This is a genomic window from Fenollaria sp. C0166D3, assembly GCF_056590255.1.
The window spans coordinates 115344-173014 of sequence record NZ_JBWPVU010000002.1; the positions used below are offsets into that span (position 1 = coordinate 115344).

Here is a 57671-nt window from a genome sequence, read left to right on the forward strand (position 1 = left end):
TATTTTTGACAGTCTTTGGTCTTATAGGCAAAGAGCAAGGCTTAGGTGGAGTTCTTGAGCTTGGATCATATGGTTTTACCAAAGCGATGCTTGGAGCATTGTTAATAGGCCTTGGATATGGACTTCCTTCGTTTATATTTAGCATTGATTCAATTAGTTTTCCACTTAGATCAATTATTTATTTGACTACAGGTATTGGGATTATGATACTAGTTTTTTTAAAGTTTGGTTATATACCAGATGGCTACGGAATAGTTGATATACTTCAAATGCTTATAGTGCCAGTTGCAATTGCGCTTATATTATGGTATTTAAGCTATTTGCATTACAAAAAAGTTGCAAAGATAATGAATGAAAAATTAAAAGAGAAAAAATAGTTTTGCACGAAAAAGGTAGCTGGCAATTTGCTAGCTACCCTAATTTTATCTTTCATTACATATATATTTTTGGTTACAAATATATTTTTATCTTAATTTCACTTTTTACTTATATTATTCAGCTGTACTTAGTTTTTCAAAGCTCCATACATTCATAAAGAACTCATATATTCTATCGAAGATGGTCTTCTTTGTTAAGCTATTCATGGCGATGGCATCTGTCTTAAAAACTTCTTCACCATCGATGTAGACTTTATATTCGCCAATCACGTCGCCTTCTTTAACGTGGCTATAGTCAAGGTCTGCGTCCATAATAAATTTTGTTTCTGTGTTGATACCATTGTTAAGTGAGCGAACGAAGTCCTCTTTTGGTTCTATCTCAAGCATTTCTTCCTTGTAATCATCAAGGCCATACTTAGCGACTTTACTAGACTTTTTCGAAAGAAGTATCTTTTTCGAATAATTATCTAAGGCATATTCATATACATAAGCAGAATTTTCTACGCGGAGCTCTTTAGTTTTGGCTCCAAGCATTACAAAGATAAATTCGTTGTCTTCAGTTTTAACGCCGTCACCTATACTATGGAAAGTCGCTACAAAGCAGTTGCCTGCGGCTCTTGTTGTTCCTGTCTTAAGTCCGGTAACACCATCGCGACCAAAAATCGGATTAGTGTTTTCTTCGTGATAATTCTTCTCAGGGTAATCAATCGCTACTGTTATCGTGTAGTCAATATAGTTTGGATGTTCTTTGATTATCCTCTTCGATAAATCTAAAACGTCCTTTGCACACATCGAGTTTTGTTTAAGGTCAGGCAGGCGAGGTAGACCATGGGCATTATAAAATACTGCGCCGTTGTAGCCAAGTTCCTTTGCCTTTTCATTCATCTTTGTCACAAAAGCGGCTTCGCTACCAGCTATGTGCCTTGCGATGGCTGCAGTAACGTCATTACACGAGTTTGTCATCATTATTTCAAGCATTCTCTTAAGTGTATATCTTTCACCAGGCTTGATACCCAATCTGTTTCCAGTAGGGTAGCAGTCTTCGCTTTTTATCTCAATTTCGTCACTCTCATGAATTTCGCCGCTCTTTAGTTTATTTAAAGCTATGTAAAAAGTCATTAGCTTTGATACAGAGGCTATGGGTACGCTTTCATTAATATTCGCAGAGCTCGCTATGATGGAGTCAGTTTCAACGTTGTAGAGTATATATGCTCTCGTATCTTTTACTTCTAAATCCTTTGCAAAGCTCAGATTTGTGCATAGCATCAGCGCTATAAGTATGGTGATTATGCTTCGTTTAAACTTATGCATCAAGCGCCTCCTTTACTTTCAAAATGCACTCTTTGTCAGAGTAGTGGACCTTTTCGCCCTTAATTAGCTGATAAGTTTCATGACCCTTGCCAGCAACGACAATGATGTCGCCTATCTCAGAGATTTCGTAGCTTAGATCAATCGCCTTAGCTCTATCAGGCTCAGTATAATGAGGTCCTTTGATAAAGGAAGCGATTTCATTACAGATTTTCATCGGTTCTTCAAAGTTTGGATTATCAGAAGTAACTATGCTAATATCTGCGAGCGCGTCACTTACTTGAGCAAGCTCCTCACGCCTTTTTTCGCTCCTTCCGCCGACAGAGCCAAACACAGTTATGACTCTATTCTTCTTAAATTTATTCACAGTCTCAAGTATTGACTTTAAAGAGATGTAATTGTGAGCGTAGTCAATGATGTAGAGCCTATCATGGACATTGATCTCTTCAAAGCGGCCGCGTATAGATATATTTTTAACCGCGCTAATGATTTCGTCCCACGCGTATCCAAGCTCCTTCATCACGCTGATGGCGGCGAGATAATTATAAATATCATAGTAAGAAATGCTCTTTACCTCAAATCTTTTGCCATTTACATCAAAATCACTTTGTATTTTAAATATATCATCAGAAATGATTATATTTTCAGCTTTATAATCACTTGCTTCGTCAATAGAGAAGCTAATAGCGTTTTGAATGACATTTTTAAGCTTTTCATCGTCTTTATTATATATAAACTTTTTCGAAACGTCCTTTAGTAGCATCTTGCTCTTAAAATAATCATCAAAGTCTGGATGCTCGATGCCGCCTATGTGGTCGTGCGAAATATTTGTAAAGACGCCGATGTCAAAACGAATGCCATAGAGCCTCTTCATCTTAAGGCCGATGGACGAAGCTTCCAAAACGCAGTGAGTGATCTTAGCTTCACGCATATTGTTCAGTATTCTGTATACTTCGTAGCTCTCAGGCGTAGTATTATCAACAGCTTCTTCTTTGTCTGCATAAAAAACACCATTGGTTCCGATTATGCCAGGCTTTGCGCCCATCTTTTTAAGCGCTTCGTATATGATGTTTGCTGTAGTAGTTTTGCCCTTAGTTCCAGTGATTGCAATCATCTTTATATCTTCATCTGGTTTGTTAAAAAAGTTTTTTGATATGATGGCAAGTGCCTTTCTTGTGTCAGCTACTTTTATAAAAGCGGCATCACCATAAGCGTGGGCCATGCTATCGTCCTCTACGATAAAAACGCGAACGCCTTTATCATATGCGTCCCTAATGTATTTGTGGCCATCACTAAGAGCGCCTCTAAGCGCAACGAAGAGAGTGCCTTTGCGCGCATACTTACTATTGTAGACGATGTCATCAATCTCTACGCCCTCTATATCATGACTTTCATTAATAATTTCAAGTCCATTTATAATATCTTTTACTAACATATTAGTATCCTTCTTTTATTTCTTTTCCGCATAGTTCAAGGCATTTTTTTGCAAGAGCAGTCGATGAGTCTATGAAGAAGTCTTTGTCGAAGCCCTTGTCTATATATATGGTTGAAAGCTCTGTGCAGCCAAGCAGAACGCAGTCACAGCCGCGTCTTTTGTATTCATCGATGATTGAGTGGAAGAGATCCATGTTACATTCTTTGCCCGCTTTTATCTCGCCATATATGATCTCCATAATCTTTTCTTGCCAAGCATCGTCTAAGACAACATAGTCTATGCCATGCTTTTCACAAGTTTTGGGATAGAGCTCGGTCTTCATAGTGCCGGTTGTAGTCATAAGGCCAATGCACTTTTTGCCTTTACTTAAGGCAAGCTTCACTGACTCTTCAAGCATATTAACAAAGTGCGCATCAACAGATGAAGCGACTTCATCGAAGAAGTAGTGACTTGTGTTGCACACCATGCAAATGACATTTGCGCCGGCATCTTGAAGCTTTTTTGCGTCCTCAATTAAGTAAGGCAGAGGAGACTCATCGCTCTTGCCTGTTAGGAAAAGCGTTCTATCTGGAGTTGATGCTCTGCTCGTTACGATGTAGTCTAAGTGATCTTGATCTAAATCGGCTTTAGTCATATTGACAAGTAAATTTTGAAAGTAAACCGAAGCAGCTGGACCAAGCCCACCTATGATACCTAATACTTTATTCATTTAATCACAACATTTCTTTTAAAATTCATATCAATATTATATAACGAAGCCATAGTTTTTTCAAGTATATTGACTATAAAGTGCTTGAAATATTCTTTCCTTTATTATATAATGAATTGGGGTGATATTAATGAACACGTTATCAGTAAAGATAAATGATTTTTTGTATTACATCGGAGTTAATGATAGACAAACTCAACTATTTGAGAATCAATGGCCACTTGAAAGAGGCGTTTCATACAACTCATATGTAATCAAGTCAACAAAGACTGCCTTACTTGACACAGTAAAGATAACAAAGGTGGATGACTTTGTGACTAAGTTAAAAGAAGTACTTGAAGGAAGAGATCTTGACTACTTAGTTATACATCACATGGAGCCAGACCACTCTGGTGCGATTGAAACGATTATCGATCTATATCCAAATGTTAAACTAGTAGGTAACAAGAAAACATTTGAGCTTCTTGAAAACTTCTACGATGTTAAGGACAATCTAGTCCTTGTTGATGACTTCGATACTCTTGACTTGGGCGAAGTATCACTTAAATTTGTCAAGACACCTATGGTGCATTGGCCAGAATCAATGGTTAGCTACGAAGAAAAGTCCGGCATACTATTCTCACAAGACGCATTCGGCGGCTTTGGCGCACTTGACGGAACTATCTTTGACGACGAAATAAACTGGGATCTATACAAGTCTGAGACAAGACGTTACTATTCGAACATAGTAGGAAAGTTCTCAAAACAAGTTCAAGCTGCACTTAAGAAGCTTGAAGGCTTTAAGATAAACATGGTTTGCCCTGTTCATGGACCAGTTTGGAAAGAAAATCCAGAAAAGATTATTGAGTGCTACGACAAGTGGTCTAAGCAAGAGACACAGGACGGTGCAGTTATTGTTTATGGAACAATGTATGGCAACACTGAGATGATGGCTGAGGCTATAGCAAGAAGACTTGCTGAAAGAGGCGTTAAAAACATAAAGATGTTTGACGTATCAAAGACTCACAAATCCTACATCCTAAATGAAATTTGGGAGTACAAAGCTCTTATACTTGGCTCATGCACATACAATAACGACTTATTCCCACTTATGAGTGACCTTGTCAATGTTCTTAAGATGAACAAATTACAAAACAGAGTAGTGGCTGTCTTTGGCTCATACAGCTGGTCAGGCGGCGCACTTAAGGCACTTAAGGAGTTTAGAGACGCATCAGCTATGGATATAGTTGAGACTACAGTTGAAACAAAGAGTGCTCCAAGCAAAGATGATTACATGATGCTTCGTCAAATAGCAGATGAAGTTGCTGATAAATTAGAAAATAAATAACAAATAATTTAAACCGATTTGGGTATATAAAAAGAGAGGTGATATTATGGAAATAACAAAAGATATGTTAATAGGTGAACTATTAAGAGAAAAGCCAGAAGCAGCATATATCCTTATGGAACACGGTATGGGATGCGTTGGTTGCCCTTCTAGCCAAATGGAATCAATTGAAGAAGCATGCCAAGTACACGGCCTAGACCTAGAACACTTAATGGCAGCTTTAAATGCGTAATTAAGAGCCCTTTTTTAAGGGCTTTACATAAGGAGATAATATGGAAATATATAGAAAAGATGCTTCCTTCAAAGAAAAAGATATAAGAAAACTATTTCTCTTGATGGGGGACTCATGTTTTGAGCAGCTATATAAACATGGCTACAGCGATGATAAAGTCGCTTGGATGATATATAGGTGGAACATGCATTTTACAGATGCTTTCTATGATGCCGATTATGAAAATATTTCTATATATACAACGCCTACAAAGGTGGATAGATTTTTTTCTTATAGACAATTCATTGTTAAAGCAAATGATTTGATGCTATTCAAGGGGACTGTTGAGGTCATCTACGTTGACAAAAAGACCTTAAGACCTGTTAGGGCAGACGATTTCGGAGAGGATTTAATTAAGATCTTTGATGAAGAAGATATTGGAGACGCTTATTACGACGGCAGTGACAATATAACTGACTTTGTGATTAAAGAGGTTTACATTGACGGCTACAAGCATGTCAACAACGGGGCCTATGTTGAAGAAGTATCAAAACTATGTGATAAGAGAATTAAGGATTTAAAGATAAAGTATCAAAAGCAGTGCTTGCTAGGTGAAGACGTTAAGATTGCATACAGACTACATGAAGATGGTGCAGACTTTAGGTTTTTCACTGATAGCGAGATAAAAGTATACGCAAATGTTTTGTATTAGGAGGTAAATATGAAGACTATTATGGCAGAAATCAATGTTTCTGAAGGTAGAAATATTGATACAATTGAAGAAATTAAGGCGGCAGTTCTTAAGGACAACAAGGTTACTATGGTTGACCTTAACTATGACGGTGACCACAACAGAAGTGTATTCACATTCAAAGGTAGTGTTGAAGATACTTTAGAAGCAGCTAAGAGACTTGTTGACGTTGCATTTGAAAGAATCGACATGACTACTCAACACGGCTCACACCCTAGACAAGGTGCTGTTGACGTTGCAGCTTGGGTACCTGTTAAGGACATGAGTACTGATGAAATGAACGAAGTAGTTCATGAATTTGGTAAATATGTTGGCTCAAAGGGCGTTCCAGTATTTTACTATGAAGACTCAGCTACTAGAGAAGACAGAAAATCACTAGTTAAGCTAAGAAAAGGCGAATACGAAAGCCTTGAAGAAAGACTTAAAGACGCTGAAAACTGGACTCCAGACGAAGGCGAAAGAAAATTCAATGCAAAGCTTGGAGCAACTGTTACAGGAACAAGATTCCCGCTAATCGCGTTTAACGTTTATCTAAATACTGAAGATATGGATATCGCTAAAGCTGTTATGAGATCAGTTAGAGCAAAGACTGGTGGATACACAGCTGTAAGAGCAATCGCTCTACCTATCGAAGATCAAAAATGCACTCAAGTATCTATGAACTTAGTTAATTATGAATTGACACCTATTCATAGAGTTTTTGAAACTATCAAGAGCGAAGCAGAAAGCTATGGCGTTACAGTTAAGTCATCAGAACTAGTTGGACCAGTTCCAGCATATGCACTAGAAGAATTATTAAGATTCTACATTAGATTAGGAAACGGCTTTACAGCTGATCAAATCTATAACTAATATTTATAAAATACTATAAAAGGAGGTATTCATCATGGACAACGACAGAAGAGAAGCAGAGCTCGAACAAGACAAAATTGAAATATTAGACTTATACAAAGGAAAGAAGCCGAAAGCCCTGATTCAAAAGCTTTCGAATATGAATGCCGCCGATGTAGCAGAAATTTTGGACGAGTTGGAGGTAACTGATGCGACAGTTATCTTCAGACTCCTTCCTAAAGATAAAGCAGTAGATGTATTTACATACTTCGATAGCGAGCAGCAACAAGACATCATATCGACAAGTACTGACGCGGACGTAGAGTACATCCTTAAAGAGATCTTCTTCGATGATAAGATTGACATGCTTGAAGAGATGCCAGCTAACATCGTTGACAAGATACTTGAAAAGTCCAGTCCGAGTGAAAGAAAATTAATAAATCAGTTCTTAAACTATCCAGAGGAATCAGCTGGAAGCATAATGACCATCGAGTACTGCTCGGTTAAGAAGACATTAACAGTTAAAGAGGCCATGGCAAGACTTAAAAAAGTTGGCCTACAAAGAGAGACAATCTATACTATATATGTAGTAGATGACAATAGAAAGCTAGAAGGAATTGTATCACTAAGAGAGTTAGTAATTGCAGATGACAATACAGTAATCGGAGATATAATGAACAAAGATGTTGTTTATGTCAATGTTTACGAAGACCAAGAAGTAGTCGCAGGCGTAATACAAAAGTATGACTTTGTTGCCGTACCCGTTGTTGATAACGAAGAAAGAATCGTCGGCATCATCACAGTTGACGACGTTATCGACATCATTGAACAAGAAGCAACAGAAGACTTCCAAAAGATGGCTGCCTTAAGTCCATCCGAAGAAGAGTACTTAGATACACCAGCCATTACACTAGCAAAACACAGGATAGCGTGGCTACTGTTCTTAATGGTGTCAGCGACACTTACAGGCTCGATTTTACAACGCTTCGAAGACTATATAGCGGCGATACCAGCCTTACTAATCTTTATTCCGATGCTTATGGACACAGGCGGTAACGCTGGTAGCCAAAGTGCTACACTAGTAATTCGTGGACTTGCAGTTGGCGAGATAGAGCCAAAAGACGCATTTAAAGTTTTATGGAAAGAGCTTCAAGTATCAATACTTGTAGGCTTAGCCTTATCACTAGTAAACTTTGGACGCATAAGACTACTTCATCCAGACCAAGATCCAAAGATAGCCTTAACTGTATCCATCTCAGTTATGTTTACAGTTATGCTAGCTAAATTAGTCGGCGGACTTCTTCCTATTGGTGCGAAGAAAGTTAAACTTGACCCAGCCATCATGGCGTCGCCACTAATCACGACTATAGTAGACGCAACATCACTTCTTGTTTACTTTGCTGTAGCAAGATTGATGTTAGGTATATAGATTAAGGAGAATGATTTGAAAACTATTATATTGACAGCTACTGCAGGTGAAGGACACAATTCAGTAGCAAGAAGTTTAGATAATGAACTTAAAAGCCGCGGCATAGAAAGCCACGTCGTAGACATTTGCCAGATCAATGGTGATTGGCTTAAAGACTTTGCCAATGGTTTTTACAATATGAGCATAAACTATTTCCCAAGTCTTTATGGAGCAAGCTATGATTCAGCAGATAAAAAGATACAGGACTCAAGCGGTGCTCAGCCGCGTAAGATAGCACAAAAGATGCTTGCTGTAGAGATAAAGAAGTTCATAGATGAGTTTCAGCCTGATGCCATCATAGCTACACATGTTTTTGCGGGCAACCTTCTTAGCGATATGGTTGAGGATGGTTTTTACAATGGATTGACAGTAGGCATCATAACTGACTTTACTGTACATCCATTCTGGGAGGACAGTACCGGACTTGATTACTTAGTTACGCCTCATGAAGACCTTGAGATACAAATGCAAAGAAAAGAGATACCACTAGAGAAGGCTCTTCACTTTGGCATACCTATTCACAAGAAATTTTTCGAGCATCTTGACAAAAAAGAGATGAGAAGGAAACTTGGTCTTGATGAGAACAAAGAAACAGTTTTACTAATGAGCGGCTCGATGAGTCACGTAAGAGTTGACAAGGCGCTTAAGAGGATAGACATGCTGCCAAACGATTTTCAAGTGGTAGTCTTTTTAGGAAAGAGAAAGACGCTTCTAAAGAAAATTGAGAAGATGTCTTTAAAGCATCCTATAAAGATAGTGGGCTTCGTATCAAATATCGAAGAATACTATAGTGCAGCAGATATCATAGTTACAAAGCCAGGTGGACTTACTACAAGTGAGTGCATCGCAAAAGGCTTACCGATGATAGTTGTCGATCCGATTCAAGGACAAGAGGCAAGAAATGTTGAATTTTTAACAAATCATCAGCTTATACTTGCTTCATCAAAGACTTATCGCGAGGTCGAAGCGCTTAACACTTTTATGAACAACGAAGCTGTTAGGGGCAATATCCTTAGAAGCTTGGAGCAAAATTATAAGGACGACCCAGCAAAGAAACTTATAGATTTTATGGTGAAAGAACTTGAGAAATAAAAGAGAAGAATTAGAATTAATTATGCAAGAGCAAGAGTATCCAAACCTTGCTTTTGCTTTTTATGAAGATAAAAAATATGTAGTGAAGAACGAGATAAAGGGACGCAAGCTTCGTATAAGAACGAAGAGAAAGAAAAATGGCGTTTATTATTGTGACGTTATAGAAAGGCTTGAAGATAGTCCACTTGAGAACGGCTCCCCATGCGCTCATTATAAGGACTGTGGCGGCTGCCTTTATCAAACACTTCATTATGAGGATGAGACTAAGATAAAAAAGGATATGCTCGCAAAATTATATAGTGAAGTATTTGATGGGGAAATGATTTTTCATCCATCACTAGAAATATCAGGCTATAGAAATAAGATGGAGTATACTTTTTCCGATAGAGGCGACGAGGCGAGAACCTTAAGCCTAGGTCTACACAAGAAGAAACGCTTCTACGAAGTAGTCGAGACAGACGATTGCAATATAGTCGATGACGATTTTACAAAAATTAGAGTAGCGGTACTTGAGTACTTCAAGGCAAAGGGCATCACTTATTATCATAAGAAGCTACACGAGGGCACTCTAAGGCACCTAGTAATTAGAAAAGCCTACTTCACTAATGAGATTCTTATCAACTTAGTAACGACATCAGACTATGTAGTGCAAGATGACTTTGTAAATATGCTTCTTGAGCTAAATTTGGATGGTGAAGTAAAATCCATTTACCATACAAAAAATGACGGCGTATCAGACGTAGTTCAAGCAGATGAATTAATTCTTGTTTATGGCAAAGAAGATATAGACGAAGAGCTTCTTGGACTAAAGTTCAAGATAGGACCATTTTCCTTCTTCCAAACTAATTCAAGAGCAGCTGAGAGAATGTATGGACGTATACAAGAACTTTTAGGCGAAGAAAATCTTGATGTGCTATTTGACTTATACTCAGGCACAGGGACCATAGCTCAGATACTTGCGAAGAAGGCAAAAAAAGTTTATTCTATAGAAATAGTCGAAGAAGCATCGAGAAAGGCGCGCCAAACATGCGAGTTAAATGGCATAGCTAACGTAGAAGTAATTAATGGAGACGTTTTAAAAGTTATAGACGAGGTAGAAGAAAGACCAGACGCCATCGTCATAGACCCACCGCGCGAAGGAGTTCATCCAAAAGCCTTAAAGAAGCTAATCGATTATAAGGCAGAAAAGATAATTTACGTCTCATGTAACCCAAAAACGCATGTAAACGACTTGAAAGAATTTATAGAGGCAGGCTACAAGATAAAGCTAGTGGAAGTATTTGATAACTTCCCTAAGACAAGCCATGCCGAAGCCCTAGCCTTATTAGTAAGAGAGTAAAGGAGCAGATATGATACTATATTTTTCAGGAACGGGTAATAGTGAATACATAGCGAAAAAATTGTCAGAAGCATTGGACGATGAAGCGCTAAATCTATTCACATATATAAAGAATGGCAAGGCTGAGACTTTTCATTCAGAAAAGCCTTTCGTCTTAGTCGCACCTACATATAGCTGGCGCGTGCCAAGATTTTTGTCGGAGTATTTATTGGGCTGCACCTTTACTGAATCGAAAGAGATCTACGTAATTTTAAACTATGGCGACTCATGTGGAAACGCAGAGAAATACATTAGAGAAAATACTAAAAAGCTTGGACTAAATTTTAAAGGCCTTTATGGCATAAAGATGCCAGAAAATTATTTGATGCTATTCAATCTTGACTCCGACGAGCACAATAGAAAGTTAATTGATGAAGCAAAGGCAAAGATTGATGAGGCAGCAGCCATTATCAAAGAGGGCAAAAATTTTCCTGAAGTGAAGAGCGACTTTGCTGGCAAAATTGAGTCAAGCCTTGTTAATAAGTTTTTCTTCAAGTTCATAGTGAGTGACAAAAAATTTTATTACACAGACAAGTGCATCAAGTGCGGCCTTTGTGCTAAGAATTGCGTTTTAAATAACATTACTTACAAGGACGGCTACCCAGTTTGGAACGGCAAGTGCACTCACTGCGCATCATGCATCGCGAAGTGCCCGACAGGCGCGATTGAGTATGGCAAGAAGACCATTGGCAAGGAGAGATACCTTTTAACTAAGGTAGTTAATGAGAAAAAATAAAATAGCAATGCATAAAAAGAAGAGCTGCGAAATATTTCGCAGCTCTTCTTATGAGCGCAGTCTATATAAGATTGTATTCTTTAAGCATTTCTTCTACTTCGGTGCCATTGATAAGTTTCTTAGCTAGCATTTTCTTAGTAAATGGCACATCAATATCTGGTTTTTCTCCATCGTTTAGTGCGCTTACAGCGGCAAGCATATATCTTACGTCATATCTTGAAGCGAACACTTCGGGAACTTTCTTTTCAACGCCTGTTAGTACATAAACAGCTTCCATAGCGCATCTACCTGAGTATTCAGTAGTAAATACTGTGTCACGACCAGGATTGTCAAGTGTTTCCACGAATTGACCAAGGAAGGCAAAGTTAACTGCGTTCTTTGGAACTACATAAGGTCTGTCACCAAAGCTTCTTGGCATGAATTGTGCCGTGATATATGGCATAAATACTGGGATAGTTTTTGTTTCTTTAGCAAGTCTATCAATATCACTAACAGGAACACCTATGTGGTATAACCATTCTTTAGCTATTTCTTCACCAGTGCATTCGTGCATAGTCTTTTTGATGTAGTCGCCTTCTTTGTCAGTAAATAACGAGTAAACCCAAACTGCAATTTCATCTTCAGGTTGACCGATGTATTGGCCTTGTCTGTTGATAGTCCAGCTCATTAGCCAGCTTGAGTCAAGACAAGTAACGATACCGCCAGTAACAACTTTACCTGTATATGGGCTTCTCTTAGTTATATTTTCAATGTATTTTGCTATCTCTTTACTCTTAACAGTTACAGTTGCTGATTCCCAGTTAGTTTTGTCAACATCTGAAGCAAATACTTCTGGCTTACCAAAGTCATCTGACTTCTTAGCAATATTTTTCCATAGTCTAAAGCTTTCTTCTGTATTTTCTTCTTTTATAGCAGGTGTATCGTTGCTACCATAAACAGATGCTTCAACTATAGATCCAGTTGTGATGAATAGTAAATCGTCTTCATTAAGGTTTATAGATTTGTCTTCGCCAGTTTTAGTGTCAACTGCAACTATCTTCTTAGCAACTTTCTTTGTATCACTAATTTCAAAGTCTACATCGATAACGTTATAGTTGTATTCTGTTTTAACTCCTTTATCTTTAAGCCACTTCATTAGAGGGACAACTAGCGATTCATATTGGTCGTATCTTGTGAATTGTAGTGCAGATAAATCAGGAAGTCCTCCTACGTGATGTATAAATCTGTTCACATATAATTTTAATTCTAGTGCTGAATGCCAATTTTCGAAAGCAAACATTGTTCTATAGTAAGTCCAGAAATCGCTTTCTAAAAATTCTTCGGAGAAAACATCTTCAACAGAAACTCCTTCTAGCTCCTTATCTGGTGTTGCAACTAAATGTAGTATCTCTTTTATAACGTCTTTTGATAAATTAAATTTAGCGTTATCATATCTTTCACCTTGATTTTTTGTAATTCTGCAGTTACTGTAGTTAGGGTCATCAAGGTTTGTGTAGTATAAGTCGTCAAGTACGGACATATTTGGATCTTCTCTTGAAGGAACTACACTAAATAAGTCCCACAAGCACTCGAAGTGATGACCAGTTTCACGTCCGCCTCTTGCTACATAACCAAGCTCATTAATTACTTTACCATCAAGAGCACCGCCTGCGATGTCATCTTTTTCTAAGAAAGTAATCTTAGATGGATCCATCTTAGCATCTTTAATTAAAAATCCAGCAGCACTTAGTCCTGCAATTCCTGTGCCTACAATATAAGCCTTCTTGTTTTCAATTCCCTTTGGTTTTCTTGAGTTGACTAGTCTGTCGTAGTCACCGTTACCAAGTTTAAGTCTTTCGTCAAAAGTTTTAATTTCCATAATTTTACCTCCATTTAATACTTTTATTTTTCTTGTATTAATATCATACCCTGTATAAATGTGTAAATCACTGGTTAAACGGCATTTGCTGACTAAGCTTTGACCTATTGATTACTTTTGACTAAGGTTTATATAAAATAAAAAAATGTGTAAATTTTGTATTTTAATATATCTTTACACATTTTTTAAACAATTTATTTTATTTGTCTAATTTTTCACTTATTCTTAAAGACCTTTCTATGTTGCCATCAAAAAGAGAACCTATCCTAGTGATAATGTATTCAGGTGACTCTTTCATCCCGTCTTGTATCCACTTATCGAGTAGACCAACTAGAGCTGCTCTATAAAAGTCTATTATGAGCTCTTTATCTGCACCCTTAGCATTAATGTTTTTAGTCTTTACTTCATTCTCCACATATTTACTCATTACCGATTCACAAACTTTGAATAGGTAATTATCAAGCTCAGCTTTGTCAATGGACTTAAATATACTTAGCGTTGCCTTTTTATTATTTAATATAAAGCTAACTGCTTGTAAAAGGCTATTCTCCCACGAGTTCGTGTAGTTGAACTCTTCATCAACCTTAGCGAGTTCATCGTTAAGTATCTCTTTTATGAGCATGTATATGTCTTCATAATGGTAGTAGAAAGTGTTTCTGTTGATTTCACATCTATCAGCGAGTTCAGCTATAGTTATATTTTTTAAGCTTTTCTCTTCTGCTAATAGTAAAAACTCTCTTTTAATTAAATTTTTTGTATATTGCTTAGCCAAGTATAACACCCCCTTATATATCTATAATAATTTTACCCAAAGTATATTATTTTATATCGCAAAGACCATAAACATCGTGTAAGCCACTCACTCTTAATGCTACCGAAGTCATTGACTAAAAACCGTATTTATGATAAAATATCTATATTATTATATAAGGAGGCAATTATGATTAAATTACACAACACATTATCAGGATTAGTAGAAGAGTTTAAACCTATAAATGATACTAAGGTGAACTTTTATTGTTGTGGTCCTACTGTTTATAACGACATACATGTAGGCAATGCCAGACCTTTAGTTGTATTTGATACAGTTAGAAGATTTTTGATATTCATGGGCTACGACGTAAAGTATGTTTTTAACTTCACTGACGTAGACGATAAGATAATTAATAAAGCGAACGAAAGCGGTATCACTTCGAACGAAGTGGCTGAAAAGTACATCGAGCGCTTCAAAGATGTTGCGGGTAGGCTTGGTATTTATGACTATGACAATATAAATCCAAGAGCAACTGAACATATGGATGAGATCATAGACTTTGTCAAGGCGCTTGTTGATAAGGGCGCTGCATACGAGTCAGATGGCGATGTTTACTTCGACACTACTAAGGCGAAGGACTACGGAAAACTTTCTAAGAAGAACATCGATGACCTTATCTCGGGCATGAGAGTCGATATAAATGAAAAGAAGAAAAATCCATTAGACTTCGCTCTTTGGAAGAAGGCTAAACCAAATGAACCGCACTGGGCATCACCATGGTCCGAAGGTAGACCTGGCTGGCACATTGAGTGCTCGGCTATGAGTAGGGCAATCTTAGGTGATACGCTTGATATACACGCTGGCGGCAGCGATTTAGAGTTTCCTCACCATGAGAATGAAATTCAACAAAGTGAGGCTCTAACAGGAAAGCCATTCGCAAAGTATTGGCTACACAATGGCATGGTCAATGTTGATGGCAAAAAGATGAGTAAATCACTAGGCAATTTCATTTTGCTTAAGGATTTGCTTGACGATTATGACAAGGATACGGTAAGATTTTTTATCTTGTCAACTCATTATAGAAAGCCTATGAACTTCACTAAAGAAGGCATGGACGGAGCGAAAAACTCTGTTAAGAGGATACACAACGCTCTTAAGAGACTTGAAGCGATTAAAGATACAGGCAAAAAAGCTTCAGATGAGATCATCAAAGACATTGACAATGAAGTAGCTGCTTTTATAGCCGCTATGAGCGACGATTTTAATACAGCTGACGCACTTACATGCATTTTCAATATTGTTAAGATAATTAATAAGCTTGAAGACGATGATTATGAAAGCGCAAAATATATAGAAGATAAATTAAATGATTTACTAAAAGTTCTTGGCCTTGACGATAGTGAAGCGGTGATGAAAGCTGGCGATGAAGAAGAATCACTTGGCGAAGATGAAGAAAAGATTAAAAAGATGATAGACGAGAGAAATGAAGCAAGAGCAAATAAAGATTATGCCAAGGCTGACAAGATTAGGGACGATTTACTAGCCATGGGCATAAAGATTATAGATAGCAAAGACGGACAAAGATGGGAAAGGATCTAGATATAACCGAGCTTTTCGGTATTGACTACAGTGATGCTGAGATTAATGAGATGAGCCCAATAAGGCTTGCCTACATTGGCGACGCTGTCTACGAGCTCTTTGTGCGCTACTACATCGCGAAAGAGCCGCTAAAGGCGCACGAGCTGCAAAAGCTATCGACAAAGTATGTAAGTGCTTATGCGCAAAGAGATGCCTTTGAGAAGATCAAAGACGAGCTAACAGAGGACGAACTTTATGTATTTAAAAGAGCCAGAAACCATAAGTCACATAAGGCACCAAAGAATACAGACAACAGTGCATACAAGGTGTCAACAGGCTTTGAAGCTCTCATTGCATATCTATTTTTGAAGAAAGAATACACTAGACTACTGGATCTAGTTAAATTATGTTTGGAGGATTAAATTGGAAGAACAATATATATACGGAAGAAATCCCGTTATGGAACTTTTGAAGAATGGCAGGGCCATCGACAAATTATATGTGCAAAAAGGAGAACTAAAGGGTTCAATCGGCAGAATCTTAAGCCTTGCAAATGAACATGGCGTCATAGTACAAAGAGTTGAGAGAGAAAAGCTTGACTCGTTAGCAAAGGGTGAAGTGCATCAAGGTGTTGTCGCATTCACAGCAGGTTTTGAATATAAAACGCTTGAAGATGGATTTAAGCTTGCAGAGGAAAAAAGCGAGGACCCTTTCTTTGTAATTTTAGATGGTATTGAAGATACTCATAACCTAGGCGCAATCATTAGAACAGCTGAGTGCGCTGGCGTTCACGCGGTTATCATCCCAAAGAGAAGATCCGCTATGGTTAACGAAACAGTTTACAAGGCTTCAGCAGGAGCAGTTGATAACATGATAGTTGTTAACGTAACTAACCTTAATCAAACGATTAAAGAGCTTAAAGAAAGAAATGTATGGATATACGGACTTGATATGGATGGCCAAAAATACACAAAAGCAAATCTATTAGGCCCGGTTGCGCTTGTAGTTGGATCAGAAGGCAAAGGACTATCAGATCTTGTTAAAAAGAACTGCGATGCTATAATTAGCCTACCTATGTTTGGCAAGACAAACTCATTAAACGCGTCAAATGCGGCAGCCATTGCCATGTATGAAATTTTAAGACAGAAGGATGAAAAAGAAAAAGCTTAGGCAAATACTCTACGTTGACGGCTACAACGTCATCAACTCATGGGAGCATTTGAGAGATAGGAAGGAAGAGTCGCTAGAGGCCGCTCGTGATGAGCTGGAGAATATCTTAGAAGAGTACATGCGCTACAATAAAGAGCGTATCATACTTGTCTACGATGGTCACCTGATTAAAGGTAATCAAGGCGAAAAGAAAATAGTAAAGGGCCTTGAGATAGTTTTTACTAAGGAGAATATCACGGCAGACTCATATATTGAGAGGGAAGTAGCTAATATGCCTTATGGCTATAGAATAAGAGTCGCGACAAGTGACCTTGCCGAGCAAAGCCTTATCTTTCAAAGAGGCGCCTCAAGACTTAGCTCAAGGGAGCTCGCTATAGAGATAGAAAATTCTAAGCGTACACAAAAAAGAATTTCTAAGAAAATCAATATGATTAACAATATGAAAATATCCGGCATCGATGAAGCAGAACTAGAAAAATTGAAGGATTTAGATTTATAAAATAAATTTGCGGAGGAGACTTATGAAGAAAAAAATTACAATCGCAATACTAGCTCTTGTGCTTGTATTTACACTTACTAATAAAGCTGATGCACAGACATTTAAAGATATTAACGGTCATTGGGCTAAGGAATATATCGAGTGGGCCGCAGATAATGATATAATCAATGGATATAAGGACGGATACTTCAAACCAGATAAAAAATTAACTAGAGCAGAGTTTATACAAATAATAACAAGTATGAAAGGAATGGATTTGATAGAAGTTCCAGAAATTGACACAAAAGACGTTCCCACAAGTGCTTGGTATAGAAAAGCCTTTGAAGATCTTATAGGTATGAGGATCTTAGGCAATATTGAAACTTTTAAGCCAGAAGAAGCTATTACAAGAGATGAAGCCTTTGGACTTTTAGCACAATTATTCCCATATAAAGAACAGCAATATCAATTAAGCTTTGCTGATAATGCAGAGATAAGAAGATATAGAGACATAGCCGTACTTAAAGAGATGGGCTTGATTAATGGTGATACAAGAAACAGAATGAATCCAAATAAGGGCCTTAGCAGAGCAGAATTTACTTCTATATTATATAATATAGAAAATAAATCTATAAAACTAAATATTGACGATCTTTATAAGGCGATGGCGGATTATGATTTTTACTTTGACTTTAATGAAAATTTTGATTTAGAAGGCTATATGCTTAGGTATAGACCACTTGGCGAAGTAGCATATAAGGGCGATCCACAATTATGGGGCTTACTTAAGGCTATAGAAAATCAAAAGCCTACATTTACTTATCATAAAAAGAAAAATGATAAAACTGATCCTGGCGAAATAGCTGCGATGCTAACAAGCCAAACTATGGGAAAACCAGAAGCGCTATTTTTTAATAACAATACATTCTTTTATACCTATACAAAAAATACAGTTACATTACAATTAAATTATATAATGAGTGCAGCTGAAGGACAGGATGTAAAAGATACAATTAATAGTATCAAATATCAAACTACGGGCATGAGTGATTACGAAAAAGTAAAATATATACATGATTGGATAGTTAATAACGCTCGTTACGCAAGCGGCAATGACTTTATGAATGTTGAATACATTATGCAAGGCGGCGTAAATGCTTACAGCCCTATATCAATATTTAGAGGCGGAGAGGGAGTGTGCCAAGCATATGCAGGCGCTTTCAACATACTAGCTAAAGCTTGTGGCCTTAGTACTAAGATGGTGGTAGGTGAAGCTACCAGCAATCAATCGACTGGCCCACACGGGTGGAACCTTGTTAATGTTGATGGAAAGATATATCACGTCGACACTACATGGGATGACCCTGTGACACATGACGGAACAGATATACTTAGATATGATTACTTTTTAGTAGATGACGATACTCTTGCTAAGAACCATGGATGGGAAGGAGACATACGTCTTCGCGCTAAGTATGGCTGCTTAAATGATAACGTTAATAAAGGTGAAGATGACTACTATAGTTATGATAATAATTAATATTAATTAATATAGTAAGAGCTAAAATTAAATTTTATAAATTTTATATCAAAATAATTTAAAAAAAGCTTGACAAATTGACGAAACTACGATAATATATATAGGTAGTTGTATAATACTTTTTAGAGTATTATATGAGTAGGAGGTGTTTATAAATGAGAGAAAAGGTCGTATTAGCTTGCACAGAATGCAATCAAAGAAATTACACAACTAAGAAGAATAAGAAGAACACTACTGAAAGAATTGAACTTCAAAAGTACTGTAAGTTCTGCAAGAAGCACACAGCACATAAAGAAACAAAATAATTTTTAGGAGTTGATAACATGGCAGAAGTAGAAAAGAAAGGTAAAACAAGTAATTTCTTAAAAGGCGTTAAAGCTGAAATGAGAAAAGTTATTTGGCCTAGCAAGAAAGATTTAGTTAATTACACATTAGTTGTAATTGGAATTAGTGTGGCTGTAGCTGCATTAGTATACCTTATCGACTTGGGAATTGGCGCTATATTTAAACAAATTATTAAATAGTAATGAGCGATTTAGATTTAAATGAAAACAAGGCTAATTCTATCGATTTATCAGATAGAGAAGCCGATGCCAAATGGTATGTAATCCATACGTATTCAGGATATGAAAATAAGGTAAAAGCTACAATTGAAAAGATGATAGTTAATCGTGGCACAGCTGACGGTATTTTTAAAGTTGAAGTGCCTACAGAAGAATACGTAGAAAAAAAGGATGGCGTCAAAAAAATCAAATCCAGAAAGATATTCCCCAGCTACGTGCTAGTCAAGATGATTATCAACGATAAATCATGGTATTTAGTTAGAAATACCAGAGGAGTAACAGGTTTTGTTGGACCACAATCAAAGCCTATACCATTGACAGAGAAAGAGCTTTATAACTTAGGCGTCCACACTAAGTCCATCATAGATGATACTAAGAAGGACGTTAACTACAAACACGGAGATCACCTAGCCGTTACAGACGGACCATTTAAGGGCTTCGAAGCGATAGTTGACACAGTTAATGAAGACGCTGGCACTATAAAGTGCTCTGTTAATATGTTTGGTAGGGACACACTTGTAGAGTTTGAATACTATCAAGTAAGCCCTATCACAAAATAGCTATTATCATAAAGATAATATATAAAAGTGCGTAAAGCACAAAAATCGAGGAGGTGCGAATATGGCAAAAAAAGTTAGCGCAATTGTCAAACTTCAAATACCGGCTGGAAAAGCTACACCTGCACCACCGGTAGGAACTGCACTTGGACCACACGGCGTAAATATTATGCAATTTACAAAGGAGTTCAATGCTAAGACTCAAGATAAAGTAGGTCTAATCATACCAGTTGTTTTAACTGTATATCAAGACAGATCATTTACTTTTATCACAAAGACACCACCAGCTCCAGTATTGATCAAGAAAGCTCTTAACATTCAAAGCGGTTCAGGCGAACCAAACAAGAAGAAAGTAGCTAAGCTTACAAAAGATCAAGTTAAGGAGATCGCAGAAATGAAGATGCCAGACTTAAATGCAGCAAGTGTAGAAGCAGCTATGAGCATGGTTGCTGGAACTGCAAGAAGTATGGGCGTTGAAGTAGAAGAATAATTCTACTTATTAGGTGGGAGAAAATTCGTTATTACCACAAGGAGGTTAGAAAATGGCAAAAAGAGGTAAAAAATACCAAGACAGTTTAAAAGAATTCGATAAAAATGAATACTTCGAATCAGATGAAGCCATAGGTGTTGTTATTAAGACAGCTAAGGCAAAATTTGATGAAACTGTTGAACTACACTGCAGATTAGGTGTTGACTCAAGATATGCTGACCAACAAGTTAGAGGCGCAGTAGTTCTACCACACGGTACAGGTAAAACTAAAAAAGTTTTAGTTATCGCTAAGGCAGACAAGCAAGAAGAAGCTAGAGAAGCAGGCGCAGACTTCGTTGGAGCAGAAGACATGGTTGAAAAGATCCAAAAAGAAAACTGGTTTGATTTCGACGTAATCGTTGCTACACCAGATACTATGGGTCTTATCGGTAGACTAGGTAAGGTTCTAGGTCCTAAGGGCTTAATGCCAAACCCTAAGTCAGGAACAGTTACATTTGAACTAGAAAAGGCTATCAAAGATATTAAAGCAGGTAAAGTTGAATATCGTTTGGACAAAGCAAACATCATTCACTGCCCAATAGGTAAAGTATCATTTGGTCCAGAAAAGCTTCAAGAAAACTTTAATGCTATCATGTCAGCTATAATCAAAGCAAAACCAGCTGCAGCAAAAGGAAAGTATTTAAGATCTGTTACACTTACTTCGACTATGGGTCCTGGAGTAAAAGTAAATAGCTCAAAAATTACTGAATAAAGTATTGACTTTTCAGAAAACTTTTGATATAATAAACTAGTTAACAGAGTTAATTTAATAGGAATATATAAACCGTAGACAGTAGGTGCGTAAAGCTTAATTACCTACCGAGGATATGATAAGCCAGTATCAACCCCCTTATGTCTATAAGAGGGTTTTTTATTGACATAGATTATAAACGGGATTAGCAATAAGCTAAGGTTCCTATTTTTCCAGTGGAGGTGAAATAGTGAAAGAACATGTTTTAGAACAAAAGAAACAAGTTGTTCAAGAAATTAAAGAAAAACTTGAAAAATCAGAATCCATAGTTCTTATGGACTATAAAGGATTAAACGTTGCAGATGTTACTGATTTAAGAAAGCAATGCAGAGAAAGCAATGTTGAGTATAAAGTTTACAAAAACACTATGCTTAGATTTGCTCTACACGAATTTGGCGTTGAAGGCTTAGATGAGTACTTGGAAGGAACAAATGCTGTTGCATTTGCATATGACGATCCAAGTTCAGCTGCAAAAGTAGCTTACAAGTTTGCTAAAGAAAATGACAAACTTGAAATCAAAATCGGTTTAGTTGATAAAGACATATTTGATGTAAATCAATTAAAACAATTATCAGAACTACCATCGAAGGAAGTTCTTATCGCAAAAGTACTTGGCGGCTTAAATGGACCAATCCAAGGTTTTGCAAATGTATTAAATGGAACTATGAAGGGCTTAGTTGTAGCTCTTAACCAAATTGCTGAAAAGAAAGCAGCAGAAGCATAAATAAAAATTTTTTGGAGGTATTTATAATGTCAGAAAAAGTTACAAATTTAATTGAAGAAGTAAAATCACTTACAGTTTTAGAATTATCAGAACTAGTTAAAGCACTAGAAGAAGAATTCGGAGTATCAGCAGCAGCTCCAGTAGCAGTTGCAGCAGCTCCAGCAGCAGGCGGAGCAGCTCCAGCAGCAGAAGAAAAATCAGATTTTGATGTAGTTCTTGAAGAAGCTGGCGCTGAAAAGATCAAAGTTATCAAAGTAGTTAGAGAAATCACTGGCTTAGGATTAAAGGACGCTAAGGACTTAGTTGACGGAGCTCCTAAGACAATCAAAGAAGCTGCACCAAAGGCAGAAGCTGACGAGATGAAGAAGAAACTTGAAGAAGTTGGAGCAAAAGTTACATTAAAGTAATTTAGATAAACTTATTAAAAGCAGCCATGTGGCTGCTTTTTTTGTTGTGGGTTGACCACAATAAAACCCCCAGCTATGCTGGGGGAATCAGTAGCTTTAGCTTCAAGTTAAAACTCCTTTCATGATATAATAAAAATAGTCTACCAAACTACAATAAATATCAGAAAGGAGTTAATCCAATTGGATAAGAATATTTTATCACATACAACTTGGGATTGTAAATACCATATTGTATTTGCGCCAAAATATAGAAGGCAAATAATTTACGGAAGAATAAAAGAAGATATAGGAAAAATATTAAGAGACCTTTTGTCAAGAAAAGGAATAGAGATAATAGAGGCAGAACTGTGTCCAGACCACATTCATATGTTAGTAAAAATACCACCAAAATTTAGTGTTTCAGAAATTATGGGATATTTAAAAGGAAAAAGTAGTCTAATGATATTCGATAGACATGCCAGTTTGAAATATAAATATGGCAACAGAAATTTCTGGTGCAGAGGCTACTACGTAGATACAGCAGGAAAAAAATGCTAAAAAGATACAAGAGTATATACGCAATCAACTTAAAGAAGATTTTACAAAAGATCAAATAAGTCTTAAAGAATATATAGATCCATTCACTGGAGAAAAGACAAATAAGTAAAAAGAAGTAAAGAGGCGCTTTAGCGTCAGTTGAGAAAGTAGTGCAAGTGGTAGACTTTCAACGTGCACAAGGTGCACAGCAGGTAAAAGCCCCTTGCAGGGGCAGAGCAAACCACCGGCTACGCCGGTGGTTATGATACATAGAGGTGGTCTAATGATTAGAAGAGCAAATAAAAATGATCTTATTAGCATCATGCCGATATATGAGGCAGCAAAGATGAAGATGCGTGAGGATGGCAACATGCACCAGTGGAGCGACAAATACCCTGACGAAGAAACGCTTTTAGATGATATTAATAGGGGCGAATTATATGTAGCGTGCGCCGATGAGATATATGGAGTCTTTATGCTTAGCTTTTCTGGTGAAGAGACTTACGAAGAAATTCAAGGCGCGTGGCTTAACGATGAGCCATACGCTGTCATTCATAGAATTGCTAGCCTTGGCAAGGGAAGAAACTTACTTAAGGATGCTATAGATTTTGCTTTTGCTAGTACAGAGAACATCCGCATCGATACGCACGAAGATAACAATATCATGCGCACTCTTCTTAATAAATTAGGCTTTACTTATACGGGCATCATTCATCTAAAAAGTGGTGACGAGAGAAGGGCGTATCAATTAATTAAAAGTAAATAAATACAAAAAAACACCTTATCGTGCATGATAAGGTGTTTTCTATTAGTATGACGTGATATACATTGCCTTGGCAAGGTAGGGCAGAATCTCGTCGATATAGTACCAGCCCGAGCTTCTGTAGTTATCCTCTTCGCCATTAGGGTTTGAAATATAGACTTTGCCATCGTCTGTCGCAGCTAAGAGAACCATGTAGTGCGACTTACTCGTGAAGCGATTCTCCTCTGGTTTATTCCATATACATACGATGATGGGTCTATTCGTTTTAAGATGTTCAATGATGCTCTCGCTCGATAAAGATTTTGCGTCAAAATAAAAGTCTGTATTGTCGACACCGTAACTCTTTAGCTCTTTCGAAAGTTTTGTGTAGTCGAGGCGAGGGTAGTACTTCTCGCGAAGATCCTCTGGCGTAAGATTTTGACCGTAGCCCGACAAAACTATGGACATGGCGGTGATGCCGCAGCCGTAGTCTTCCATATTGCCGTTCCAATACTCATTGTCCTTCCATGGCTCTAAATTTTGTTTATACTCGGTATAAATCTTTTTATTCGCATCCACTGTTGTGAACTTTGATAAATAGCCTTCGCCACTTATTTTTTCTTGACCAACGCCGTTATAATTTTCGTTCGTATCCATCTTTATAGTCGTATATGGACTAGGATCTATAAGTTTAGCAAGTTCGCTTCTTTCTACTAAAGAGTAAAGCCTTCCGTAGGCTCTTTTAAATATATTTTTGCCAAAAAATACGCAAATGGCGAAAATTATAATTAGGAAAAATATCTTTCTTCTCTTTCTTTTTTGTTTGACCTTTCTATTTCTATTTATGTAAGCTTTTTTATTTTCTCTTTCCTTATACATATAATCATCCCTTCTTAAGACTATTATAATATATAAATCTTAATTTTTTCTTAAGAGAATCTTAATATTTTCTTAAGTTTTAAAAATTCGAATGAAAAAGCACCTCATCTACTAGAGATGAAGTGCTATATCTTTATTTCTATTATCTTGTGTTAATCTCAATATTGTTATTCTCATTACCAATAACTTTTATATCGAATGGTCCGTCGCCTGTTTCTTCTGCGTTTAGTGCAAGTGTAACTGTTTTGTACGCTATGACTTGTAGGGTTATGGTTGTTGGTCCCGGTGCAACGACTTGCGGATAGATACTTATCTTATTATCCTTAAGTAGTACTTTTTCTACGCCAACTGTGTATCCTGGGTTAGGGAATTTCATTGTGAATGTGATTAGGATTTGGTCGCCGACCTTTTTATAGAAGATCGATTCGCCATTGTTGCTTAAACCTTCGGAGATGTTTTGTACATCAAAGGATAGGTTTTTGGCGGTCTTTTCGCCTTCGTTATCCTTAAAAATCTTGTGTATTCTTTGCACGATCAAAACTCCTTCTACTTGTGATAGCTTTTTTTCTGGCGCATATTTTTTATCGCCATTGCCATATACTATGCCTTTATTTACAAGGTATTTTAACTTTTCTTTTTTAATCTTGTCCATCTTTTCAATGTCAGTGAAGTCAATGTCTTTTTCTTCGCTACGAGCGAATTTTATGTTCTTCACACCGTCAAAGATGTAGTCAATCATTGATTCTCTTGTAAGATAGTTGGAGTCACCATATATACTTACTTTGAAGTCGCCGTATTCGTTCGATAACTTTTCCAGTGCACTTGCAAATTGCTTTGCTTCAAGCGGAGCGTTTGGCTCGAACTTTGCATAATTATCTTTAGCAAGCTCTGTAAAGTACTTCTTCATAAATTTATCTTCAATCTTTTTCTCTGCCCAGTGACCTTTTAATTTATCTACACCAATTGCCATGGCTGTGCTTGATAGCAAAATGCATATCAATAATAGGGCGCTTATCATTCTTTTTTTCATATGTTTTCCTCCTTTACTATGATTCTACCTTTATTATATCATAAAGCTAGTTTATTAGAGGTTACAAATGTATTAAATCATTTTAGATCAAGAAGTGAGCCAGTATAAAGCTCGTAGTAAAGCCCTTTCTTCGACATAAGCTCATCGTGCGTACCAGTTTCTTTTATGCCGTCATCTGTAAGGACGATGATTGTTTTAGCGTTTTTAATAGTTGAGAGCCTATGGGCAATAGTAAGTGTCGTTCTGCCTTTAGATAGCTTTTCGAGTGACTCTTGTATAAGTCTTTCGCTAGTGTTGTCAAGAGCCGATGTTGCCTCATCAAGTATAAGCACTTTTGGATTCTTCAAGAATACTCTTGCTATAGCTATCCTTTGCTTTTGACCACCTGATAGCTTTACGCCACGTTCGCCAACATAGGTATTGAAGCCATCTTTAAGCTCCATAATAAAGTCATAAGCGCCAGCAAGTTTAGCTGCCTCAATGATTTCATCCTTACTTGCATCGATCTTGCCATATTTGATATTCTCAAGTATAGTGCCACTAAATAGGTAGACTTCTTGTTGAACCGAGCCGATATTTTGTCTTAGCGACTTAAGTGTGAAGTCTTTAATGTTCTTGCCGTCTATCAAAATTTCTCCGCTTGTAACATCGTAGAAGCGAGGTATCAAGTTAACTAGAGTCGTTTTACCTGAACCAGATAGTCCAACTATGGCGATGGAATCGCCTTCATTAACCACTAGATTGACATTAGAAAGAACTTTATTTTTGTCATCAGGGTAAGTGAAGCTAACGTCTTTAAACTCGATTTTACCCTTGACATCTTTTAGTTCGATGGCATCTTCTTTGTCAAAGATATCGACATCTGTATCCATAATCTCGATGAAACGCTCTATGCCAGTCATGCCGGCGTTGAAGTTCTCCATGAAGTCGACTATCCTTTTTATAGTTGTGAGTAAACTTGTCGCGAATAATACATAGGCAATCATGTCACCAGCTGATATCTTCCCAGCTTGCATTAAAAAGCCGCCCAAAGTAATTATCATGGTGTACATGATGGCATCGAAGATTCTGTTTACAGTACCAAAGCCTGCCATATATGTGTATCTCTTCTTTTTAATCTCAAGGAATTTATCGTTATCTTTTTCAAATTTTTCGACTTCTACATCTTCATTCGCAAAGGATTTAACTACTTTTGAGCCAAGTAGCGAGTCCTCAAGTCCTGAGTTTAAGTCGCCTATGTGATCTCTTTGCTCCTTAAAGGCGCGGCGCATCTTGCGATTGTATGAGCTTGACGCATATATCATTATAGGTATCATGATAAACATTAGCACTGTTAATAAAACATTGATCTTAATTAAAATTGCAAATGAAATAATTATCTTGAATATAGCAATTAAAAACTCTTCAGGACAATGGTGAGCGAACTCAGTTACGTCGAAGAGGTCATGTGTGATTCTGGCCATGATTTGACCGACCTTAGTATTATTGTAGTAGCTGTCTGATAGGTGCTGCAAATGGGCAAAGGCATCGCTACGCATGTCTTTTTCGATGTAGGCGCCCATGATGTGACCGACCTTAGTCATGTAGAATTGAGCAACTATCTCAACTACGCGCAGTGCGAAGTAAAGTCCAGCTACTTTTAAAATGTACTCATTTGTTAAAAGCAAAATGTCTTGTGCAGCCGTATTAGTTATGCTTCTTAATAATAAAGGAAAGACTAGTTCACACACTGTAGTTAATACAGCGCAGAACAAGTCTATGAAGAGAATTTTTCTATATTTTTTAAAGTAGGGTAAAAAGCGTTTTAGTAGTTCTTTATTTTTCATTATTCCTCCTTTTATAGTTTAGTACAGCGTCTAAAGCGTGAACCTTTAGCGCCTTAAGTGATATTACGTAGATGACTAGGGCAATGACGCCTGATATAGCCATCATTAAAAATTTGATTATTTTCTTTTCTCCCAAAACTTTTACGCCGAGAGTAAATAGTAAATACATTGCTAGCGCCATGATGATGGAGGCTGCTAGTATCTTTATAAGTGAAATTAGATTGTCTTTGATCTCTATATCTGGATAAACTTTCTTAAGCGAGATATATAGTGTGATTGCTGAAACTAATGATGAGATCGATGTAGCTAGGGCAAGGCCTTTGTGCTGCATAAACTTAACTAGTATTATGTCAAAGGCGATGTTTACTGCGACAGCTATAAGTCCATTGATCATCGGCACTTTAGTCTTTTGCATCGAGTAAAATACTTTTTCAAATATCATTCTTAATGAGGCAAAGAAAAGTCCTAAAATGTAGAATGTTAGTGCGCCTGAGGTCATCAGTGTGGCTGTTTCGTTAAACATATTTCTTTGGAAAAGTATCTCAACTATCGGATAGCTTAAAAAAACTATTGCAAAAGTTGCTGGAAGAGTGATAAGTGCAACGATATCGACACTTTCACTGATTATGCTTCTGATCTCTTGACTTTCGTTTCTAATCATTGATGACGATAGTTTTGGGAAGATTACAGTTGTTAGTGCCATGACAAAGACAGATATAATCATAAGATATATCTTAGACGAATAGTTTAGTACCGAGATTGATCCACTAACTAGCTCTGAGGCCAGTGTTTTGTCTACAACTAAGTTGATTTGATATGCGCTCGAGCCTATAAGTATAGGTACGATAAGCTTAAACATCTTCGCTACATAAGGGTCTTTGAAGTCAAGATCGGGTGAATATCTGTATCTCTTGTGCTTAACGGCAGGAAGCTGAATCAAAAATTGCATGGACGCAGCTATAACGCTAACGAACATCAATAGATCGATATTGCCTCTTCTCGCAAAGAAGATTAAGAAGATGATGAATACTAGATTGTATGGTATGCCCATGATGGCATAAGGACCAAAAACGTTTTCTGATTGCAAAAAGCTCGAGAAAATATATGTGATTGACAAAAATAAAATGATAGGCACACCTATTCTCATTAGGTAGGCTGTGTAGGCAAGCGTCTCGCCAGTAAAGCCCTTCGCTATAAGCTTAGTAATTTGCGGAGCAAAGATGTATGACAAAGCGCAAAGGATTAAGGCGATGAGGCCGATGATGTTCATGATTTTGTTCATGAATTTTAATTTACCTCTTTTGCCTTCTTTCTCTTCTACCTCTGAAAATATCGGCACAAGCGTAGTGTTTAAGCCACTACCAAGTGCTCCTATCAAAAAGATAACTGCGGTAGTCGCAGCAGTATACATATCGGTCTCGAGATTGGCACCGTACTTCGATGCGATCATTGTCTCCCTGAAGAAGCCCATGATCTTGCTGATTAGCGTGAAGACGGATATCATCGCGAGTGATTTTATAACAGTTTTTTTATTTGACATATATAAACCTCTTTTGTTTTAAATTCTTCTTGAATTTTATCACAAAGCATGGAAAAAATCAAGTTATAAGAGGTAATTTTCAATAAAGTGAGCCGCTCCTGACTCGTCGCAATCCTTGGTGATAAAAGTCGCTGCCTCTTTGATTATAGGCATGGCATTAGCCATAGCAACTGAGGCGCCAGTACCCTTAATCATCTCAAGATCATTTTCACTGTCGCCAAAGCTTATGGTGTCTTTTATATCAATACCAAGCTTATGGATTATTTCATTTATACCGACTAGCTTCGAGGTCTTTATGCTATTGATATCAGCAAAGTCATCGTTCCATCTCTTAAAGACAGAGTTCTTCATATATGGTATTAGATGCTCTTCGTCAAAGGCCTTAGTCGTATATGAATTCATTTGATATATTTTACTTAAATCAAGCTCATCTAGTGAGGCAATCCTTGGTATAGGCACTTCGACGTGGTCATGAACCGCGTGAACCTTATAATCCACTTTATTTAGTACAACGCCTTCGCGAGTGAAGAGCGATAGGGCAAAGCCAAGCCTATTTGACGCGTCTACTATGAAGCGAACGTCCTCTTCCTCCATGAAGTGCTCTGAAACAATTTCTTCGCCTATAACATTTAAGTTGCCATTCATGCCAACAAAGCCATCGACCTCAAGAGTATTGTCAAGAACCTTCATTATATTTGATTTTTCACGGCCCGATGAGATGAAGACCATAATCCCTTTTTCTCTTAGCTTATTCATAGCGGCGATATCTCTTTCACTTATCTTATGGGTAGTGAAGCTCACTATGGTCCCGTCCATATCAAAGAAAGCCGCCTTTATATTATTTAATTTCATTTTCATACCTCCATGCAATTATTATTACCCAATAGCTTCTTATATTAATAGTGGGAGAGATATATTCATAGAATTTATAATTAACTCGCTTAAAATCAATTTACATTATAATAAAGTTAGCACTATAGGCAAAAAAAGTGTTGCATAAGTAGCAGATTTGTAGTATAATTATAGTATCAATAGTAAACAATCATTAAGGAGGTAAAATGATGGAAAAACAAAAAAAGAAACGTTCATTAAGTGCCTATAGTATTCTTATTCTAATTATACTATTTGTTGCAATCTTATCATGGATTTTTAATGGAGCACAATTTGCCCCTGTAGTTCCTAAGGGAGCTGAAGAAGCTGTTACTGAAGTAGCAGGAGCTAGACTTCCAGACATCACAATGAGTTTCTACAACGGCTTTGTTGACGCTATAGATATCGCCATCTTCGTTATGGTTATCGGTGGTTTCCTAGCAGTTGTTAACAAGACAGGAGCTCTTGAAGCTGGTATTCACAGACTAGTGAAGAACATGAAGGGTAGAGAAATGGCTCTTATCGCTGTACTTATGATTCTTTTCTCAATAGGTGGATCAACTTACGGTATGGCAGAAGAAACTGTAGCCCTATATCCTCTAATCATTACTGCGATGGTAGCTGCAGGCTTTGATACTATGGTTGCTGTAGCAACTGTTCTTCTTGGAGCAGGTGCCGGCGTACTTGGTTCAACAGTAAACCCATTTGCTACTGGTGTAGCTATGGACGCACTTAACGGTGCAGGCGTTGAATGTAACAAAGGTACTGTAATTCTACTAGGCGCAATACTTTGGGCAGTTGCTCTAGGTACTGCTATGTACTTCGTATTAAGATACGCTAGCAAAGTACACAAAGACAAAGGCTCAACAATACTATCTCTTCAAGAAAGAGAAGTAATGGACAAAGAATTTAAAACAACTAAGACTGAAGAAGAACTTGTTTACACAGGTAGACATAAAGTTATTTTACTTATATTCGCAATTACTTTTATAGTTATGATTATATCATTAATTCCTTGGCCAGACTTTGGCGTAACAGCTTTTGAAGGCTGGTCAGCATTCTTGACAGACACAGCACTTGGTGAATGGTACTTCCCAGAAATTTCAGTATTATTCTTCCTAATGTCTATAGTTATAGGCTGGATCGGAAGACTATCTGAAAAGGAATTGGTTAACGCATTCATTGACGGAGCAAAAGACATCTTATCAGTTGTATTAGTAATCGTAGTAGCAAGAGCAGCATCAGTACTTATGGCTCAAACACACATCGACGCACTTATACTAGATAGATCAGCAACAGCTCTAGCAGGCCTACCAGTTTACTTATTCGTACCATTTGCATACATCGTATACATCGCACTATCATTCTTCATACCATCAACATCAGGACTTGCAACACTATCTATCCCAGTTATGGGTGGATTAGCTTCTAGACTTGGTTACTCACCAGAAGTTATGATATTAATATTCTGCGCTGCAGAAGGTGTTGTAAACTATGTAACACCAACATCAGGCGTTGTTATGGGCGCAATACAAATTTCTAAGATGGAATTAGGTACTTGGTATAAATGGGTTAAGAAACCTCTTATATTCACAGTAATATTCTCAATAATTGTATTAACTGTAGCAATGATGATATTCTAAAAAATTGTTTACTATCGAAGAAGTCCCTAAGGGGGCTTCTTTTTTGTACATAGATATAGAAAATAATCTTCATTTATGATATAATTACATTGGAGGAATGTATGAAGAAGATAATTGAAGAAATAAAAAGATTAAATATAGAAACGATTAAAGAGGACGAAAGCTTATCGAAGTACACTACTTTTAAGATAGGTGGGCCCGCACGCGTCTTAATCGAAGCAAAGAGCGATGAAGAAGTTCTAAAACTTGTGAGGCTCTTTGACGAGATGAAAGAAGACTACCTTATCATTGGCAATGGCAGTAACCTTCTTATCACTGATGCTGGTATCGAAAGACCTGTCATAGTACTTGATAAAAACTTTTCAAATATCAAAAAGATAGATGAAGTGACTTTATATGCAGAGGCAGGCGCTTCACTTAAGAGCCTTGCCAATAAGGCGCTTGACTTAGGTCTAGGTGGCCTCGAAGCCATCTCAGGCATACCAGGAACAGTTGGTGGAGCTGTATATATGAACGCCGGTGCCTATGGCAGCGAGATTAAAGACGTTGTGACTAAAATAAGATTTATTAAAGATGATAGTATAGCCGAGCTTGATGCAAGCGAAGCAAATTTTGCTCACAGAAGAAGCATTTTTCAAGAGAAGGGCTACATCATATTAGGCGCCTACTTTAAATTAGAGAAAAAAGATAAGAAAGATATAGAGGAAGAGCAAAGAGATTACACTCAAAGAAGAAAGGACAAGCAGCCACTTGAGTATCCATCGGCAGGCTCGGTATTTAAAAGACCCGAAGGCTACTACGCATCGAAACTGATAGAAGATGCTGAACTAAAGGGACTCTCCGTTGGCGGCGCCATGGTTAGTAAAAAGCACTCAGGCTTTATAATTAACACAGGAAACGCAAGTTTTGATGACGTAGTCACACTTATTGAAAAAGTTAAAGCCATCGTCTTAGAAAAGTTCGCTGTAAGTCTTGAAGAGGAGATAAGGATTATAAATGAATAAAATTAGATTATATGGCGACTACCATACACATACGATATTCTCATCAGGAACTAAGGGCAATCTTGGTAGGCACGCCTCACAAACACCTGAAGAGAGCGCAAAGAAAGCGTATATGATGGGCCTAAAAGAGATAGCAATCACAGATCACGGTCTAGCTCATTATATGTTCGGTATAAAGAGAAGCAATCTGCCTGTGCTTAGAGAAAGGATTGACAAGCTAAACGAAGAGTATAATGACAAAGGACTTAAGATACTTATGGGCGTCGAAGCGAATTTACTTGACTTTGATGGTACTGTGGACCTTGATGATGAGCTTATGAAATACCTTGACATAGTGCTTATGGGCTTTCATTACGGCATAAAGACGAAGAACTTCAAGGAGCAGATGAAGTTATCGATACTGCCGCAAATATCAAAGCCATTTAAAAAATGGCACGCGAAGGTTACTGAGAGGGTTACGGACTCATACATCAAGGCGATAGAGAAGTATCCGATAAAGATAATTACACATCCGGGCGACAAGATAGACGTAAACATTGTTAGACTTGCCAAAGCGTGCAAGGAGCATGGCGTGGCACTAGAAATAAATTCATCGCACAAGAATCTTTCAGTTGAGGACCTAATCAAGATCAAGGACATAGACGTAGACTTATACGTGGGATCAGACGCACACAAATTAGAGCGTGTAGGCGATGTAAAAGAAGCATTAAGAAGAGCTGACGAAGCTCAAATTGATATCAATAGAATTAAAAATATTTATATAGAGTAGGAGGATATTATGGACATATATGTAGTAACAGGCATGAGTGGTGCCGGAAAGAGTTCTTTATTGAATTTCATGGAAGATAACGGATTTTACTGCATTGACAATATGCCTCCTGTTTTATTGCCAAAATTCTTCGAGCTAATTGATAGCGAGAACGAAAACATTAACAAAGTAGCCTTTGGTATGGACATAAGGGGCAAGGAGTTTTTCAATGATATGCTCACTGTGATAGATGGACTTGAAGAAAAGAATTTAGATTTTAAACTAATATTTTTAGACGCAAGAGACAGTGAGCTCATAAAGCGTTTCAATGAAAGAAGAAGGCCGCATCCACTCAGCAAAGACGGCTCACTTAAAGATGGTATACAAAAGGAAAGAGAGATACTTAAGGAGCTTAAGGACAAATCAGACTACATCATAGATACAAGCTCAATGAAGAGCAGCGACCTAAAGGACAAGCTATACGAGATACTTTCAAATACTATTACGAGAAAGAAACTTACCATAGTCGTGGAAAGTTTTGGCTTTAAGTACGGCATCTTAGAAGAGGCAGATTTGGTTTTTGATGTAAGATTCTTACCTAATCCATATTATCTTGATGATCTAAGGCCACTATCAGGACTAGACGCAGAGATAAAAGAATTTTTAGAAAAATATGATGCGACTGAAGAATTTTTCCAAAAACTTGTTGATATGCTTGACTTTTTATTACCAAACTATATAAAGGAAGGCAAAAATCAATTAACTATAGGCATGGGCTGCACAGGCGGTAGACACAGAAGCGTTTACATGGCTGAAAGACTTTATGAATATTTAAAGGAAAAGAAGAATTTAACTGTTTTGAAGAATAGAGATATGTATAAAGAGGCTCGCAATGTATAATAAGTACAGGAGCCTAAACCCTAAGATACTTGCAATAGGCGGAGGAACGGGTTTATCGACTCTACTAAAGGGTATTAAAAATTACTCATCAGATATAACGGCGATAGTTACTATGGCTGACGATGGCGGGGGAAGCGGCGTTTTAAGAAGGAGCTTCGGCATGTTGCCACCAGGCGATGTGCGTAACTGCCTTTTAGCACTTTCTGACATAGAGCCTGAGATGAACACACTTTTATCACATCGCTTTGAGAAGGGCGAATTAAAAGGACAATCCTTTGGCAATCTATTTTTGCTTGCGATGAATGAGATATACGGCTCCTTTGAAGAAGCTGTCAAGATGGCATCGAGCATATTAAGGGTCAAGGGAACTGTTATGCCCATCACCGTGAACGATGTCAACATCGAGGCGACTTACGATGACAAGAGCAAGGCCTTTGGCGAGAGCATTTTGCCAGCTGAGGCAATTAAAGACAATAAAAAGATAAAGAGGGTTGAATTGTGCCCGAATGACGTTGAGCCGCTTGATGGCGTTATCACAGCCATAAACAAAGCAGACATCATACTTATAGGCCCAGGCAGTTTATATACATCAATCATACCAAATCTACTTGTTAAGGGCGTGACGGAAGCAATCATTTCTTCAGCAGCGAAGAAGATTTACGTGCAAAACGTAATGACGCAGCATGGCGAGACCGACGGTATGTCTGTAAAAGATCACGTGGAAGCAATTTTCGAGCACTCGGACAAAATTTTTGACTCAATCATCATAAATAATAAGGTCTTAAGCGAGGATCTTAAGAAAAAATATCAAGAAGAATATCAAGAACAAATATTTTTGACTGATGGAGACAAGAAATATTTAGAAGAAGAAGCGATTGATTATATCGAAGGCGACTGCTTGGATGGCGGCGACTACGCTAGACACGACAGCGAAAAGCTTTCGAACATGATTATCGATTATTATATAAGGACTAGAAGGGTAAAGACTTATGAGAAATAAATTATTCGTGATAGGTAGCCCAATTGAGCAGTCAAAGTCACCAGAAGTGATGGCGGACTTTATCAAAGCGAATGGGCTTGACTTAAGTTACGAAAAAAGAGAAGTGAATAAAGACTGCCTTGAAAGCTTTGTAAATGAAGCGCAGAATGGCGAAGTTCTCGGCTTTAATATAACAACGCCACTTAAGGAAGAAATACTTAAATACGCAGACGATATGAGTGAAGCGGTTAAGATACTTGAAGCAGCCAATACAGCTAGCCTTGCCAGTGGCAAGATGAGTCTACACAATACTGACTACATCGGCTTTATGAAGGACATCACTAGATTAATACCAAAGTATGAGAGATACTCCTACGCCGTTTTAGGTACTGGCGGAGCGGCTCGCAGCATCATATATGCACTTACTAAGCTAGATATCTTTCAGATAACTGTTTATACGCGCGACGAGGTCGAAGCGCATTACAAGCTAAAGAACTTCGAAGACGATATAGAGATATATCCTTACGGCTACGGCATGGATCAAGACGTCATCATAAACGCGACTGGCCTTGGTATGGCTGGTAAGCTTGACGAGAGCCCATTGTCAAAAGAAGACTTCGAGATGAGCAGAGCTGGCTTTGCTTATGACCTAACATATAACCCAGAAGAGACAAAGTTCTTGACACTTGCTAAAGAGGCAGGTCTCATCACTATGAATGGCTGGGGAATGTTTATGGGTCAAGCCGAAGAAGCGTTTAAAATTTGGACTGGAGCTGATAGAAATGAACTTTGAACAAGAAAAATCATCAAAGACATATAAAGAAAAGACAATTATTAATATAGGCGGCGATAAGATTGGCGATGGCTTTACAGTGATCGCTGGTCCTTGCGCGTGCGAATCATACGAGTCCCTTCTTGATGAGGTAAAATTTTTATCATCTCGCGGAATAAAGTTTATCAGAGCAGGCGCCTTCAAGCCGAGGACATCGCCATATAGCTTCCAAGGCTTAGGACGCGAAGCACTTGAATATTTCAAAGAGATAAAAAAGGCTTACGACGTAAAATTTGTCTCCGAGCTAATGGATTTGCGTGAGCTTGATTATTTCATGGACGCAGTCGACATAATTCAAGTTGGAGCTAGAAATATGCAAAACTTTTCCTTATTAACTGAGCTTGGTAAGATAAATAAACCAGTTCTATTAAAAAGAGGTTTTGCGAATAAGATAAAAGAGTTTATAGCGGCAGCTGAATATATATTAAAGGGTGGCAACGAAGATGTCATCTTATGCGAAAGAGGCATCAGGACTTTTGAGACAGCTACGAGAAACACGCTAGACATCTCAAGCGTGCCTATAATTAAGAAGTACACAAATCTACCCATCATAGTCGATCCATCACACGCGGGCGGCCTTGACTACCTAGTGAAGCCACTAAGCCTAGCGAGTGCGGCTGTTGGCGCTGACGGCATCATCATTGAAGTAAATGATAAAAAGACAGAGGCACTTTCAGATGGGGAGCAAGCCATCAACTATGCTGAGTTTGATGACCTTTTACAAGATTTAAAGAAAATACTTAAGGCGATGGACAAAACTTATGAATAGAGATGAACTTTCTTATGAAATAAAAATCATTCACAAGGCGAGTGAAATAGTTTTCGAAGAAAAATTTACTAAGTATCTTATATTAACGGATAGAAATGTCTATAGAGAGCAAAAAGATTTCGTAGAAGAAATAGTAAAGAAATATGATGCTTATCTATATGTGATAGACGCAGGTGAAGAGGCAAAGAGCCTCGGCGTTTTAGAAAATCTACTTGAGTACGCGGCCGATAAGCTTGATAGACACTCACTTATAATCAATGTGGGTGGCGGTGTTGTAACGGACATTGGCGGCTTTGTGGCGTCGATTCTATTTCGCGGCATAAAGCACGTAAACATTGCAACAAGCTTACTAGCTATGACTGACGCGGCCATTGGGTCCAAGACTGGAATCGATTTTTGCGATAAGAAAAACATCTTAGGCACTTTCCACGACCCGTATAAAGTCTTCATTGCTACAGATGCTCTTGAAACGCTTCCTAAGGATGAGTATATATCAGGATTTGCGGAAGTGATTAAGCATGCACTTATTTATGACAATGGCCTATATGACTTGATTTATAAGGATGCAGCGATTGAAGAAGTACTTCAAAAATCTATTTGGACGAAAGTTCATTTTGTCTGTGAAGATAAAAATGAAAAAGGCGCTCGCATGTCGCTAAACTTTGGCCATACATTTGGCCACGTGATTGAAGCTGCTAGTAATTATACTTTTTCACATGGCTATAGCGTTGCCATTGGCATGAAGATTGCCCTTGAGCTTGGAAAAGTTTTAAATATAACAGACGAAGAAACTTATGAGAGAAGTTTTGAATTAGTACACAAATATTATCCACTTGAAGAAATAAATTACGAGATAAAATCACTTAAGAGTGATAAGAAGATGATGGGGGACGAGATTAACTTTGTTTTTCTTAAGAATAGAACTGCCATCATTAAAACGATGGATGAGAGAAAGGTAGTAGAGCTTTATAATGAGCATATTAAGAATAAAAAACTCTAAATTAAAGGGTGAAGTTTTTGTCAATCACTCAAAAAGTTACTTGCACAGATATATCTTTGCAAGTTCTTTTGCTGCCGAAAATACCATAATCAAAGGCTTTGACCTATCTGAAGACATCAAAGACACTATGCTTAGCCTAATAAGCTTTGCGGATTTTGATCTTTTGGATAGTGGCGACGTCCTTGTTAAGCCGCGCGAAAATAAGAAAAGTCTAGATAGAGTGCGCATCGAAGCATCAGGCACAACGCTTCGCTTCATGCTATTTAATATACTTGATGGCAATTTGCACGAGATATACATGGGTGATAAGCTATTTGAAAGGCCAAATGAGCCCGCGTTTAAGATATTTGACGCAAATGGAATTAAGTACCGCATCAACGATAAGAACAAGTCTATCAGCATAAAGGGCGACTTAGTTAAGAATGAATACATAATCACGGAAGATATATCGAGTCAATTCGTTTCATCACTACTATTTAAGCTCGCACGCATGGACTTTGATTCGCGTATAGTTCTTGACTGCGACTTATCTTCGCGCTCATACATAGACATGACTATCAAGTGCCTTAATGACTTTGGCATCGAGATTGATGCGAGCGAAAATGAATTTAAGATAAAAGGCGGACAAGAATTTAAATCCGCTGGTGAATATATTATAGAAAGAGATTACTCAAACGCGGCTAATTATTATGCAGCAAACTACTTAGGCTCAGATATTGACATCATGGATATGCTTGATACGAGCATACAAGCTGATAAGATGGTTAAGGATACTTTATTAAGATACGATCAAACTCAGAACCTCACTATCGATATGAAAAATAGTCCAGACGCAGTGCCAATACTTGCGATGGCTGCGCTATTTAGAAAGCATAAAACTACTTTCACTTCAGTAAAGAGACTGATGTATAAGGAGTCGAATAGGGTTCAAGCCATAATCAATGAGCTAAAAAAGATTGGCGCGAAGATCACATTTACTGATGATAGCCTAATTGTGAATCCGCTTGAGGACATCATCATGTACACGAACAAATTTGACGCGTATAATGACCATAGAATTGCTATGATGATAGCGATACTTGCGACAAGGCTTGATCAAGACATCTTCCTAAGTGGCTACGAGTGCGTGAATAAGTCATATCCGAAGTTTTTTGAAGACTATATAAGTTTAGGAGGTGAGGTCAATGTCATCGACAATTGGAAATAGAATTAGACTCACTCTTTCAGGCGAATCGCACGGCAAATACATGACAGCGACGCTTGATGGTTTGGCTAGTGGCATAGAAATCGACAGAGACTACATTGACAAAATTCTCGTAGAAAGAAGACCAAATACGATAGGCTCAAGCGCTAGGAGAGAGAAGGATGATTACGAAATCATCTCTGGCGTCTTTAACGGCTTCACTACAGGTGCCGCGCTTACTATACTTATGAAAAATGCTGACGTAGACAGTTCTTCTTATGAAGCTACAAAGGATTTAGCAAGGCCGTCGCAGGCTGATTATCCTGCCTTTATTAAGTACAAGGGCTTTAATGACTATCGCGGCTCAGGTATATTCTCAGCTCGCTTAACAGCGCCCGTATGTGCGGCTGCTGCGATAATTTTAAAAGAGCTAGAAAAGGAAGGAATCACTTTTGAAACGCATCTAAAACGTTTAGGCGCTATGCTTGACGAAGAGGGTGGCGAAGAATTTTTATCAAAGAAATATCATATGTATAAGTACAGTGACGACGAGATCGAAAAGTACTTAGATGAAATAAAAAATGAAAACGACAGCCTTGGAGCAGAGGTCGAACTGATTATAAAGGGTGTTAAGGCAGGTCTTGGTGAGCCGCCATTTGCCCCGCTTGATGGGGAGCTAGCGAGGTACATGTACTTGATACCATCTGTAAAATCTGTTTCCTTTGGTCATGGATTTGATTTTGCTCAAAGCCTTGGCAGTGAAGTAGCTGACGAGATGAGAGTAGATGCTGGCGAAGTAAAATTTTTAGATAATAATAATGGTGGCATCATTGGCGGTATATCAAATGGCGCGGACATAGTTCTAAGCTGTGTATTTAAGCCAATCGCATCAATCGCTCGCGAGTTCAAGACTATAAATATGAAGACTATGGAAAACGCCGAGATCAAGGTAAATGGCAGGCATGACGCCTCAGTCGTCCCACGTGTCTATACAATTATGAAGTGCTACGCGGCTCTTGCCATCTACGATATGCTGGTGAGCGCATGAACATCATTATCATAGGCATGCCAAATAGCGGCAAGACGACCATCGCCTACGAGCTAGCCCGTAAGATTGGCTACAAAGCCATTGACACGGATAGGCTCATCGAAAAAGAGGCAGGCGTGAGCATAAATGAAATTTTTCGAAAATATGGCGAGGAAGAGTTTAGGCGCAGGGAGACAAAGGTTTGCGAAAGAGTAAGTAAACTAGATAAAAGGATTATAGCGACTGGCGGCGGAACGGTTATGCGCGAAGAAAACATGGCGCATTTAAAAAGCAATGGCTATGTCATTTACCTAAAGAGGCCGCTTGAGTTTTTGAAAACAAATCTCGATACATCGAGACGGCCACTACTAAGAGCCGAGGGCGACCCGATGAAAAAGCTATACGAAGAGAGGGCGCCGCTATTTGAAAAGTACGCGGACATGACGATGAAGGCGGATCAATCAGTCTTTTTGATGTGCAAGGAGCTCAAAAGGCGTTTAAAGGTACAAGGAGTGATTAAATGAAGAAGATACTTGTGGTTAACGGACCGAATATCAATATACTTGGCAAGAGAGAGCTTGAAATTTATGGCGATTTATCTTATAATAATTTAGTGGATGAATTAAAGTCTTATGCGAAGAAGAAAGGCGTTTGCTTAGATGAGTTTCAGTCAAATAGCGAAGGAGCCATCATTGACAAACTTCAAGAGCTTATTGATGGGGAATATGATGCGCTTATCATCAATCCAGCTGCTTACTCGCACTACAGCTACGCCATATACGACGCGCTAAAGGCCATAAAGATAAAAAAAGTCGAAGTGCACTTAACAAATATATTTGCACGAGACGAATTTAGAAAAACATCTATCACAGCAGGAGCTTGTGACGGCGTTATCTCAGGCTTTGGCTTTGATTCATACAAATTAGCAATAGATTATTTATTAAGGGAGGAATAAAAATGGACGTAAAATACGATTTAGACTACATGGTAGAATTTATGGTGAAGCTACTAAAGACACCATCACCAACAGGGGACACTATTAAGGCACTTAACTTAGTTGAAGAAGAATTTGCTAAGTACGGCCTAAAGGCTCATAAAAATGCAAAGAACGGCTTCTATGTAACAGTAGAGGGCGAAGATGACGAAGAGCAAGTGACTTTATCAGCTCACGTTGATACACTTGGCTGCATGGTTAAGGACATCACTGGTAATGGCAGACTTAAACTTACTAAATTAGGCGGCTACCCATGGAACGTTATCGAAGGATGCGAATGCGTTATCTCAACTATTGATGACGGCGAATACACAGGAACTATACTTACTAATGTTTCTTCAACTCACGTTTATGGAGCAAAAGCTGACGAAACAAAGAGAGACGAAGACTCAATGGAAATAAGAATCGACGAAAAAGTTTCATCAAGAAAAGATGTTGAAGAGCTTGGCATCAATGTTGGTGACTATGTTTATCTATATCCAGGCACATGGGTTACACCATCAGGCTTTATTAAATCAAGACATCTTGATGACAAGGCTTGCGTTGCAGTTCTTGTAGGACTTGTAAAATATTTAAAAGAAAACAATATAAAACCAAAACACACAACAAACTTCTTCATCTCAAACTATGAAGAGCTTGGACATGGATCAACAGCTGGACTACCTGAAAAGACAGTTGAATTTATCTCAGTAGATATGGCAGCACCAGGCACAGGACAAACATCATCTGAATTCAAATGCACTGTTTGTGTAAAGGACTCTTCAGGACCATATGACAAGATGATGAGCGAAAAATTCATCAAACTTGCTAGAAAGAACGATATACCATACGCTATAGACATCTACCCATACTACGGTTCAGACGCATCAGCTGTTTTAAGAGCTGGCTGGAACGTTAGAGCCGCACTTATAGGACCGGGCGTTGACGCATCACACAGCTTTGAAAGAACACATAAGGAAGCAGTTGATGCAACATTCAAACTAGCACTAGCTTATCTACTTGAAGACTAATAGCTTTTATATAAAAAATGCTTACAGCGATCGCTGTAAGCATTTTCTTTTTGCATCTTTATTTAAAAATGTAATTATAAATTATATTTATGAACTCATCTCTATTGATCTTAGCGTTCTTGTCAATGGCTTTGCCATTAATATATCCTAGTGCCTTGGCGATGGCAAGATAAGAATTTTCTTCCTTTGTTAGTTTAGCCTTTGCATTCACTGGCTTAAATATATCCTTGCCAACAAGCTCTTCCATGCCTTTTAGTCTTACAATGAACTTTGCTAAATCAATATTTGTTACTTCTTTATCTTTATTCACTTCATTTTCTTTGATGACGCCATCTCTTATAGCTCTTTGATAAGCATTATCAATAACTTCATCGATGTCATTTCTTGAGCCAAATATATAAATAAAACTTATAAAGTCTTTTTGCTTTAAGTTTTTCTCAGGCATTATCTCGTCTTCAAGGTATGAGTAGCCCATTTGCTTAAGTAGAGTCGCCTTGTCTTTGTATTTTGATTTGTCAATGTCGGAGTAGTTTTTAAACTCATCTGCATTATTTGTAAGTTTGCCTGTTATGGCGTCAATCTCAATTCTAGTATTCTTTGGCATGTAGCTTAAAACTACCTTTGACTTAGCTGGATCAGATTTATCTCTAATATATTGATAAGCTTCTTCGTATTGAATTTCTTTTTTAACTAGATTATAAGCTTCATCTGCTGATATCTTTGCCTTTTCATAGCTCATAGGCTTTCTGTACCAAGCTCTTGAAAAGTCATTTACTTCTTTTGTATCCTTTGAAACGCCCATGCTAATGGAATTTTCTGGAACATAGTAGCCGTCCATCACTCTTACAAAGTATATAGAATTATTTTCAGCACTTATGAATTTTAAGTCCTTTTCATCGATGTCTGAAGCATTCTTCTTGATATAGTCAATAGCAATCTTCTTTAGTTCATCAGAGCTTAAATCTTTTTTGCCGCTATCAGCATTATCAAAATTATTGTATACGCTGTATCTTAAAAGAGTTAAATCCTTTGCATCGAACGAGATGTTATAGTAAGTCTTTTTATCATCTTTGCCGCTTTCTAAATTGATGTTGTAGATGTAGTCCTTAGAGATGTAGTCTTGATTTAGACTAGATAATGTCACCTTAGTCTTGCTAGCGTCCTTAACATAAGTCTTTGCTTTTTTGACAGCTTCGTCCTTAGACTTGATGCCCTTAATCTTGTCAATGCCTTTAACTTCGTATTCGCTAAGGCCGTCCATAGCCCCTTCTGCAGCAGCGTCCTTAGTCATGTAATTATTTAAAAAGACAGGGTAGTCGTAGCGCTCGTATTTTTTACTAGTAGAATTAACGTAGTAGTTTGCATTTAGCTCGTTGCTATATATAGTCTTAAAAGTAAGCCTTGGTTCCTTCTTATCATTGATCACAAACTTAATCATAGGCTTTAGATATTCATTGTCCTTGTAAATATTTATAGCCTCATCCATAGTCAAATTGCTCTTAAGCGCATCAAACTCAGCAGTCTTTGAAAAATCAAAGCCATGATTATAGTTTAATGAGTACATTTTCACGCTCTTATCAACATAGTTAATAGTAATGGAAGCGCCGTCACCAATAACGCGCCTATCATTTACATATCTATCAAAGATAAAAGTGTATGCGTTGTCACCACCAAAGTTTTGATAAGTTTTTTCGTTTAGCTTAAGGCTCTTGCTATTGATAGGGTCAATCTTTTTGATTATATCACTAGCATATTTCTTCAAAGCATCATATGAGTACTTTGGTTTAAGTGTTTCATACTTTTTATTCTCATAGATATTGAAGTTAGTGATGTGCATGTCCTTTGATATGCTCACGTTTACATCACTTGAGCCGTCCTTCTTAGTCCATGATAAATTGTATATAGTGCCGTAGCCATCGTCACTCGAGCTATTTACCTCGAAATTATCGTATACGTCTTTGATATTAAATACTTCTTTTGCTTTTAAAACTAATTTTTCCATTGTTTTGTCGTCCACCTTGTTTACGTTTTTTGTTTCTGCAAATGAATTTACTGGCAATGCACACAAGACCATAACGATGGTAAGCATTGCAGCAATTACGTTCATCTTTTTAAGCATAATATCATCTCCTTTGTCTATATTATACCACTTTAGTATAGAGACATAACGATTTTAACAAAATTGTAAGTATTTTGATAAAGTCTGTGAAATTTATAGCTTTAAAAATAAACTTGTGATATAATTATTACAAGAGGTGATTAAATGAAACACGATTTAGTCTTAGTAATAGATTTCGGCGGACAGTATAAGCAATTGATCGCAAGACGTGTAAGAGAAAATAATATTTACTCGGAAATAATTCCTTATACTAAAAGCATAGAAGAAATAAAAGCAAAAGACCCTAAGGCAATAATCTTTACAGGCGGACCGAACTCAGCCTACCTTGATGATTCACCATCGATATCGAAGGAGATATTTGAGCTAGGCATACCTATACTAGGTATTTGTTATGGGGCTCAGCTAACAGCTCATTTGTTAGGCGGTGAAGTGAAGAAAGGCTCTGAGAAGAACAGGGAATATGGCAAGACCATCTGCAACTATGAAGAGTCAAAGATATTTAAGGGCGTTGAGAATGAACAAGTTTGGATGAGTCATACTGACTACATATCCAAGCTGCCAGAAGGCTTTAAGTGCATCGCATCGACAGATAACTGTCCTATCGCAGCGATGGAAAATGAAGAAAAAAAGATTTACGCAGTACAATTCCACCCAGAAGTAAAACACTCAATCGATGGCGACAAGATGATTAGAAACTTCCTTTATGATATAGCAGGTCTTAAGGGCGATTGGACGAGCGAAAATTTCATTGAAAACAAAGTTAAAGAGATTAGAGAAGCAGTTGGCGATAAGAAGGCCTTACTAGCACTATCAGGCGGCGTCGACTCATCAGTTGCTGCAGCTCTTATGCACAAGGCTATAGGCGACAATCTAACTTGTATCTTCGTTGACCACGGCTTACTTAGAAAAGATGAAGGCGATCAAGTCGAAGAGATATTTAAGAATAGATTCAAGATGAACTTCATTAGAGTAAATGCTCAAAAGAGATACATGGATAAGCTTAATGGCGTATCAGAGCCAGAAAAGAAGAGAAAGATCATTGGCGAAGAATTTATCAGAGTCTTTGAAGAAGAAGCAAAGAAGCTTGGCAAGATCGAGTACCTTGTTCAAGGAACCATATATCCAGACGTGGTTGAGTCAGGAACAAACGGTTCAGCAGTTATCAAGAGTCACCACAACGTAGGCGGCTTACCAGACGACATAGGCTTCGAAGGACTGATAGAGCCACTAAGAGAGCTATTCAAAGACGAAGTAAGAGCCATAGGACTTGAGCTTGGCCTAGATGAAGACCTTATCTATAGACATCCATTCCCAGGACCAGGCCTTGCCATTAGAGTCATAGGCGAAATCACAGAACAAAAACTAGAAATACTTCGTGAAGCAGACGCAATCTATATAGACGAACTAAAGAAAAACGGCCTATATAGAAAGATTTGGCAAGCCTTTGCCGCACTACCAGACATAAAGACAGTTGGCGTTATGGGCGACGAAAGAACATATGATTATGTATGCGCCTTAAGAGCAGTAACAAGTACAGACGGCATGACAGCAGAATTTTATCCAATAGATATGGATATACTTGCAAAAATATCGAATAGAATCATAAATGAAGTAAAAGGAATTAATAGAGTGGTGTATGATATTACCAGCAAACCACCAGGAACAATTGAATGGGAATAGTAGCAAAATTCTATAAAATGGCTTAATTACAAGTTATATGGAGAATAAAAAATAGCTACTGGTACTCAAATGGTACTGGAAGCTAAAAAGAATAAACTAAATAATAGTTCCAAGTGGTTTACATTTGGACAAAAAATTAGACCGTAGTTTCAAGCTGCGGTCTTTGTTTTTATCCAATGTGAACATTTCTTTTAAATTTTATATTTTTCTTCTTACAGAAATCCTCGAATTTGTTTGAGTCAAAATTTTTATCAAACTCTTTAATTAAATGATTTTTTATTTTATCGTTTTTTGATATACCAAGAGAATCTAGCAATAATTCAAAATTATTTTCGTCTAAATAATACATAACTTCATAGTCTGCTCCATCAAAAAACTCTAAATCATAATCCTCGTACCCAATCTCGGCTGATCCATTATAATTGAGTGTAAATAATAATCCACTAGTATTTAACATAATTACCTCTACTTTAAAAATCTTGATTTTTTTGGATATGATAATTTCCAATCTTCAAACTCTTCATCTGTTATTTCATCATTATAATGTTTTTTCCTCATTTCATCCCATTCTATTAGAAAATTATTAAAATCAATATCATTGGATAACAGACTTGTTGTTTCTCCGCCTCCTGTTATAGGCCTAAATTTCAAGTCATTTTCATAGTCAAAAATTATTTGCATTATTTCAAAAGGTGAGTTAGCTTCGTGGTCAATTAATGCTGATATATCACAATTAAGAGCTTCTGCAACTTTTCTTAGTTGTTCTTTATTAGGAGATCTATTCCCTAACTCATAGTTTCTTATTGCTGCATCGGTTATGCCAGATTTAATGGCTAATTGATTTTGTGTTAAACCCCGTAATAGTCTAAGTTTTTTTAATTTTTTTCCAGAAATCATAATTACACCACCCAAATTATATTTTATAAATATATTTTATCATAATAAAAATAAAATAGCAACAAAAATGTTCTAATAATATTATTTGAAATATGAATAATATTTTCTAATAATTATTTAAAAAATACTATTGACAGAACACAAAAGAACTGATATAATATATTTAAACAGTTCGAATATGAACTAAAAAAGTAAGTTATTTAAATTAGTGCTCGTCCTAATTATCTTAGGAATGTAGAATCTTACAATAAAATTGAAAGGAGGACTATATGAACAGTATTTTTATGAATGCAAAAGAAGTACAAGAATTCCTAGATGTTAGTAGAACAACAGCATATCAAATTATTAATGATATGAATCAAGATCTTATAGAACTAGGATATAGAGTACAAAGGGGAAAAGTTAATAGAAGATATTTTATGGAAAAATATTGTTATGGATCTAAAGAAGTAAAGGAGGCATAAAATGCCGGCGTTTAGAGATGAAAGCGGAAACAAAACTTGGTTTTGCAAATTTAATTACACAAATTGGAGGGGCGAAAAATTAGTTAAGAAAAAAAGGGGGTTTAAAACAAAAACAGAAGCTAATAATTGGGAAAAAGAGTTCTTAAATCAGTACGCTGATTCTATTGATATGACTTTTAGAGAGTTTTTCGAGCTATATAAAAGAGATAAAAAGCCACGTCTTAAAGAAAATACATGGCGAACTAAGGAATACATTGTAGATAATAAAATAATGCCATATTTTGCAAATTTATCAATGAAAGATATAAAAAAAGTAACAATTATACAGTGGCAAAATGAGTTAATGAAAATTAAAGATGACAGAGGTAATAAATATTCTAATACTTATCTTAGAACAATTCATGCTCAATTTAGTAGTATACTAAATCATGCTTGCAGATACTATAACTTAAAAACTAATGTTGCTAGAGATGTAGGATCAATAGGAGAAAAAGACTCAGGAGAAATGCTTTTTTGGACACAGGATGAGTATGAATTATTTGCTAATGCGATTAAAGATAAACCAGAATCATTTGTGGCTTTTGAGATATTGTATTGGTGTGGACTAAGATTAGGGGAACTTTTAGCTTTAACAGAAGAAAAATTTGATTTCGACACAAACTCTTTAACAATTAATGAGTCTTTGCAAAGAATTGATGGACAGAATATTATTACAGAACCTAAGACTAAGAAAAGCATAAGAACAATTGTTATGCCGGATTTTTTATCAGATGAAATTAAATCTTAATTGAAAAGAATTTACAAATTAAAACCCAAAGATTTGATATTTAACTTTTCAAGAAGTTTTTTGCACCATGAAATGGATAGAGGTTCAAAAAAAGCAGACGTGAAAAGGATTAGAATACACGATTTGAGGCACTCTCATGTATCATTATTGATAGAGCTTGGTTTTTCTGCAACGGCAATAGCAAATAGAGTTGGGCATGAATCAATCGATATAACTTACCGATATGCACATTTATTCCCAAGCAAACAAAAAGAAATGGCTATTTCTTTAACTCATCTTAGAGAGAAGACACAAAATAACTGGAATGAATTATTGGAGGATGATACCTATGTTTAGAAATAAGTATATGCAAAATTTAAAAGCTAAAAAGAAAGAAAAAGAGTCTAATATAAACAGAAAAAGAAATAAGATTTTAAATTTTAGAGTTTCAGAAGAAGAATATGATTTAATATGTAAAAAAATTGAACTTAGTGGGCTTAAAAAACAAGATTATTTTATCGGTATGCTATCTAATACCATGATTAATATTGTGCCTGACTATAGACTTGCTGATAGCATATCTAAAGAAATATTTCAATTAGCAAAAGTTATCAAAAAGTATGGGAAATTAGATGGAGAAAATAGCGATATTTTATTATATGTATTAGAAATTTATGAACAACTTAAAAAAGAAAAGAGCCTTTACTATAGTGAGTAAAGGCCCACACTCCTGTGTGAAGTGTTCTGTAGCAAGCTCATTATACCACAGGAGCTATATTTATACAAGCTAGGAGGTAAAAAAATGTTAAATAAGTGTAAATATTTGCTGGTGGAAATGAAAAAAAAGAAAAAGAAAGTAAATTGTAAAAAAGATGATATAAAATATATTAAGTGTTTTAAAAGTGTTATCAAGAATACTATAAAATTTATGAAATATATTTCTTGCGAATGCTCTAATTATAGGTTATTTAAAAAGTGGAGGTTTTATCATGAGTTATAGCAATTTAATATTTCCTGAAGCTGATAAAACATATTTAAATTCAGACCTTAAGATTAATGGAAATGGCACTGTAAATCAAAATGTAAATAATGTTATAACAACGATTTTAAATCCTAAATATTGTATTGAAAACAATATAATTGAAGGTCAAATTTTTCGTGACAGCTTTACAAAGGAGATTAAATTCCAAGGAAAAATTATAGGTGAAAAAAATATTAAACCAAATGAAATTCGTCTTTGGGATGATTCATTAAATAATAGGCTAGGCATTGAAATAGAAAAACAATTTGGAATAAATTACAATTCTAATAAAATGTTAGAGGCAGTTAAATACGTTGCTAATAAGAATGAAATTAGTCCACCAGTACAGTATATTGAAAGTCTTGTTTGGAATGGAGATAAAAACGCCATAAGAAAATTGCTGCCAACTTATTTAGGGTCGGAGGATACAGACTTAAATAACTGGATTATGGAACATATGATTTTAGGTATAATAAAAAGAATATTTGAACCAGGATCTAAGTTTGATGAAATGATGGTACTTGTAGGTGGACAAGGTATAGGCAAATCTACATTCGCAAGATACCTTGCTCTAAAAGACGATTGGTTTTGCACTTTAGATACAATACAAGGAAAAGATTCTATAATGAATATGATGGGCAAAACAGTTGTAGAAATCGAAGAATTTGTTGCATTAAGAAATGCAAAATCTGCTAATGAGGCGAAATCTTTTTTATCAAAACTAAATGATAGAATTAGAATCCCTTATGAAAAATTTTCAAAAGATGTTCCAAGAACTTGTATATTTATAGGCACATTAAATGAAATAACTTTTCTTAATGATCATACAGGCGAGAGGAGATATCTTCCAGTTGCATGCAACAAAGATAAACGATTAAAACCAATTTATTTAGATAAAGATTTTCTAGGAGGAGCGTCCGAAGAAGATTATCTCAATACAATAAAAAAAGATTTTAGCCAGGCATTTGCGTTATGGTATGAAATATATAAAAACAAATCTCACTCATGGACTTTGCCAGATGATTTTTTAAAAGACTTAAAAGAAGAACAAGAAAAATTTAAATACCTGAATCCAGATGTAGAAGAAATTCGATCTTTCTTAGAAGAATATAAAAGAAGTAGTGTAGAACCAAACATTACATGTTTTAAGGAATTACTTATGCAAGGATATCAAATTAAGTCAAAATCATTTTCAGAAATCATGTATAACTATTTTCCAGAATGGAATCCGATTCGTCTATCTAAAACTAAAAGAATATCGCCAAGTGGTGTATCAATCCCTGTAACTATGTATTATGAAAAGAAAATAAATTCTAATTTTGATTTTATAGAAATAGATAAAAAAAGCATACCTGAAGAATGGAAAAAAGATAATTAAAAAATAATAGGAGATTTAAATTTAAGTAAATTGTAATTTTGTAATTTGTAATTGTACTTTAAAAACTTTTCAAATAGAATTAATAAAAATAAAAGCTAGATAATATAAACATCTTAATAGGTAAAAAATAATTTATCAGATTTTAATAGTTTTAATTTTGCAAATTACAATTACAATTACATTTTCTGTTGAACAATTTATTGGTGTTTATTGTAAATATGTTAGTAGCAAGCACAGCAAGTGTCCGTACACTTGCGAAAAATTTGATTAAAAAACTTTCAAACTATGTTTATTTTTTAATGATTTTATGCATGTTAGGGAGAACCCTAAGACCCCATTTAAGTATGTAACGAAAGGAGAAATATATGAAAAACAGAGTAAGAAATGAACGATTAGAAATTAGATTAACGGAAAAAGAGCGAGATCTTTTTGAAGAGAAAATGAGAAAAGCTAATTGCAAAACTATGAGTCATTTTATTCGAAAATGTGTTTTAGAAAAAGAAATTAATGTAGTTGATCTTGATCCATTTAGAGACTTGCAATGGGAAATTTCTAAGGTAGGAAATAATATAAATCAGATTGCAAAAGTTGCAAATACAAACGCAGTTATTTATAAAAATGATGTAAAAAAGATGCAAGAAGATTTGAATAATTTATCAAAGAATTTATGTAAATTGTATTCACAGTTATTAAAAAACCCTAAGAAATTTGAAGGTAATAGTAAATAAATTTATAATGTAATATAAAAAGAGGTGGTAAGTTTAAATATAGAAATAAAAACTTTACTTATGCAATTAAAAGTATCAGCCTATGATTTTTTAAAGTTAAAGAAAATAAAGATGATATATTAGAAGCAATGAATTATGGAGAAATTTACGGTTCAATAAATTTTGCAGAAGTGATAGAAAAATATCCATCGAAACTGCTTGGGATTAAGAAGAAAATATTTAAGAATGGGAAAAAAAGCTTGGTTTTAAATTATAAAGCAAGTTTTATGCTCACTCTATTTTTAATCATATTTTAAGCGTAGCACGGCTTTTAAGAGTCTTTCCATATACTTAGCAGGCTAAGTATATAAAATTGAGATATGAGCGTTTTAGATAGCTTAAAATTAAAATGAGTTAAAAGGAGGTATGTTATGAATAAATTAGAGAGAATTCTTGACAAAATTGAGAAAGAAAATAAGAAAAAAGAGGATTCGGCTGAAAAAATTAAAGAGCTTAAGTTACAAGCTAAAGAACTTGAAAAAGAATTTGAAAGATTAAGCTAAATGTGCTATAATATATTCACAATTAACAGAGGATTGGGGGTTAATGTTTATCCTTTAGCTTAACCAGGAGCGTCGGAAATACCCGAGATAGCGAAAAACATTACAGTTTAGATTTATCTGTAGACCGTAGCGTGGGAGATGGAGGTATCTTCGGAAACACGTTAAAAATCATATAGAGGAGCTATAATTATTTATAGTTCCTTTTTTATTTTGCTTAATAAGAAAATAACAAAAGGCTTGACAAACAATAACGATATATTGTACAATAGCACTAAAGTAAAAGGAAGAGATATAGGAGGTATAGAAAATGGATTTTGATGAGAGTTTGAAAAAGCACGAGGAGATGGGGATAGAGAGTCCATTCGATCAGTGCGAGGACACAGAGGAGATAGCTTACAAGATGAACGAGATAGCGGAGGAAGAGCTACTAGCGGACGAGGAATTTCAAAAGAAACATGGAGTGAATTGGGCGATAATGAGGCTGGATTATCTATCGATAGAACACACGGAAGAGAATTGGATGAAGCTTCAAGAACTATATTGGGACAAGACTTTGATAGACCACTTGAAAGAGACGCAAGTGAGAGCAGAGAACTTCATCAAGATGGAAAAGCCAAGAATGATGGAGGCATGGAAGATAGAGAGCGAGGACAGTCCACAATATCCAGTGATGATGTCAGCATTGAGAGAGATGCTAATCAAGGAGATAATAGAAGAATAGAAGATGATAAAGATTTAGAGAATCTTAAACAAGGCGATTTTGTTAAAATATTTGGACAAGTAAAAACAAGCATTGACAACAAGGAAAGGAACATAAAAATGTTCGTATTTTGTCTTCTAAGCTCTTAAAAGCAAAAGAACAGGTAAAGAGTCAAGACAGGGATAAAAAGTCCATATTAGGGCAAATAAAAAGCTTTAAGGCAGACGATAAAACTAAAAAAACCGAGAAAGAACATAGCAAAGGTGCAGAGAGATAAATATCGGCAGTCTTGATATGTACCCTCTTTACTGGACAAACCAGTAAGGAGGGTATTTTTATGCGATATAGTTATGAATTCAAAAAAGAATGCGTAGAAATATACAAACAAGGAAAGTGGATGGAAACACCAGAAGGTGTCAAACAACATATGTTTAGAGATAAAATTAGATATTGGAACAAACTTGTTGATTTTCATGGTGAAGAAATCCTTAAGCACAAAGAACAGAACAAAGAGTTGAGCGCAGAAGAAAAATTTAAGTATATATTAAAATTTTTAATAATTATATCATACTTAAGTATGATTTTCTACTATACTCTTGACAAAACGGTTAGATTAGACTAATATATAACTATACAGAACGAGTGTCGGTCAATAGGTGGTGAGGTTTTGGCAAAGAGAAATGTAAAGGATCCAGAAGAAAGAAAACAGGAGCTTATAAATATAGCATCAAGACTTTTTGAAAAGGATGGATATGAGAAAGTTTCTGTGCGAGATATTCTTTCTGAAGTAAATGGAGCTCCGGGAATGTTTTATTATTATTTCAAGTCTAAAGAAGATATATTTTTAGCTTGTATGGAAACATATTTTGAAGAAAAACTAAAAAATAAGTTGGATATACTTCAAAATAAGGAAATAGATTACGAAGAAAGAATAAAAATTTTAAGAGAACTTATAGTAAAAGATATTGGTCAGTTTACGACAAAATATAATTTTTCAAAAGAGAATTCAATTACGGATAACTCTTATAGGCTATGGGAATTGATTCATTACATTGGAAAATTTATAGATGTCTATTCAGAGTTTATAATTGAAGGAATTGAAAATAAAAAAATAGAAAATAATATTGGAATAAATAGAGAAAATGTGAAAAGTTTCTCAGCTTTTATTTTATACGGAGCTGTTGGAACAATATATAATGACTATATTATTAAGGGAGAAAACAAAACAAATTCAAGTGAAGCCTTTGGAATAATAAGCGAACTATTTCAGAGACCTCATTAGAGAAAAATAAAATATAAGTATTTTACAAGGGAAACATCAACGGTGTTTTCCTTGTATTAGTTTTAAGGCAAATGAACGAACTCGTTCGGTAAGGAGGTATGTTTTAGATGAAAAAGAAGAAATCTATCAAAGATATTATTTCCTACAGTGAAATAAAAAAAGGACAACTTGTAGGGGGAATATTATTTGTTAGTCTTGGAATGCTATTAAGTATTTGTCCAATTTTGGTGGTATACAAAGTTATAAAATCTCTATTTTTATATGGAAAATTAGAACAAAGTGCAATACAGTTCTGTAGTTATGGACTTGCAGCAGTGGTATTGGCATATTGCTTAACTTATATTGGTAGTATTTTATGCCATAAGTTTTCATATGTTTTAATAGCTAACTTAAAAAAGAAGATATTATTTCATATTGGGAACCTTCCTTTAGGATTTTTTACTGGGGACAACAAGTCAAAAATAAGGCAAGTATTAGGATCAGACATGAATCAAATTGAGGGATACTTTTCTCATCAATTACCAAATTTAATTTCAACTTTAACACTAATTTTAGCAATGATAATTGTTATGTTAAAGATAAATTTAATATTAGGTCTTACTACTTTGTTAATTATATTTGTCGGTTTAGGAATTCAGATTGCCATTATGGCGAGAATTATTAAGTCTGGCGGACTTGAAAAAAACTTTGCGATTTTGGATCAAATTAATTCAGCAACTACTGAATATGTTAAAGGTATGCCTGAAGTTAAAATATTTGGAACAGGAACAAAATCATTTAAAACTTTTTCAAAGTCAGTAGGAGAATATAGAGATTTTACAAGTTCGATGACATCAATGATAAGACCAGGATTTGTCTCATTTAGAATGTTCATTTTATCTGTGGCTACATTCATAGTTCCTGTAGGAATACTTTTAATGTCACGAAATAATAACTTGGATTTTGCTACAGTCTTTATTTTCTATTTGATTCTTGCACCTGCCATTAGCGTACCTGCATTAAAGCTTAGAGATTTTGCAGAAGGAATGAATTTACTAAATGAAGTTGTTTTGAGAGTCTATGAAATTATAAATCAAAAAGAATTGGCAATTGAAAATACTGAGGAAGCGATAAAATGTCATGATCTTGAATTTAATAATGTAAGCTTTTCTTATGGAAATGAAGAGGTTTTAAAGAATATAAGCTTCTGTGCTAAACAAGGAGAAGTTACAGCATTAGTTGGTTATTCGGGAGCTGGAAAATCTACCATTGGAACGCTAATACCAAGATTTTACGATCCTTCAGAAGGCTCTATTAAAATTGGTGGGGTTAATATAAAAAATATTCCGATAAACGCCTTAATGGACAAGATAGCATTTGTTTTTCAAGACAGTAATCTTATCACAGATACAGTCTTCAATAATGTTGCTATGGCAAAGACGGGCTCTACAAAAGAAGATGTCATAAAAGCATGTAAAAAAGCAAGATGTCATGATTTTATTATAAAACTTCCTGAAGGATATGACACAGTTTTGGGTAAAGGAACTTATTTGTCTGGAGGAGAGAAACAACGTATTGCCGTAGCAAGAGCGATTTTAAAGGACGCACCAATATTAGTATTAGATGAAGCAACAAGTTTTGCTGATTCTGAAAATGAATATCTTATGCAGGAAGCTTTGTCTGAATTGGTTAAAGATAAGACAGTTATCATGATTGCTCATAGGCTAAATACCATAGAGCATGCAAATCAAATTTTAGTAATATCTGATGGAAAAATTGCAGAAAGAGGTAAGCATGAAGATTTAATCCTTGCAGATGGAATATATAAGCGACTCTTTGATATTTATAAGAAAACAAATATTTGGCAAATGGATATAGAAGGGAGTGAGAATGAATGATAAGAAATATTACATTAGGAAAGATGAATAATATAAGAAAATCAATTATTTTAAATGTTTTGGCATCTGTTTCCAACCTTATACCATTTATTGCTTTGGCGAAAATTGTAGAAACACTATTTTTAAATAGAGGTGCAGATAGTATAGATACGAGCCTTTTATGGAAGTATTTTGGGATAATGGCAATATTTTTCTTAATAACATTCTTATTGGAAAATTTAGCCACAAAATATACCTATGAACTTGGATACAAGACAAGTGCAGATGGAAGAATAGAGCTTGCAGACCACATAAGAAAATTGCCGATAGGTTATATTTCAGGGAAAAGTTCAGCGGAGATCTTAGATACATTAATGAATGATTTTTTCAAAGTTGAAACGGCAGTAACGCATCAATTACCTCAATTTTTCAGTGGTATATGTGTAGCGATTCTTTGCTCGATATTATTTTTGATAATTAATGTAAAAATGGGAATAGCAACACTTATAGGACTACCTATTTCTGTTCTACTTCTTACACTCATGCAAAACTTTCAGAAAAAAATTTATTTGAAAACAAAGAAAATGAGGATAAAAGAGGAAGAAGATATAAACGAATATTTGGATGCTATTAAGACTCTAAAAGCTTATAACAGCTTAGATGATACATTAACAAAGCTTGAAGAAGATATAGATAGCTCGAGAGACGCAAATATTAAGAGTGAGAAAGGAGTTGGTTCATTAACTACCATAGCAAGTATGATTTTAAGAATAGGACTTCCTTTGATGAGTTTAGTTGGTTCCTATTTATTTATAAATGGATCTTTGGAAATTGATACATTTTTAATGTTCTTATTTGTAGGCACAAGGATTTTTGATCCCTTGGAGCTTGCACTTGTAAATTATACAGGTCTACAAATGGCATCAGTTTCAGGAGAGAGAATCATTAACTTACTTAACGCTAAACCTATGTCAGGAAATTGCGATGTAAACGAAAGCAACAAAATTGAAATTTGTGATGTTTCATTTTCTTATAAAGAATCTAAGGTTATCGATAATGTTTCATTAGACATTAATGAAAATGAATTAACTGCTTTTGTTGGTTACTCTGGCTCTGGGAAATCTACACTAATTAAATTAATATCCAGATTTTATGATCCTAATGAAGGGAAAATCAAAATTGGTGGGGTAGATTTGCTAACAGCCGACCCTAATAAATTAATGGATAAATTTTCTGTTGTTTTTCAAGATGTGTATCTTTTTAAAGACACAATTTATAACAACATAAAATTTGGTAATGAAAATGCAAGTAAAGATGAAATCATGAATGCTGCAAAAATGGCAGGAGCTTATGACTTTATAGTCAATAAAGATGATGGATTTGACACTATGATTGGACAAGGAGGTGCGACTCTGTCTGGAGGTGAGAAACAAAGAATATCAATAGCGAGAGCAATATTAAAAAACGCCCCAATAATACTACTTGATGAAGCAACATCTTCGCTTGATCCTGAAAATGAACTTATTATACAAGAAGCAATATCAAATTTAATTAAAAATAAAACAGTTGTGGTTGTAGCTCATAAATTAAGGAGCGTAATGGGAGCTGATAAAATTGTTGTTTTAAACAAAGGAAAGGTAGAAGAAGTTGGGAAACATGAAGAACTTATTAAAAATGAAGGACTATATAAAGACTTATGGAATTATCAAGAAAAGTCTAAAGAATGGAAGATTGTACAGTAACAATCAATTTTAAAGGAGGAAATTTATGAAAACACAAAAGAAATCATCAAAAAATGCAGTTACAGCCGGTGTTTTAATTGCACTTTACTTTGTAACATATGCAGTCATTGGGGCAATATCTATGCCTGTCCCTGTTTTGTTTTTACTAATGCCTATGCTTGTAGCACTACTTGCTGCACCAACCTATCATATGCTTCTTGCAAAAACAAAGTCAGCCACTGCTATTGTAATCGCAGCTATCTTACCAAGTATTTTATTAGTTGCAACTGGACATATTCCAATTGCACCATTAGTGGCAGTGCCTGCCGGAATAATTGCTATGTTCATAGCAAAAGCTGGAAATTATACAGACTTTAAGAAAAATACAATTAGTCATATGTTTTTTTCTCTAAACTTATTTGGAGGATTTTTACCAATTTGGGTTATGAGAGAAGCATTTTTTGAAAGTGTAATAAAAGGTGGCTTAGATCAA

General features: G+C 36.0%; 60 protein-coding genes, 2 pseudogenes and 1 other annotated feature (2 of these 63 cut by a window edge). Of the genes and pseudogenes, 49 read left to right on the forward strand and 13 right to left on the reverse strand.

Features of this window, described 5'->3' with window-relative positions; all coding sequences use genetic code 11:
* Positions 1-377, forward strand: the 3' portion of a protein-coding gene (locus AC1EJ0_RS01760) for a DUF3021 domain-containing protein (protein ID WP_480023022.1). It extends 52 nt beyond the left edge of the window; only the last 377 of its 429 coding nucleotides appear in the window; its start codon lies off the left edge, out of view; the stop codon is at positions 375-377.
* Between the two features lie 114 nt (positions 378-491).
* Here the strand turns inward: AC1EJ0_RS01760 and AC1EJ0_RS01765 are convergent, their stop codons facing one another.
* The 3 genes from AC1EJ0_RS01765 to AC1EJ0_RS01775 are packed head-to-tail and all read right to left on the reverse strand — an operon-like array spanning position 492 to position 3829.
* The gene (locus AC1EJ0_RS01765) at positions 492-1688 is read right to left on the reverse strand and encodes a D-alanyl-D-alanine carboxypeptidase family protein (RefSeq protein WP_480023021.1); all 1197 of its coding nucleotides are present in this window, start codon (positions 1686-1688) and stop codon (positions 492-494) included.
* Entirely contained in the window at positions 1681-3120 is a 1440-nt protein-coding gene (locus AC1EJ0_RS01770) for a UDP-N-acetylmuramoyl-L-alanyl-D-glutamate--2,6-diaminopimelate ligase (RefSeq protein WP_480023020.1), read from the reverse strand. Before AC1EJ0_RS01770 ends, AC1EJ0_RS01765 begins: the two co-directional genes overlap by 8 nt.
* A gap of 1 nt (position 3121) precedes the next feature.
* Positions 3122-3829 (reverse strand): aspartate/glutamate racemase family protein, encoded by a 708-nt coding sequence (locus AC1EJ0_RS01775; protein ID WP_480023019.1) that lies wholly within the window; start codon positions 3827-3829, stop codon positions 3122-3124.
* 130 nt (positions 3830-3959) lie between these two features.
* Between AC1EJ0_RS01775 and AC1EJ0_RS01780 the strand changes: the two genes are divergently transcribed.
* The 8 genes from AC1EJ0_RS01780 to AC1EJ0_RS01815 are packed head-to-tail and all read left to right on the forward strand — an operon-like array spanning position 3960 to position 11623.
* A complete protein-coding gene (locus tag AC1EJ0_RS01780) occupies positions 3960-5156 on the forward strand; it encodes an FprA family A-type flavoprotein (RefSeq protein WP_480023018.1) in 1197 nt (398 codons plus the stop codon).
* Between the two features lie 46 nt (positions 5157-5202).
* Entirely contained in the window at positions 5203-5388 is a 186-nt protein-coding gene (locus tag AC1EJ0_RS01785) for a DUF1858 domain-containing protein (RefSeq protein WP_058260008.1), read from the forward strand.
* A gap of 40 nt (positions 5389-5428) precedes the next feature.
* On the forward strand, positions 5429-6079 hold the full coding sequence (locus tag AC1EJ0_RS01790) for a hypothetical protein (protein WP_480023017.1): 651 nt from the start codon (positions 5429-5431) through the stop codon (positions 6077-6079).
* A 9-nt stretch (positions 6080-6088) separates the two neighbouring features.
* On the forward strand, positions 6089-6970 hold the full coding sequence (gene ftcD, locus AC1EJ0_RS01795; protein WP_480023016.1) for a glutamate formimidoyltransferase: 882 nt from the start codon (positions 6089-6091) through the stop codon (positions 6968-6970).
* Positions 6971-7004: 34 nt separating this feature from the next.
* Positions 7005-8378: a magnesium transporter gene (gene mgtE, locus AC1EJ0_RS01800; RefSeq protein ID WP_480023015.1), complete on the forward strand. Its 1374-nt coding sequence runs from the start codon at positions 7005-7007 to the stop codon at positions 8376-8378.
* A 15-nt stretch (positions 8379-8393) separates the two neighbouring features.
* Positions 8394-9509: an MGDG synthase family glycosyltransferase gene (locus AC1EJ0_RS01805; RefSeq protein ID WP_480023014.1), complete on the forward strand. Its 1116-nt coding sequence runs from the start codon at positions 8394-8396 to the stop codon at positions 9507-9509.
* A complete protein-coding gene (rlmD, locus tag AC1EJ0_RS01810; RefSeq protein WP_480023013.1) occupies positions 9499-10848 on the forward strand; it encodes a 23S rRNA (uracil(1939)-C(5))-methyltransferase RlmD in 1350 nt (449 codons plus the stop codon). Before AC1EJ0_RS01805 ends, rlmD begins: the two co-directional genes overlap by 11 nt.
* 10 nt (positions 10849-10858) lie before the next feature.
* Complete coding sequence (locus tag AC1EJ0_RS01815) at positions 10859-11623, forward strand: EFR1 family ferrodoxin (RefSeq protein WP_480023012.1); 765 nt, start codon at positions 10859-10861, stop codon at positions 11621-11623.
* A 61-nt stretch (positions 11624-11684) separates the two neighbouring features.
* Here AC1EJ0_RS01815 and AC1EJ0_RS01820 read toward each other — a convergent pair whose 3' ends face one another.
* On the reverse strand, positions 11685-13481 hold the full coding sequence (locus AC1EJ0_RS01820) for an oleate hydratase (RefSeq protein WP_480023011.1): 1797 nt from the start codon (positions 13479-13481) through the stop codon (positions 11685-11687).
* 199 nt (positions 13482-13680) lie between these two features.
* Positions 13681-14253, reverse strand: a complete 573-nt coding sequence (locus AC1EJ0_RS01825) for a TetR/AcrR family transcriptional regulator (protein ID WP_480023010.1) — start codon at positions 14251-14253, stop codon at positions 13681-13683.
* A gap of 168 nt (positions 14254-14421) precedes the next feature.
* Between AC1EJ0_RS01825 and cysS the strand changes: the two genes are divergently transcribed.
* The 14 genes and pseudogenes from cysS (at position 14422) to AC1EJ0_RS01895 (ending at position 23814) form a co-directional block, all read left to right on the forward strand.
* The gene (gene cysS / locus AC1EJ0_RS01830; protein ID WP_480023009.1) at positions 14422-15834 is read left to right on the forward strand and encodes a cysteine--tRNA ligase; all 1413 of its coding nucleotides are present in this window, start codon (positions 14422-14424) and stop codon (positions 15832-15834) included.
* The gene (locus AC1EJ0_RS01835; protein WP_294795092.1) at positions 15819-16235 is read left to right on the forward strand and encodes a Mini-ribonuclease 3; all 417 of its coding nucleotides are present in this window, start codon (positions 15819-15821) and stop codon (positions 16233-16235) included. Before cysS ends, AC1EJ0_RS01835 begins: the two co-directional genes overlap by 16 nt.
* A gap of 1 nt (position 16236) precedes the next feature.
* Entirely contained in the window at positions 16237-16983 is a 747-nt protein-coding gene (gene rlmB, locus AC1EJ0_RS01840) for a 23S rRNA (guanosine(2251)-2'-O)-methyltransferase RlmB (protein WP_480023008.1), read from the forward strand.
* A complete protein-coding gene (locus tag AC1EJ0_RS01845; RefSeq protein ID WP_480023007.1) occupies positions 16964-17482 on the forward strand; it encodes an NYN domain-containing protein in 519 nt (172 codons plus the stop codon). The genes rlmB and AC1EJ0_RS01845 overlap by 20 nt, the downstream gene beginning before the upstream one ends.
* Positions 17483-17504: 22 nt before the next feature.
* Positions 17505-19001, forward strand: coding sequence for an S-layer homology domain-containing protein (locus tag AC1EJ0_RS01850; RefSeq protein WP_480023006.1), 1497 nt, complete (start codon positions 17505-17507; stop codon positions 18999-19001).
* 155 nt (positions 19002-19156) lie between these two features.
* A complete protein-coding gene (rpmG, locus tag AC1EJ0_RS01855; protein WP_019213927.1) occupies positions 19157-19306 on the forward strand; it encodes a 50S ribosomal protein L33 in 150 nt (49 codons plus the stop codon).
* A gap of 18 nt (positions 19307-19324) precedes the next feature.
* The gene (secE, locus tag AC1EJ0_RS01860) at positions 19325-19525 is read left to right on the forward strand and encodes a preprotein translocase subunit SecE (protein WP_294795104.1); all 201 of its coding nucleotides are present in this window, start codon (positions 19325-19327) and stop codon (positions 19523-19525) included.
* Positions 19526-19527: 2 nt separating this feature from the next.
* Complete coding sequence (nusG, locus tag AC1EJ0_RS01865; RefSeq protein WP_242854189.1) at positions 19528-20124, forward strand: transcription termination/antitermination protein NusG; 597 nt, start codon at positions 19528-19530, stop codon at positions 20122-20124.
* Between the two features lie 61 nt (positions 20125-20185).
* A complete protein-coding gene (gene rplK, locus AC1EJ0_RS01870; RefSeq protein ID WP_019213924.1) occupies positions 20186-20611 on the forward strand; it encodes a 50S ribosomal protein L11 in 426 nt (141 codons plus the stop codon).
* Positions 20612-20663: 52 nt separating this feature from the next.
* Positions 20664-21362 (forward strand): 50S ribosomal protein L1, encoded by a 699-nt coding sequence (rplA, locus tag AC1EJ0_RS01875; protein WP_480023005.1) that lies wholly within the window; start codon positions 20664-20666, stop codon positions 21360-21362.
* A 54-nt stretch (positions 21363-21416) separates the two neighbouring features.
* Positions 21417-21533: a sequence feature (ribosomal protein L10 leader region), on the forward strand.
* A 58-nt stretch (positions 21534-21591) separates the two neighbouring features.
* Entirely contained in the window at positions 21592-22125 is a 534-nt protein-coding gene (gene rplJ, locus AC1EJ0_RS01880) for a 50S ribosomal protein L10 (protein ID WP_058260022.1), read from the forward strand.
* Between the two features lie 26 nt (positions 22126-22151).
* Complete coding sequence (gene rplL, locus AC1EJ0_RS01885; RefSeq protein ID WP_082244083.1) at positions 22152-22532, forward strand: 50S ribosomal protein L7/L12; 381 nt, start codon at positions 22152-22154, stop codon at positions 22530-22532.
* 180 nt (positions 22533-22712) lie between these two features.
* Positions 22713-23178: pseudogene (gene tnpA / locus AC1EJ0_RS01890) on the forward strand (IS200/IS605 family transposase).
* 153 nt (positions 23179-23331) lie between these two features.
* Complete coding sequence (locus AC1EJ0_RS01895) at positions 23332-23814, forward strand: GNAT family N-acetyltransferase (RefSeq protein WP_480023004.1); 483 nt, start codon at positions 23332-23334, stop codon at positions 23812-23814.
* A 42-nt stretch (positions 23815-23856) separates the two neighbouring features.
* Here the strand turns inward: AC1EJ0_RS01895 and AC1EJ0_RS01900 are convergent, their stop codons facing one another.
* The 5 genes from AC1EJ0_RS01900 to AC1EJ0_RS01920 all read right to left on the reverse strand — a co-directional run bounded on the left by AC1EJ0_RS01900 (position 23857) and on the right by AC1EJ0_RS01920 (position 29917).
* Positions 23857-24669 (reverse strand): C39 family peptidase, encoded by an 813-nt coding sequence (locus AC1EJ0_RS01900; RefSeq protein ID WP_480023003.1) that lies wholly within the window; start codon positions 24667-24669, stop codon positions 23857-23859.
* A gap of 142 nt (positions 24670-24811) precedes the next feature.
* On the reverse strand, positions 24812-25699 hold the full coding sequence (locus AC1EJ0_RS01905) for an S-layer homology domain-containing protein (RefSeq protein WP_480023002.1): 888 nt from the start codon (positions 25697-25699) through the stop codon (positions 24812-24814).
* 77 nt (positions 25700-25776) lie between these two features.
* A complete protein-coding gene (locus tag AC1EJ0_RS01910) occupies positions 25777-27525 on the reverse strand; it encodes an ABC transporter ATP-binding protein (RefSeq protein ID WP_480023001.1) in 1749 nt (582 codons plus the stop codon).
* Complete coding sequence (gene murJ / locus AC1EJ0_RS01915) at positions 27515-29065, reverse strand: murein biosynthesis integral membrane protein MurJ (protein ID WP_294795124.1); 1551 nt, start codon at positions 29063-29065, stop codon at positions 27515-27517. Before murJ ends, AC1EJ0_RS01910 begins: the two co-directional genes overlap by 11 nt.
* Positions 29066-29128: 63 nt before the next feature.
* Entirely contained in the window at positions 29129-29917 is a 789-nt protein-coding gene (locus AC1EJ0_RS01920; RefSeq protein ID WP_480023000.1) for a Cof-type HAD-IIB family hydrolase, read from the reverse strand.
* Between the two features lie 209 nt (positions 29918-30126).
* On the opposite strand from AC1EJ0_RS01920, the gene AC1EJ0_RS01925 reads away from it, so the two are divergent.
* From AC1EJ0_RS01925 to AC1EJ0_RS01985, 13 genes are all read left to right on the forward strand, one after another.
* Positions 30127-31578 carry a YfcC family protein gene (locus tag AC1EJ0_RS01925; RefSeq protein ID WP_480022999.1) on the forward strand — a complete coding sequence of 484 codons (1452 nt, stop codon included), beginning with the start codon at positions 30127-30129 and terminating at the stop codon, positions 31576-31578.
* A gap of 101 nt (positions 31579-31679) precedes the next feature.
* Positions 31680-32582: a UDP-N-acetylmuramate dehydrogenase gene (murB, locus tag AC1EJ0_RS01930; protein ID WP_480022998.1), complete on the forward strand. Its 903-nt coding sequence runs from the start codon at positions 31680-31682 to the stop codon at positions 32580-32582.
* Positions 32575-33351 carry a PHP domain-containing protein gene (locus AC1EJ0_RS01935; protein ID WP_480022997.1) on the forward strand — a complete coding sequence of 259 codons (777 nt, stop codon included), beginning with the start codon at positions 32575-32577 and terminating at the stop codon, positions 33349-33351. The genes murB and AC1EJ0_RS01935 overlap by 8 nt, the downstream gene beginning before the upstream one ends.
* A gap of 9 nt (positions 33352-33360) precedes the next feature.
* Positions 33361-34230, forward strand: coding sequence for an RNase adapter RapZ (gene rapZ, locus AC1EJ0_RS01940; RefSeq protein WP_294795135.1), 870 nt, complete (start codon positions 33361-33363; stop codon positions 34228-34230).
* A complete protein-coding gene (locus tag AC1EJ0_RS01945) occupies positions 34223-35230 on the forward strand; it encodes a gluconeogenesis factor YvcK family protein (protein ID WP_480022996.1) in 1008 nt (335 codons plus the stop codon). The genes rapZ and AC1EJ0_RS01945 overlap by 8 nt, the downstream gene beginning before the upstream one ends.
* On the forward strand, positions 35220-36002 hold the full coding sequence (locus AC1EJ0_RS01950) for a shikimate dehydrogenase family protein (RefSeq protein WP_480022995.1): 783 nt from the start codon (positions 35220-35222) through the stop codon (positions 36000-36002). The genes AC1EJ0_RS01945 and AC1EJ0_RS01950 overlap by 11 nt, the downstream gene beginning before the upstream one ends.
* Positions 35992-36810, forward strand: coding sequence for a 3-deoxy-7-phosphoheptulonate synthase (gene aroF / locus AC1EJ0_RS01955; RefSeq protein WP_480022994.1), 819 nt, complete (start codon positions 35992-35994; stop codon positions 36808-36810). Before AC1EJ0_RS01950 ends, aroF begins: the two co-directional genes overlap by 11 nt.
* A complete protein-coding gene (locus AC1EJ0_RS01960) occupies positions 36803-37810 on the forward strand; it encodes a 3-dehydroquinate synthase (protein WP_480022993.1) in 1008 nt (335 codons plus the stop codon). Before aroF ends, AC1EJ0_RS01960 begins: the two co-directional genes overlap by 8 nt.
* Positions 37782-39017 carry a 3-phosphoshikimate 1-carboxyvinyltransferase gene (locus AC1EJ0_RS01965; RefSeq protein WP_480022992.1) on the forward strand — a complete coding sequence of 412 codons (1236 nt, stop codon included), beginning with the start codon at positions 37782-37784 and terminating at the stop codon, positions 39015-39017. Before AC1EJ0_RS01960 ends, AC1EJ0_RS01965 begins: the two co-directional genes overlap by 29 nt.
* Positions 38995-40041, forward strand: a complete 1047-nt coding sequence (aroC, locus tag AC1EJ0_RS01970; RefSeq protein ID WP_480022991.1) for a chorismate synthase — start codon at positions 38995-38997, stop codon at positions 40039-40041. Before AC1EJ0_RS01965 ends, aroC begins: the two co-directional genes overlap by 23 nt.
* Positions 40038-40544: a shikimate kinase gene (locus tag AC1EJ0_RS01975; RefSeq protein WP_480022990.1), complete on the forward strand. Its 507-nt coding sequence runs from the start codon at positions 40038-40040 to the stop codon at positions 40542-40544. Before aroC ends, AC1EJ0_RS01975 begins: the two co-directional genes overlap by 4 nt.
* Positions 40541-40975 (forward strand): type II 3-dehydroquinate dehydratase, encoded by a 435-nt coding sequence (gene aroQ, locus AC1EJ0_RS01980; RefSeq protein WP_480022989.1) that lies wholly within the window; start codon positions 40541-40543, stop codon positions 40973-40975. The genes AC1EJ0_RS01975 and aroQ overlap by 4 nt, the downstream gene beginning before the upstream one ends.
* Before the next feature lie 2 nt (positions 40976-40977).
* Entirely contained in the window at positions 40978-42024 is a 1047-nt protein-coding gene (locus tag AC1EJ0_RS01985; RefSeq protein WP_480022988.1) for a M42 family metallopeptidase, read from the forward strand.
* Between the two features lie 58 nt (positions 42025-42082).
* Here the strand turns inward: AC1EJ0_RS01985 and AC1EJ0_RS01990 are convergent, their stop codons facing one another.
* Positions 42083-44143, reverse strand: coding sequence for a YcdB/YcdC domain-containing protein (locus AC1EJ0_RS01990; protein WP_480022987.1), 2061 nt, complete (start codon positions 44141-44143; stop codon positions 42083-42085).
* 144 nt (positions 44144-44287) lie between these two features.
* Between AC1EJ0_RS01990 and guaA the strand changes: the two genes are divergently transcribed.
* Entirely contained in the window at positions 44288-45823 is a 1536-nt protein-coding gene (guaA, locus tag AC1EJ0_RS01995) for a glutamine-hydrolyzing GMP synthase (protein WP_480022986.1), read from the forward strand.
* A gap of 169 nt (positions 45824-45992) precedes the next feature.
* Here the strand turns inward: guaA and AC1EJ0_RS02000 are convergent, their stop codons facing one another.
* Together AC1EJ0_RS02000 and AC1EJ0_RS02005 are read right to left on the reverse strand one after the other, a co-directional pair.
* The gene (locus AC1EJ0_RS02000; protein ID WP_480022985.1) at positions 45993-46280 is read right to left on the reverse strand and encodes a hypothetical protein; all 288 of its coding nucleotides are present in this window, start codon (positions 46278-46280) and stop codon (positions 45993-45995) included.
* 8 nt (positions 46281-46288) lie between these two features.
* Positions 46289-46720 carry a helix-turn-helix domain-containing protein gene (locus AC1EJ0_RS02005; RefSeq protein WP_480022984.1) on the reverse strand — a complete coding sequence of 144 codons (432 nt, stop codon included), beginning with the start codon at positions 46718-46720 and terminating at the stop codon, positions 46289-46291.
* Positions 46721-46989: 269 nt separating this feature from the next.
* On the opposite strand from AC1EJ0_RS02005, the gene AC1EJ0_RS02010 reads away from it, so the two are divergent.
* The 12 genes and pseudogenes from AC1EJ0_RS02010 to AC1EJ0_RS02065 form a co-directional block, all read left to right on the forward strand.
* Positions 46990-47184 (forward strand): DNA-binding protein, encoded by a 195-nt coding sequence (locus AC1EJ0_RS02010; RefSeq protein WP_480022983.1) that lies wholly within the window; start codon positions 46990-46992, stop codon positions 47182-47184.
* Position 47185: 1 nt separating this feature from the next.
* Positions 47186-48307, forward strand: a pseudogene (locus tag AC1EJ0_RS02015) (site-specific integrase).
* Positions 48300-48668 carry a plasmid mobilization protein gene (locus AC1EJ0_RS02020; protein ID WP_480022982.1) on the forward strand — a complete coding sequence of 123 codons (369 nt, stop codon included), beginning with the start codon at positions 48300-48302 and terminating at the stop codon, positions 48666-48668. Before AC1EJ0_RS02015 ends, AC1EJ0_RS02020 begins: the two are co-directional and overlap by 8 nt.
* Positions 48669-48939: 271 nt before the next feature.
* Positions 48940-50349: a VapE domain-containing protein gene (locus AC1EJ0_RS02025; RefSeq protein WP_480022981.1), complete on the forward strand. Its 1410-nt coding sequence runs from the start codon at positions 48940-48942 to the stop codon at positions 50347-50349.
* 365 nt (positions 50350-50714) lie between these two features.
* Positions 50715-51077, forward strand: a complete 363-nt coding sequence (locus tag AC1EJ0_RS02030) for a plasmid mobilization protein (protein WP_480022980.1) — start codon at positions 50715-50717, stop codon at positions 51075-51077.
* Between the two features lie 410 nt (positions 51078-51487).
* On the forward strand, positions 51488-51619 hold the full coding sequence (locus tag AC1EJ0_RS02035; RefSeq protein ID WP_019213889.1) for a hypothetical protein: 132 nt from the start codon (positions 51488-51490) through the stop codon (positions 51617-51619).
* Between the two features lie 307 nt (positions 51620-51926).
* Entirely contained in the window at positions 51927-52340 is a 414-nt protein-coding gene (locus AC1EJ0_RS02040; RefSeq protein ID WP_480022979.1) for a hypothetical protein, read from the forward strand.
* A gap of 316 nt (positions 52341-52656) precedes the next feature.
* Positions 52657-52941, forward strand: a complete 285-nt coding sequence (locus tag AC1EJ0_RS02045) for a hypothetical protein (protein WP_480022978.1) — start codon at positions 52657-52659, stop codon at positions 52939-52941.
* Between the two features lie 45 nt (positions 52942-52986).
* Positions 52987-53601: a TetR/AcrR family transcriptional regulator gene (locus AC1EJ0_RS02050; RefSeq protein WP_480022977.1), complete on the forward strand. Its 615-nt coding sequence runs from the start codon at positions 52987-52989 to the stop codon at positions 53599-53601.
* A gap of 107 nt (positions 53602-53708) precedes the next feature.
* Positions 53709-55478 carry an ABC transporter ATP-binding protein gene (locus AC1EJ0_RS02055; RefSeq protein ID WP_480022976.1) on the forward strand — a complete coding sequence of 590 codons (1770 nt, stop codon included), beginning with the start codon at positions 53709-53711 and terminating at the stop codon, positions 55476-55478.
* Positions 55475-57199: an ABC transporter ATP-binding protein gene (locus AC1EJ0_RS02060; protein WP_480022975.1), complete on the forward strand. Its 1725-nt coding sequence runs from the start codon at positions 55475-55477 to the stop codon at positions 57197-57199. Before AC1EJ0_RS02055 ends, AC1EJ0_RS02060 begins: the two co-directional genes overlap by 4 nt.
* 25 nt (positions 57200-57224) lie before the next feature.
* Positions 57225-57671: the 5' portion of an MptD family putative ECF transporter S component gene (locus AC1EJ0_RS02065; protein ID WP_480022974.1), read on the forward strand. The gene runs 144 nt beyond the window's last position; 447 of the gene's 591 nt are visible here — the first part of the coding sequence; the start codon lies at positions 57225-57227; its stop codon lies beyond the right edge, outside the window.

What these genes read in the sequence shown, in the direction of transcription:
- nusG (WP_242854189.1), top strand. Translation starts at nt 19,528, where the DNA reads ATGAGCGATTTAGATTTAAATGAAAACAAGGCTAATTCTATCGATTTA.
- AC1EJ0_RS02030 (WP_480022980.1), top strand. Translation starts at nt 50,715, where the DNA reads ATGAAAAACAGAGTAAGAAATGAACGATTAGAAATTAGATTAACGGAA.
- AC1EJ0_RS01770 (WP_480023020.1), bottom strand. Translation starts at nt 3,120, where the DNA reads ATGTTAGTAAAAGATATTATAAATGGACTTGAAATTATTAATGAAAGT.
- murB (WP_480022998.1), top strand. Translation starts at nt 31,680, where the DNA reads ATGAAGAAGATAATTGAAGAAATAAAAAGATTAAATATAGAAACGATT.
- AC1EJ0_RS02060 (WP_480022975.1), top strand. Translation starts at nt 55,475, where the DNA reads ATGATAAGAAATATTACATTAGGAAAGATGAATAATATAAGAAAATCA.
- AC1EJ0_RS01945 (WP_480022996.1), top strand. Translation starts at nt 34,223, where the DNA reads ATGTATAATAAGTACAGGAGCCTAAACCCTAAGATACTTGCAATAGGC.
- AC1EJ0_RS02005 (WP_480022984.1), bottom strand. Translation starts at nt 46,720, where the DNA reads ATGATTTCTGGAAAAAAATTAAAAAAACTTAGACTATTACGGGGTTTA.
- AC1EJ0_RS01950 (WP_480022995.1), top strand. Translation starts at nt 35,220, where the DNA reads ATGAGAAATAAATTATTCGTGATAGGTAGCCCAATTGAGCAGTCAAAG.
- murJ (WP_294795124.1), bottom strand. Translation starts at nt 29,065, where the DNA reads ATGTCAAATAAAAAAACTGTTATAAAATCACTCGCGATGATATCCGTC.
- AC1EJ0_RS01765 (WP_480023021.1), bottom strand. Translation starts at nt 1,688, where the DNA reads ATGCATAAGTTTAAACGAAGCATAATCACCATACTTATAGCGCTGATG.
- rplA (WP_480023005.1), top strand. Translation starts at nt 20,664, where the DNA reads ATGGCAAAAAGAGGTAAAAAATACCAAGACAGTTTAAAAGAATTCGAT.
- AC1EJ0_RS02025 (WP_480022981.1), top strand. Translation starts at nt 48,940, where the DNA reads ATGAGTTATAGCAATTTAATATTTCCTGAAGCTGATAAAACATATTTA.
- AC1EJ0_RS01975 (WP_480022990.1), top strand. Translation starts at nt 40,038, where the DNA reads ATGAACATCATTATCATAGGCATGCCAAATAGCGGCAAGACGACCATC.
- cysS (WP_480023009.1), top strand. Translation starts at nt 14,422, where the DNA reads ATGATTAAATTACACAACACATTATCAGGATTAGTAGAAGAGTTTAAA.
- secE (WP_294795104.1), top strand. Translation starts at nt 19,325, where the DNA reads ATGGCAGAAGTAGAAAAGAAAGGTAAAACAAGTAATTTCTTAAAAGGC.
- AC1EJ0_RS01985 (WP_480022988.1), top strand. Translation starts at nt 40,978, where the DNA reads ATGGACGTAAAATACGATTTAGACTACATGGTAGAATTTATGGTGAAG.
- AC1EJ0_RS02000 (WP_480022985.1), bottom strand. Translation starts at nt 46,280, where the DNA reads ATGTTAAATACTAGTGGATTATTATTTACACTCAATTATAATGGATCA.
- AC1EJ0_RS02055 (WP_480022976.1), top strand. Translation starts at nt 53,709, where the DNA reads ATGAAAAAGAAGAAATCTATCAAAGATATTATTTCCTACAGTGAAATA.
- rplK (WP_019213924.1), top strand. Translation starts at nt 20,186, where the DNA reads ATGGCAAAAAAAGTTAGCGCAATTGTCAAACTTCAAATACCGGCTGGA.
- AC1EJ0_RS01815 (WP_480023012.1), top strand. Translation starts at nt 10,859, where the DNA reads ATGATACTATATTTTTCAGGAACGGGTAATAGTGAATACATAGCGAAA.
- AC1EJ0_RS01965 (WP_480022992.1), top strand. Translation starts at nt 37,782, where the DNA reads ATGAGCATATTAAGAATAAAAAACTCTAAATTAAAGGGTGAAGTTTTT.
- aroC (WP_480022991.1), top strand. Translation starts at nt 38,995, where the DNA reads ATGTCATCGACAATTGGAAATAGAATTAGACTCACTCTTTCAGGCGAA.
- rapZ (WP_294795135.1), top strand. Translation starts at nt 33,361, where the DNA reads ATGGACATATATGTAGTAACAGGCATGAGTGGTGCCGGAAAGAGTTCT.
- AC1EJ0_RS02010 (WP_480022983.1), top strand. Translation starts at nt 46,990, where the DNA reads ATGAACAGTATTTTTATGAATGCAAAAGAAGTACAAGAATTCCTAGAT.
- AC1EJ0_RS01820 (WP_480023011.1), bottom strand. Translation starts at nt 13,481, where the DNA reads ATGGAAATTAAAACTTTTGACGAAAGACTTAAACTTGGTAACGGTGAC.
- AC1EJ0_RS01790 (WP_480023017.1), top strand. Translation starts at nt 5,429, where the DNA reads ATGGAAATATATAGAAAAGATGCTTCCTTCAAAGAAAAAGATATAAGA.
- AC1EJ0_RS01835 (WP_294795092.1), top strand. Translation starts at nt 15,819, where the DNA reads ATGGGAAAGGATCTAGATATAACCGAGCTTTTCGGTATTGACTACAGT.
- AC1EJ0_RS01910 (WP_480023001.1), bottom strand. Translation starts at nt 27,525, where the DNA reads ATGAAAAATAAAGAACTACTAAAACGCTTTTTACCCTACTTTAAAAAA.
- AC1EJ0_RS02035 (WP_019213889.1), top strand. Translation starts at nt 51,488, where the DNA reads ATGAATAAATTAGAGAGAATTCTTGACAAAATTGAGAAAGAAAATAAG.
- AC1EJ0_RS01990 (WP_480022987.1), bottom strand. Translation starts at nt 44,143, where the DNA reads ATGCTTAAAAAGATGAACGTAATTGCTGCAATGCTTACCATCGTTATG.
- ftcD (WP_480023016.1), top strand. Translation starts at nt 6,089, where the DNA reads ATGAAGACTATTATGGCAGAAATCAATGTTTCTGAAGGTAGAAATATT.
- AC1EJ0_RS01960 (WP_480022993.1), top strand. Translation starts at nt 36,803, where the DNA reads ATGAATAGAGATGAACTTTCTTATGAAATAAAAATCATTCACAAGGCG.
- AC1EJ0_RS01845 (WP_480023007.1), top strand. Translation starts at nt 16,964, where the DNA reads ATGAAAAAGAAAAAGCTTAGGCAAATACTCTACGTTGACGGCTACAAC.
- AC1EJ0_RS02040 (WP_480022979.1), top strand. Translation starts at nt 51,927, where the DNA reads ATGGATTTTGATGAGAGTTTGAAAAAGCACGAGGAGATGGGGATAGAG.
- guaA (WP_480022986.1), top strand. Translation starts at nt 44,288, where the DNA reads ATGAAACACGATTTAGTCTTAGTAATAGATTTCGGCGGACAGTATAAG.
- AC1EJ0_RS01935 (WP_480022997.1), top strand. Translation starts at nt 32,575, where the DNA reads ATGAATAAAATTAGATTATATGGCGACTACCATACACATACGATATTC.
- AC1EJ0_RS01900 (WP_480023003.1), bottom strand. Translation starts at nt 24,669, where the DNA reads ATGTATAAGGAAAGAGAAAATAAAAAAGCTTACATAAATAGAAATAGA.
- AC1EJ0_RS02020 (WP_480022982.1), top strand. Translation starts at nt 48,300, where the DNA reads ATGTTTAGAAATAAGTATATGCAAAATTTAAAAGCTAAAAAGAAAGAA.
- AC1EJ0_RS01775 (WP_480023019.1), bottom strand. Translation starts at nt 3,829, where the DNA reads ATGAATAAAGTATTAGGTATCATAGGTGGGCTTGGTCCAGCTGCTTCG.
- aroQ (WP_480022989.1), top strand. Translation starts at nt 40,541, where the DNA reads ATGAAGAAGATACTTGTGGTTAACGGACCGAATATCAATATACTTGGC.
- AC1EJ0_RS01905 (WP_480023002.1), bottom strand. Translation starts at nt 25,699, where the DNA reads ATGAAAAAAAGAATGATAAGCGCCCTATTATTGATATGCATTTTGCTA.
- AC1EJ0_RS01850 (WP_480023006.1), top strand. Translation starts at nt 17,505, where the DNA reads ATGAAGAAAAAAATTACAATCGCAATACTAGCTCTTGTGCTTGTATTT.
- AC1EJ0_RS01920 (WP_480023000.1), bottom strand. Translation starts at nt 29,917, where the DNA reads ATGAAATTAAATAATATAAAGGCGGCTTTCTTTGATATGGACGGGACC.
- mgtE (WP_480023015.1), top strand. Translation starts at nt 7,005, where the DNA reads ATGGACAACGACAGAAGAGAAGCAGAGCTCGAACAAGACAAAATTGAA.
- AC1EJ0_RS02045 (WP_480022978.1), top strand. Translation starts at nt 52,657, where the DNA reads ATGCGATATAGTTATGAATTCAAAAAAGAATGCGTAGAAATATACAAA.
- AC1EJ0_RS01895 (WP_480023004.1), top strand. Translation starts at nt 23,332, where the DNA reads ATGATTAGAAGAGCAAATAAAAATGATCTTATTAGCATCATGCCGATA.
- rplL (WP_082244083.1), top strand. Translation starts at nt 22,152, where the DNA reads ATGTCAGAAAAAGTTACAAATTTAATTGAAGAAGTAAAATCACTTACA.
- aroF (WP_480022994.1), top strand. Translation starts at nt 35,992, where the DNA reads ATGAACTTTGAACAAGAAAAATCATCAAAGACATATAAAGAAAAGACA.
- AC1EJ0_RS01785 (WP_058260008.1), top strand. Translation starts at nt 5,203, where the DNA reads ATGGAAATAACAAAAGATATGTTAATAGGTGAACTATTAAGAGAAAAG.
- AC1EJ0_RS01925 (WP_480022999.1), top strand. Translation starts at nt 30,127, where the DNA reads ATGGAAAAACAAAAAAAGAAACGTTCATTAAGTGCCTATAGTATTCTT.
- AC1EJ0_RS01780 (WP_480023018.1), top strand. Translation starts at nt 3,960, where the DNA reads ATGAACACGTTATCAGTAAAGATAAATGATTTTTTGTATTACATCGGA.
- rpmG (WP_019213927.1), top strand. Translation starts at nt 19,157, where the DNA reads ATGAGAGAAAAGGTCGTATTAGCTTGCACAGAATGCAATCAAAGAAAT.